We start from the raw sequence: 50,765 nt of genomic DNA on the forward strand, positions 1-50,765 counted from the left end.
CCATGGCGGTCTGCAAATGGCAATTTCCCGTGCTTCCGGTGCTCACGTACCAGATGTACGCTGCGCTCCGGGTCACGGAAAACCACCATTTTCGACTCACCCTGAGCTGAATGTCGATTGGTCCTAGAGCGCCTTGCCCGCCTCCATCGTCAGTGCCAGCGAGCGTTTGCGCGCATCATGGTCGTACATCGACGAGGCGATGATCACCTCGTCGACCTTCGTGCGGGCAACGAACGCCTTCAGCCCCGCCGCAATATCGTCGGCGGTGCCGACCGCCGAGCATTGCAGCACATGGTCGAGGATCGCGCGCGCGTTAGGCGGCAGGCTGTCCTTATAGCCAGCCAGCGGCGGCTGCATCTTGCCCGGATTGCCGGTGCGCAGCGCCACGAACGCCTGCTGCTGAGACGAGGCGAGCAGTTCGGCTTTTTCGCGCGCATCTGCAGCGAAGGAATTGAACGCCGCGGCGACATAAGGCTCGGCGAGCTGCGCCGACGGCTTGAACTGGCGACGATAGATGTCGAGCGCCTCGTCGAGCGCGTCAGGGGCAAAGTGGCTTGCGAACGCGTAAGGAAGCCCGAGCATCGCAGCGAGCTGTGCGCCAAAGGTGCTCGACCCCAATATCCACAGCGGGATATGCGTGCCGGCGCCCGGCACCGCAGTGATGCCAAGTTGGTCGTCGCCGGCCAGAAACGCCTGAAGCTCCAGCACATCCTGCGGAAACTGGCGCTCGTCGCTGGCGAGCGTCCGGCGCAGCGCGCGCGCGACGCGCTGATCCGCCCCCGGCGCGCGCCCCAGTCCCAGATCGACGCGGCCGGGGAACAAGGCTTCGAGCGTCCCGAACTGCTCGGCGATCACCATCGGGGCATGGTTGGGCAGCATGATGCCGGCGGAACCGATGCGGATGGTCTTGGTGGCCTGGCCAAGATGCGCGAGCACGACCGAGGTCGCGGCACTCGCGATCCCCGTCATGCCATGATGCTCGGCAACCCAATAGCGCGCATAGCCGAGCGCCTCGGCGTGGCGGGCGAGATCGGCGGCGTTGGCGAGCGATTGGGAGATCGTGCCAGTGTCGGTCACGGGCACGAGGTCGAGGAAAGAGAGTTTCGTCATGAAACCGATATGCGGTCGAGGGTGACGCGGTTCAAGGCACGATGAAGCCCCTCCCCTTCAGGGGAGGCACCTACATACTTGTGTGACCCAAATCATTTGACATGGGTCACATAAACACCTAAACTGGTTTCAGAAAAAGGGGCTGGATCCGGTGGCAATGCAATTCGACACTCTTCTTCAAATGATGGCCGCGTTCCCCGACGAACAGGCTGCGATTGATCATTTCACGTCGATCCGTTGGAAGGGCGGGGCTTACTGCCCGCACTGCGGCTCGACCCGCGTCTATCATTTCTCGGACAAGCGGAACCACAAGTGCGGCGATTGCCGTAAGCGGTTTTCGATCAAGGTCGGCACGATCTTTGAAGACAGCAAGATCCCGCTGCGCTCTTGGATGCTGGCGATTTGGCTTATCACGTCGCACAAAAAGGGCATTGCCAGCACCACGCTCGCCAAAGACCTTGGGGTGACCCAGAAAACCGCGTGGTTCATGACCCAACGCCTTCGCTATGCAATCCGCACCAAGTCGTTCAATCGCCCGCTGAACGGCGAAGTTGAAATCGACGAGACGTATATCGGCGGCAAGGCTGCGAACCGCCACAAGGGCGACCCGAAAAATGGCCCCGGCACCAAGGGTAAGGTAGCGGTGATCGGCGCCCTTGAACGCGGCGGTGACGTTATTGCCACGGTGATCGACCGCACCGACACCGCAACATTGGATGGCTTCGCGCACGCCGTGGTGTCGCCGGACGCAATCTCTGTTTCGACGGACGAACACAGCGGTTACCGCAATCTTTCACGGACCTTCAATCACGACGTTGTCCGCCACAGCGCGGGCGAATATTCGCGCGGCGACCACCACACCAATGGCATCGAAGGCTTTTGGTCGCTGTTGAAGCGCCAGATCATCGGGATCCACCATTTTGTCAGCGCCAAGCACCTGAACGCCTACGTCGGTGAAGTGGCGTGGCGTTTTAACGAGCGCGACACCGGCGAAGGTGATCGCGTGAACGCCCTCCTCGCACAGACCACTGGTCGCCTCACCTATCGGGAATTGATCGCATGACAGACAAGAAAAAAGACAAGCCGCTTTCCATAGATATTCCGTTCGATGAAGCCTTGGAGCGCTTCATCGGCACAGATCCAAAGGAGCTTGAAGACGTGAAAGACGACGACGACACCCCGACCGGGAGCGAAATCGATTTGCCCAAGGCGACACACCAAGGGCAAATGACGGTCGGCGACCTGTTGCTCGATTGCTACGTCCTTGGGGACGGACGGCGCGTTTTTCACAAGCGCGGGATGGCGCGCGCTCTGGGCTTGAAATCAGAAGGCGGCAATGCCTTCATGAAAACCATGTCCGGCAAGGGGCTTGGATCCGGGTTGCCCTCAGCCTTGCGTGAAAAGATCAATAATCCCATTAATTTCAAACCCCTGACTCAGGATCTGGCGCACGGTTATGACGCAGACGTCCTTGCGGACGTGGCAAAAGCCATCGTAGCAGCGGATCGCGATGGGAAATTGACCAAGGCCCAGTCTCGCTTGGCTGTTCGGGCGCAGATCCTTCTCAACGCCTTCGCCAAGGTCGGCGTGGTCGCGCTGATCGACGAAGCAACCGGCTACCAACAGATCCGCGATCCCAAAGCCCTGCGAATCCTCATCCAGCAGTATATCGATGAGGAAAAGCGGGAGTGGGAAAAGCAATTCCCCGATTCCTACTATGATGATCTGAACCGCCTGTATGGCAGCAAGAGCCTCACCAAGACCGGAACCGGCGCAGTAATCCAGAACCGGCCACAGCACTTTGGCAAGTTCACCCGCTCCTATGTCTATCAGCCCCTTGAGAATGGCGCGGTTTTGGAAGAACTGGATCGCATCAATCCCAAAATCGACGCCAAGGGCACCCGCAAGGCCCGTTTCCACCAGCATTTGACGCTGGGCTACGGCATCGAAAAGCTGAAACGCCAAGTCCAGGAAGTTCAGACCCTCATGGCCGTGTCAGACACGGTGACGCAGTTTAAAAAGCTGTTCATGAAGCGCTTCCCCAAAAAGGGCGATCAGTACGATCTGCTCGACGACTGAAAAATTGGATCCGCCCGCGTTTTGGGCGGATCCAGCCTATGGGTCACACAGGTATGTAGGCCCCTTCAGGGGAGGGGTTGGGGTGGGGGCTGTCGGCGTGGCGCAAGGTCGATGGCCCCCACCCGCTGCGACTAGGGAGCAAGCTCCCAAGTCTCGCTGCCCTCCCCTGAAGGAGAGGGCGAAACTACGCGCGTTCGTCCTTTGGCGAATCCATCAGCACATAGGTGGTGATCGAGTGGACCTGCGGCAGCATCCCGAGCACTTCGGTATGGAAATGCTTGTAGGCCGCCAGGTCCTCGGTCTCGATGCGCAGCAGATATTCGATTGCGCCGGTGATGTTGTGGCATTCGCGTACTTCGGGCGCATCCGCCATCGCCGCCTCGAAATCGCCCTGCGCCTTCTTGGTATGCGTCGACAGGCCGACGGTCACATAGGCGAGGAAGGTCAGACCAAGCTTCGCCGGATCGATCCGCGCACGATAGCCTGCGATCACGCCGCTGCGCTCTAGCTCCTGCACGCGGCGCAGGCACGCCGAGGGGGACAGCCCAACGCGCTCGGCAAGTTCGAGGTTCGAGATTCGCCCGTCGCGCGACAATTCATGCAATATCTTGCGGCCAATGGTGTCTATCTTGGTCATAGATTGCATAATCTATCTCATCGACGCCGATCTTTGCAACCCATAGCATCGCAAAACGCATTATATTGCGCGACATGGAACAGACCGCTCTCCTCGCCCTCTCCGCCTTCGCGCTCGTCTCGTCGATCACGCCGGGGCCGAATAATATGATGCTGATGGCGTCGGGCGCCAATTTCGGCCTGCGCCGCACCGTGCCGCACGCACTCGGCGTCGGGTTCGGCTTCACGCTGATGATCGTCCTCGTTGGCGTCGGGCTGATGGGATTGTTCGACCTGTTCCCGGTTCTGAACACCGTGCTCAAGGTGGTGAGCGTCGTCTATCTGCTATGGCTCGCGTGGAAGATCGCGAATTCCGCCGCACCCGACACCGAAAGCGGCGCGCGCGGCAAGCCGATGACCTTCTTCCAGGCCGTGCTGTTCCAGTGGGTGAACCCCAAAGCCTGGTCGATGGCGCTGACCGCGATCGCGCTCTATGCGCCAGACCGCAATCTCGGCGCCGTGCTGCTTGTCGCGCTGATCTTCGGGATCATCAACCTGCCCTCGACCAGCCTGTGGGCGGTGATGGGTCAGGTTATGCGCAGCTGGTTGTCGAGCCCGGCGCGGCTCAAGGTGTTCAACTGGACGATGGCGGCATTGCTCGTCGGATCGCTCGCCCTCCTGATTTAACCCGGCTGATCTGATTGCAAGGTTGCATCCCGCAACCTATGGACGGCGCCCCCCTCTTCTGACCGGAGAACAAGAGCATGCAGAGCCGCCGCCTCGGCACGAGCGCCATCCATGTGTCCGACATCTGCATGGGGACGATGACCTTCGGCAGCCAGACCGACGAGGCCGAAGCGTTCCGCGTCCTCGACCGCTGCTTCGACGCGGGGATCAATTTCTATGACACCGCCGAGGGCTATCCGGTGCCGCCCGACGTCAAATGGGTCGGCCGCACCGAGGAGATCGTCGGGCGCTGGATGAAAACCAAGCCGCGCGATGCGATCATCCTCGCGACCAAGGTGTCGGGGCCGAGCCACGTCTGGTTCAAGTCGCCGTGCCGGGGCGGCATGACGGCGCTCGACCGCAAGAATATCTTCCAGGCGGTCGACGACAGCCTGACGCGGCTGCAGACCGACTATATCGATCTCTACCAGACGCACTGGCCCGACCATGATGCGCCGTACGACGAGATGATGGACGCGCTCGACGAGCTCGTCCGCGCCGGCAAGGTCCGCATCCTCGGCTGCTCGAACGAAACGAGCTGGGGGCTGATGAAATCGCTCGCCGCATCGGACCAACTGGGCGGCGCGCGCTTTCACACGATCCAGAATAATTTCAGCCTCAACAACCGCCGCTTCGAGGACGAACTGGCGCAGGTGTGCCGGCAGGAAGGCGTCAGCCTGATCCCTTACTCGCCGCTTGCCGGCGGCGTACTCTCGGGCAAGTATCAGGGCGGCGCCCGGCCCGAAGGTGCGCGTTTCTCGCGCTACCTCGGCATGGAAGGACGGCAGGCCGTGATGGGCCAGCGCTTCGTCAACGAAAAGAGCCTCGCGGCGACCGAACGCTACCTCAAGATCGCCGAAGAGGCCGGGCTGCATCCCGTTACAATGGCGACCGCCTGGTCGAAGCAGCACGACTTCGTCGCCTCGACGATCGTCGGGGTCAGCGCCTATGATCAGGTCGATCCGATCCTCGACGCGATGGAACTGGTGCTGGGCGACGATGTGATGAAGGCGCTGTACAAGGTCAGCAGGGAGATCCTCTACCCGATGGGGTGAGCCGACGGCCATTCGAGCGCTAGCGCGTCGCCAACGGGCAGAGCGCGCCATGCCTTCGAAAGCCGTTCAAAATCCGCAAAAACCTGCGACCGCGCGGCGTCGATCCGCGCGCGCTCGTCGGCGCTGTCGGGGCGCGGCGGGCTCCGCCACGCGATGTCGAACAGGAAGGCGGCGAGTTCGGATAGCTAGCCTTCCCTGCCCTGACTCTTGATCAGCTTCGCTCCCTTCGCGACCTGCTTGCGCGCCGCGCGCTGGCGTTCCTTTGCCGACAGCGCGCCGCGCGCCTCGACATGAAAGGAGCCCGCATCGCCGCCCGCGGCGATCTGCCCGAACACGCCGGTCTTTAGCCCGAGCGCCGCCTCGACGACGAAATGCACCATGTCGTGCGGCAGGTCGGGATCGAAACCCGGCGCCGGGTCCATGACCAGCACCGGCGCATTGGTGCGCTCGATCCGCATGCCGTAGCGGCGCGCGCCCGACCGGATGAAATGGACTTTCATAGCCCCGCCCTATAGGTTCGCGGCCATCTCTTTCAAAAGGATTTGCGATGATTCCTGCCCGCCGCGCGTTTTTCGCCCTCGCCGCTTTCTCCGCCGTGATCGGCACCGCGCACGCCGCAAACCCGACGATGTTCCGCGACGCGGGATGCGGCTGCTGCCTCAAATGGCTCGAGCAGGTGAAGGCGTCGTTCGGACAGAAGGCGGTCGTGGTGAATTCGCCCGACATGACTGCGGTCAAGGACAAGCAGGGCGTGCCACAGGCGCTGCGCAGCTGCCACACGGTGCTCGTCGGCGGTTATGTGATCGAGGGCCATGTGCCCGCGAAAGAAATCGGCCGCCTGCTCCGCGAAAAGCCCAAGGGCGTGAAGGGCCTCGCGGTCGCGGGCATGCCGATGGGCTCGCCCGGCATGGAGCATGGCGACCACCGCGAAGCCTATAAGGTCATGACCTTCGGCCCCGCAGGCCAGCGCGTCTATGCAAGCTACGCCGCGAGCGGCGGCGCGCACGCGCACTGATCGCGCGGCGGCCAATGCTGTTCCGCGCCGCCATTCTCGAACGGATCAGGACCGGCGAAGTGACGCTCGCCTTTCGGCGCTGGCGGCGCCCGACCGTCAAGGCCGGTGGACGGCTGCGCACCGCGATCGGCGAACTGGCGATCGAAAGCGTGACGCCCTGTGCCTCCGCCGCGATTTCCGAGGCCGATGCGCGCGCGGCCGGTTTCGTGTCGCGCGCCGAATTGCTGGCCGAGCTCGACGCGCGGCAGGAAGGCGATACCCATCGCGTCGCCTTCCGTTTTGATCGGCCCGATCCGCGCATCGCGCTCCGCGAGGCCGGCGATCTTTCGGCAGACGAGGTGGCGTCGCTCGCGCAGCAGCTCGATCGCCTCGACCGGGGCGCCGGTCCGTGGACGCTGCCGGTCCTGCGCCATATCGCCGCCCACGAAGGACAAGCAGCCGCCGGCATTGCAAAATCGCTCGGCGTCGAGAAGGCGCGGCTCAAGCAGAATATCCGCAAACTCAAGGAGCTTGGCCTGACCGAAAGTCTCGAGACCGGATATCGCCTTTCGCCGCGCGGCAAGGCCCTGCTCGAAGCCCTGCCAAGCTAGCGACGTCAGGCCAGCTCGGCCTTGAACAACGCCAGCATCCGCGCCCACGCCTTTTCGGCCGCCGCTTCGTTATAGGCGCGGCCATCGGGCGGGCACCATCCGTGCATCGCGCCTTCGTAAACCTCGACCTCGTGCCACTGCTTGCGCGGTTCGAGAACGGCCTTGAGCAGCACCTTCTCGTTCGGATTTTCCTTGTCGTCATTGTCGGCGATCGCGAACAGGTAGCCGGCGTTGGTCTTGGAGATCAGCAGATGCGGGCTGTCGGGTTTGTCGGTGCCGACGCCGCCGCCATGGAAGCTCCCCGCCGCGCCGACGCGATCGGGCTTCAGCGCCGCGGTATAGATCGTCATCGCCCCGCCCATGCAGTAACCGGTGGTGCCGATCTTGCGCTTCGTATCGACCTCCTTCTGCGCGTCGAGAAAGGCGAGGTGCGCCTTCGCGTCGGTCTCGACGATCGGGCGCGTCAGCTGCTTCAGATAACCGAACAGCTTCTCGCGGATCGCGGGGTTATTGAAATCGTTGGCGGCATCGACCACCGGCGACTTCTGCCAGCGATAGAAGGGATTGACGCACAGCACCGCATAGCCCTCGCCCGCCAGCCGGTCGGCCATCTGGCGAAAGGCAGGGCGAAGCCCGCGAATGTCGGGCCAGATCAGGACGCCGGGATGCTTGCCGCTCGCGGGCGCGACAAAATAGGCGTCGCAGATGCCATCGTCGGTCTTGATCTCGACATCGCGGCCCTTCACGGGCTTGCCCGCGATCGCACGCGCAGGCAGCGCCGCGATCAACGCGCCAGCACCCGCAAGCGCGGCAAAATTACGCCGCCCGACGGACAGTCCCGCGCGGTCGAGATCGGCTTCGGTGTTTTCGGTGCACATATCTCTCTCCTCGAAAGGCGTTATGAAAAGTCGCGGAAAACTGCGTAACTTCATTCGCGATTGCATATTTCATCCCGCGATCGGGATCGAACCGGGCGCGAAGCTAATCCAGGCGCTCAAAGTAGGACAGCGGTTTTTGCTGTTCAAATCCTCCCTCTGGCGCAGCCATGGGGAGGTGGAGGGGCAGCGACGTCGCTCTATCAGCCCCTCCGTCAGCGCTTTGCGCTGCCACCTCCCCATGGCTGCGCCACAGGGAGGATCAATTGTCGTTGAACGTCAGAGCCGCCACTTCTTCGAAGGTCAGCGCGATATGATGCACGCCGACCTTGCGCAGCATCGCGGCGTGGCCCGCGCGGTCGACGATGTGCCCGGCGCCGCAGAAGCCGACGACGGTCATGCCCGCCGCAAGCCCGGCCTGCGCGCCGGTCGGTGAATCCTCGATCGCGAGACATTGCGCCGGATCGACGCCCAGCCCCTTCGCGGCGGCGAGATAGATGTCGGGATGCGGCTTGCCGCGGTCCCAGCCGTCGGCGCTGTAGACATGCTCGCCGAAATGATGGCCGAGCCCGAACAGCCCGAGCGCCCAGCCGATATATTCGGCGCGGCTCGACGAAGCGATCGCGCGCGGCATGGAACCCAGTGTGCCGAGGAAGTCGCCGACGCCCGGAACGGCATCGAAACCATCCATATAGCGCGCCCGCGCCCGTTCGCGGTGCGTCTCGCGGAAATCGGCCGGCAGCGCGCGGCCATAGCGTGCAATAATCCGCCGCTCGATCTCCTGCCAGTTATGGCCGTAATAGTCGCGCAGGCATTCGTCATAGGTCGCGGGCATGCCGGCGGCGGTCAGGCTCTCGGCCAGCGACAGGTTGGCGCGCACCTCGCTGTCGGCGACGACGCCGTCGAAATCGAAGATGATCGCGGCGGGAGGGATCGATCTCATATTCTTCATATTTTCCGCCTAGAGCATCGGGGATCAGGAGACACCCCAGTGAAATTCATTTCCCTAAAATCGCGCGGCGGCAATTACCTGGTCGTCGCCGAAAATGTCGCCTGGCTCCGCGACTATGAAAATGGCCAGACCCAGGTCGGCATGGTCGGCGGCGCACCCTTGCTCGTCGCCGGCAAGATCGAGGAAATCGCTGAATCCGTTCTGGCGCAGGCCAACGCGCCGGAGTGATATTCTGACGACCGAGCGTCAGCGCATGACTTCATGCCCACGCGCATAACCCCACGCCCCCTCGCCCGACCAGCCGCGCCCGTCGGGGAAACTCAGCTTCAACCCGCTGAGCTGCGCCGGGTCGAACAGGCGCATGTTGACGCCCATCAGATCGACCTCGCCCCCCATCCGTTCGATCAGTCCGGCGGTCGCCGACCAATGCGTCGTGCAACCGCAAGTCCCACAAAAATGGAGGTCCGAATTGGGGTTTTCGCGATCGGCGCGATTATAGGTTCGCGTCGCACCCTCGATCACGACGTCGCGCGGCGACAAATAAGCCCAGAGGATGCCATGCGAGAAGCAGAGCGAGCAATTGCACTCGGCGATTTCCTCGGGCGCCTTGGCGAGCCGCACCGAGACAGCGCCGCAGTGGCAGGTGGTATTCCAGCTCATCGGTCCCTCATATATCCTTGAATCATTGCATCACACGCGGCGGCGCCCAAAACCCGGTCGCGCAGGCGCAGGATGGACGGCGGGCTCAGGCGGATTTTGGAACCGGTCAATAGCGGCAAGTGCCTCCTCGATGCGCCGGTCGGTTAACGTAAAGCCGATCCAGATATCGGCGCGGACCCCGAACAGGGCGTTCGCCTTCGAAAAATAGCCAGCCGGGTGCGAAGGCGGAAACCGGTCGGGGCGCGTGAGGCGCAACAGGATGAATTCCGTCTTGCCACGGCTCCCCCAAGTCGTAATTCGCGAGATTTCTTGCCACGGGATCGTATCCTCCGACCAAGAGCGCGAATAAATTCCTCTGGATGAAATTCTGACGCGTTCGGCCGAACGAAACAAGCGTGGCAGAAGGCCGATTCCCGCGATCCCGAAGAAGATCAGGCAAATCCAGCCGACAATCTGTCGTTTCACGCCTTGTGCGGGAACAATCAGCCCCGCAAAAATAGCGGAAAACCAGACAATGCCCACACAAAGAGCGATTGCCGCTGCAATGCGCCACCGGGAATCCCTTGCAATGAAGGGATCCTCGCTCACTCCACCGTCACCGACTTCGCCAGATTGCGCGGCTGGTCGACGTCGGTGCCCTTCGCGACCGCGACATGGTACGCCAGCAACTGCACCGGCACCGCATAGACGAGCGGCGCGATCAGCGGGTGGACCTTGGGCATTTCGATTGTCGCCATGCAGCCTTCGCCGGCTTCGGCGAGGCCCTCGGCGTCGCTGATCAGCACGACCTTGCCGCCGCGCGCCATGACCTCCTGCATATTGCTGACGGTCTTTTCGAACAGCGGCCCGCTCGGCGCGAGGACGATCACCGGCACCGCCTCGTCGATCAGCGCGATCGGGCCGTGCTTCATTTCGCCCGACGCATAGCCCTCGGCATGGATGTACGATATTTCCTTGAGCTTGAGCGCGCCTTCCAATGCGAGCGGATAGTCGGGGCCGCGGCCGAGATAGAGGACGTCGCGCGCCGGGGCGACGAGGTGCGCCATCTTCGAAATTTCCTCGTCGTGCGCGAGCGCGGCGTTGAGCGCGGCGGGCGCCTCGATCAGATGCCTGACGATCTCATGCTCGTCGGCGGCGCTGAGTTTGCCTTTCTTCAGCGCGAGGTGCGCAGCGAGAGCGGCGAGCACCGCGAGCTGGCAGGTGAAGGCTTTCGTCGAGGCGACGCCGATCTCGGGGCCGGCATGGGTCGGGAGCAGCAGGTCGGCTTCGCGCGCCATGCTGCTGGTCGGCACGTTGACGACGACCGCGATCGTCTGCCCGTGCGCCTTGCAATGGCGGAGCGCGGCGAGCGTGTCGGCGGTCTCGCCCGACTGCGAGATGAAGAGCGCGAGGCCGCCGGGCTGGAGCACCGGGTCGCGGTAGCGGAATTCCGACGCGACATCGATGTCGACGGGAACACGCGCGAAGGTCTCGAACCAGTATTTGGCGACCATGCCGGCATAGAAGCTGGTGCCGCACGCGACGATCGTGATGCGCTCGACGCCCGCGAGGTCGAAATCCATCTGCGGCAGCGCGACGGTCTGTTCGAGCGGGCGGACGTAGGAGGAGAGCGTCTGCGCGACGACGGTCGGCTGCTCGAAAATCTCCTTCTGCATGAAGTGGCGGTAATTGCCCTTCTCGACCGCAGCGGCGGTGACGCCCGAGGTGGTGATTTCGCGCGTCACCGGATTGTTTGCGGCATCATAGATCTGCGCGCCATCGCGCGTGATGACGACCCAGTCGCCCTCGTCGAGATAGGCGATCTTCTGCGTCAGCGGCGCCAGCGCGAGCGCGTCGCTACCCAGATAGGTTTCACCGTCGCCATAGCCGACGACGAGCGGCGAGCCGAGGCGGGCGCCGATGAGGAGATCGGGATGCTGGCGGAAAGCGATCGCGAGCGCGAAGGCGCCGCGGAGCTGGGGGAGCACCGCCTTGACCGCGTCCTGCGGCGACTTGCCGGCTTCGACCTGTTCGCTGACGAGATGCGCGACGACTTCGGTATCGGTCTCGCTTTCGAAGATGCGCCCCCGTGCGGTGAGCGCCTCGCGCAGCGGCTTGAAATTCTCGATGATGCCATTGTGGACGAGCGCGACTTCGCCCGTTGCGTGCGGGTGCGCATTGCTCGTCGTCGGGGCGCCGTGCGTCGCCCAGCGCGTGTGCGCGATGCCGACGGTGCCGGGCGCGGGGTTGCCCGCAAGCTCCTTGACGAGATTGCCGAGCTTGCCCTCGGCGCGGCGGCGGATCAGCTGGCCGCCCTCGACCGTGCATACGCCCGCCGAGTCATAGCCGCGATATTCCATGCGCTTCAGCCCGTCGACGAGGCGGTCCGCGACCTGGGCCGTGCCGATGATTCCGATAATTCCGCACATGGATAATGGCTTTCTTTTACAGCGTGTAGGGAACGCGAATACCCGGCATCGCCGCCGGAAACACCTTGATATTGCGCGTGACGAGGATGCGTCCGCCGATCTGCGCGGTCGCCAGTACGAAAGCGTCGGCCAAGGTCAAGCCCTTGCGCTCTGCCCGCAGCGCCGCGGCGCGGCGCGCGACCGCGTCGCCGACCTCCTCGACCTGGAAACAGCCGAGGAAGGCTTCGACCGCTTTCACCGATGCGGGATCGGCGGCGGACATGACTTCGGTCCAGCTGATCCGGCTGATGCTCTTGCGCCCGGCGCGGCGGATTTCGGCACGCGCCGCCTCGACGCCGCTCAGCGCATCGATCAAAATATCGCTGTCGAACTGCGCGTCGATCATTCGCGCTTGCCCCTGAGGCGCCGCTGATATTTCAGCCCGTCGCCGATGTCGGTGCGGCCGCGCCAGATGCCGAACGCATTGTCGATCGCGTCCCCCGACACATCGGCACGATAGGCCGTCACCGCGCGGCGAACGAGTTCGGCACGCGACACGCCTTGCTGGGCCGCGAGCGCGTCGAGCCACTGAATATCGTCATCGGGAATGTCGGCAAGGAAGCGCATGCTTCGCTGATATCATATCATGATATCAAATCAAGCCGGCAGCATCTTCCTGTAGACGACAAATCCGGATTTTTCGGCAATGCGATCATAGAGCATCATCGCCGTGTCGTTGGTTTCATGCGTCAACCAATAGACGCGCGGCAACGAACGCTCCTTAGCTGCGCCATAGACGGCCTCGATCAGCGCGCGACCGACGCCCTTTCCGCGCGCTTCGGCGGTGGTGAACAGGTCTTGCAGGTAAAGCGACGGCAGCAACGACGTCGTGCTGCGATGCAAAAGATAGTGGGTGAGGCCGAGAAGCGCGCCGTCCTGCTCGGCGACGAGCGCGAACATCGGCTCATAGGGATCGAAGAAGCGCTCCCAGGTCGCAGCCGTGATCTCGGGTGCCAGCGCGGTATCGCCGCTGCGGCCGTAGAATGCGTTGTAGCCGTCCCATAAAGCCAGCCAGCGGTCATGGTCGGCGCGCGCCGCCGGTCGGACGATCAGGTTGCTCATGCCCGCCCGAAATTCCGGTCGACGAAGATCATCGCGAACTGCACCGGATCGGGCGCCGCGCCATTGCCCGCGGCAAAGCGCGCTTTGCCGTCGGTCCAGATTTTCAGGATCTGCGCCTTCAATTCGGGGCCGAACTTCATCTGCTGCTCGACGATCTGTTCCCAGTTGCCCGTCGCACCGAAGCTCTGTTCGAGCTGCGGCACCATCGCCTTGCAATAGGTCTCGGTCGCCGCGTCGAGATGGCCGATCGCCTTCAGCACCCAGGCGTCGACAAAACGCAGGAACGGCTTGTCGGTATAGCGGTCACTCATCTGTCTTCTCCATCATCCATTCGTCGCGGAGCAGCCCGTAGATCAGCGAATCGCGCACGCCGATATGCGTTTCCCACTCGCCGCGCAACCGGCCTTCGCGCTGAAAGCCAAGGCGCTCGAGCAGTCCGATCGAGCCGGGATTTTCGGGGTCGGTGTCGGCAAAGATACGGCGCAGCTTCAGATCGTCAAAACCATGATCGATCACCCGCGTCACCGCCTCGCGCGCGATGCCGCTGCCCCATTGGTCACGGCGCAGGATATAACCAATCTCTTTCACGTCGGGCTTTCCGTCGATCAGGATCACCCAGCCGAGCGCCGCGTCATCGCCCGCGGTGATCGCCCAGCAAAGATAGCCCCGCCCTTCGGCGGCATTGCCTTTGACATAGTCCGCGGTCTCGGCGGGCGATGCGTGCGGCCCACTCGACCACCAGATCATCACCTCGGGATCGGACAGCACCGGGAACAGCGCGGCGGCGTCATCCTCGCGCAGCTGGCGCAGCACGAGGCGCGCGGTCGTCAGCGTCGGCGCGGACATGGGCTATTTCTTCTCCGCCGCTTTTTTCTTGCGCATCGCATCGTGGAAGCGGTCGGCCCAGCCGGGCTTGACCAGTTGCTCGGCGCGAACGAGGCGAAGCTCGCCATCGGCGACGTCGGCGGTCACCGCACTGCCCGCGGCGACGATCGCGTCGCGGCCGATCTTGACCGGCGCGATCAACGCGCTGTTCGATCCGATGAAGGCATTCTCGCCGATCTCGGTCTTATATTTGAAATAGCCATCATAGTTGCAGGTGATCGTGCCTGCGCCGATGTTTGCGCCGGCCCCCACGGTGACGTCGCCAAGATAGGTAAGGTGGTTCGCCTTCGCGCCCTTGCCGAGCACCGCCTTCTTCGTCTCGACGAAATTGCCGATCTTGGCCTTCTCGCCGAGGATCGTGCCGGGGCGGAGGCGCGCGAACGGGCCGACTTCGCAGCCGGTGCCGACGATGGCGCCTTCGATATGGCAATTCGCGCGAATCTTCACATTGTCGGCGATGGTCGCGCCCGGGCCGAAAAAGACATTGGGCTCGATCAGCACATCGCGGCCGAGCTTGGTATCCCACGCGAACCAGACGGTGTCGGGAGCAATCAGGCTCGCGCCGTCGACCATCGCCTGCTCGCGCCGCCGCGCCTGCCACTCGCCTTCTAGTCCCGCGAGTTCGCCGCGACTGTTGATCCCCGCGACGTCGTAGGGATCGGTGACGACGACCGCACAATGGCGCCCGTCGGCATTCGCGATATTGACGATGTCGACGAGGTAATATTCCTTCGCCGCATTGTCGTCGGTGACGCGCGCCAGCAGCGCGAAGAGGTCGGCCGATTTCGCCGCCATCAGCCCCGAATTGCAGAGACGTACTGCGCGTTCGGCGTCGGTCGCATCCTTGTGCTCGACCATCTTGGTGACATAGTCGCCTTTGGTGATCACGCGGCCATATTGCTGCGCATCGGCGGGCTCGAACGCGAGCACGACGACCGCCGGCGCATCGGGGGCGTTCAGCCGGTCGATCATCGCGCGCATCGTCGCCGCAGGAACGAAAGGCACGTCGCCATAGAGGATCAGCACATCGCCGTCGAAACCCGCCAGCGCCTGTTCGCCCTGCTGCACCGCATGACCAGTGCCGAGCTGCGGATCCTGCACCGCCAGATCGGCGCTGCCCGCCAGCGCGGCTTCGAGCTGATCGGCCTTGTCGCCGACGATCACGACCTTCTTGGCGGGGCTCAGTTCGTCGATGCTCGCCATCAGGTGTAGCAGCATCGGCCGCCCCGCGATCGGGTGCAGCACCTTGTGCAGGTCGGACTTCATGCGGGTGCCTTTGCCCGCGGCAAGGACGATAGCGGCGATGGGATTGCTCATGCGCGCTGCCATGCCAGCAAATCATTGCGGTTTCCAGAGCATCGCGCCATGCGCGGCGGATGAACGGATTTCCTTTTGCGATCGTCGGCTTCGATCTGGACGGCACGCTCCTCGATACGCTCGGCGATCTTGCGGCCGCGGTTAATCATACGCTGGGACTGATGGACCGCGCGCCGCTGACCGAGGCGGCCGTGCGGCCGATGATCGGACGCGGCGCGAAGCATATGCTCGAGGAAGGGCTGCGCGCGTCGGGCGGCGTGCCCGATGGCGCGGTCGAGCGGCTCTATCCCGAACTGCTCAATTTCTACGAAGCGCATATCGCGGTCCACAGCCGCCCCTTCCCCGGTGTGATCGCCGCTCTCGACCGGCTCGACGCGCTGGGCGTGCGCACCGCGGTCGTCACCAACAAGGCCGAGCATCTGGCGCGCGTCTTGCTCGGTGAATTCGATCTTGCCGACCGCATGGCGACGATCATCGGCGGCGACACATTGGGTGTCCGCAAGCCGTCGCCCGAACCGATTCATGCCATGACCCAGCGATGCGGCGGCGGGCGCGCGGCCTTCGTCGGCGACAGCATCTATGATGTGATGGCTGCGAGGAATGCGGGCGTGCCCAGCGTCGCGGTCAGCTTCGGCTTTCTCGACCGGCCCGCTCCTGAACTCGGGGCCGACCATGTCATCGATGATTATGACGAACTGATCCCGCTACTCGAAACGCTCTAACGCTTCCGCCACTTCGTCCAGAGATGCTTCGCGAGCATCGCGGGCGGCATGCGCAGCCAGTGCGAGCGGATATAAAAAGCCTGTTCCAGCATCGGTTCCGTGACCTGTCCCCAATCGTCGCGCGCAAAAAGACGGCGGCGGAACCACGCGTCGGTCGGCTCCTGCCGATCCCACCCGCTCGGCAGCGCCGCACCATAGAGATCGCGCGACAGCCGCGCGGCGCGGTGCACCGCACCTTGTAGCCCGTGCAGCGCCGCCCGCCCGTCGAGCGCCCCCCAGAAGCCCGTATCGGCGGCGATGAAATCGCGCGTCATCGTGTGGAAGTCCCACAGATTGCGCAGCCCGCCCTGCAGATCGCCGTCGGAGAGCATATGCGCGGCGCAGTGGCACGCCATGTCGGCGGGGTTGAGCACCGCAAAACCCGCGCTACTCGTCACCGCATCGCTGACCAGCGCGAGCGCGTCGGGGGTGATCCGGTGGGTGCGCGGCAGGATCGTGTGGTGGACGTCGATCATCCGGTCGCGCGCCTTGTGGATCATCGGCGGCAGCTCGTGCATATGCTGGCGGTAATAGGCGTCGTCATAGGGGTCGGACTTCACCCATTCCCACCCGGCCTTGAGCAGAAAGTTTTCGGTGCGGCGGATGTCGTGCGCGAGGACCAATATGTCGAGGTCGCCGATCTGGCGTCCTGCGGCGCACGACATGCCCGCGGCGGCATAGGCCGCGCCTTTCAGCAGCACGAATTCGATCCCCGTGGGGGCGAGTGCGCGCCGCGCCATCTCCGCCTCCCACAATGCCTGGGCCTGCGCAACTTTGGCTGCGGCGCGCTGATCGGCGAAGAGCGCGGCGACGCTCGGCGGCAGGTCGGCATCGGCGAGACTGTGCGCGAGCGTCGCGAGCATCGCCTCGCTGCGCGCGACCCCGACGATGCCGTCCCAGTCGCGCGGGGCCAGCGCGGCGGGGTCGCGGCGGCCGGCGAGGAGGTCGACGAAGCTTCGCACCGCGCTCACTTCGCCGCCTCCGCCCAGAGCTGCCCGACCAGCGCGATACCGGCGGCGCTGTCGGGATAGGAGATGCCGAAGGCCGGGGTTTCGCGAACCAGCCGCATCAGCGCGGCGAAACCCGCTTCGCCGAGCGCGACATAGTTGGTCGACGCCTCGGTCAACCGGACGAATGCCTCGCCCTCGCCCATCGGCTCGACCGCCACCTCGCCGCCGAAGCGTGGAAACAGCAGCAGTGCGGGACGCGCGGGTTCGTGCATCGCCGCGATCGCATCGGCACGCGGGATCAGGTGACGAATATCGCCCTTCGGCGTTGCGACGAGCAGCGGCCCAAGCCGCGCCGGATCGACGCGTGCGGCAACCTCGGCGATCGCGTCATTCTTCAGGCTGACCGCGCGCGGAAAGGCGAACGCATCGCCGCAGGCGGGGTCGATCAGCGTGAACTCGTCGCCCATCAGCCGCCAGTCGCCCTCGCCGAGCAGCGCGGCGAGGGTCGATTTTCCCGATCCCGATTCGCCCGACATCAACAGCGCGCGGCCATCCTTTTCCACCGCGCTCGCGTGGAGCAGCATGTGCCGCCGCCAGCCGAGCGCGACCTGCAAATTCATCCCCATCTCGGCGGCGAGCAGCCCCATCGACAGCGGCAGCGGCAACGCGTCGGGGACGACAAAATCGCCGCCGATATGGACCGACGGGCGCAGCCAGCGCCGCCACGGCCGCGCCGCGAACAGCCGCACGGTCGCGTCGGCGGGGCGCGTGTCGTCCTGCGGGTAATCGGCGTAAAGCTGCCGGAGCGATGCAATCGGCTCGGCCCAGTCGCTGCCGATGCGGAACTGCACCGGGCCGACCGCGATGCGAAGGCTATGCCTCACGCGCGCTCCACCAGCCCCATCGCGGCAAGCTCGCTCAACCGCTCGGCAAGAATCGGCTGCACATCGCTGTCGCCGTCGAGATCGAATGTCGCCGCAAGGCGCGAAGCGAGGATCGCGGCGCTGCATGCGTCGGCGCCCATGGCATCGAGAATCTCGGGCATCGGCGACACGACGAGATGCGTCTGCATCGAGCGCCGATCGAAGATCGCTGTCAGTTCGCCCAGCGGTTCGATACGCAGGGCGCCCGGCGGTGCGGCGCGATAGGCGCGGTCAGTCATAATCTGCGGCGGCGGCAGTCAGTTTCGCAAGGATAGCCATCAGCGTCGCGCGTTCGCTGGCGCTGATATTCGATTCGAGCTGCGCCTCGCTGGCCAACGCAGCGGGAACAATGGCGTCGTAAAGCGAACGTCCGGTTGCGGTGAGTTCCAGATGGTGCGAGCGGCCGTCCGCTTCGTGCGCCTGACGCGCGATCAGTTGGCGATCGGCCAAGGCTTTCGCCGCGCGGTTCACCGTCACCTTGTCCATCCGCGTCGCCTCGACCAGCGCGCGCTGCGTCTTCGGCTGCCCTTCGCCGAGCACCGCCATCAACCGCCATTCGGGAATCTTCAGCCCGAAGCGATTTTCATATTCGGCGGCAATCCGGCTCGACAGGGCATTCGATGCGATGGACAGGCGGTACGGCAGGAAATTATCGAGATTCAGCTTCTTCGCGGCCATGCCTTATATATCCCCAAACTCGTAACCCCGGCGCGGTCCATCCTATCGCCAGTTTCGGGTCTGTGAAGGGCGGAATGACGCGATAATCAGAAAGAAACGCGCGCACCGACCCACAATGTCCGCGGCGTCGCGCGCTCGACGATGCCCGATGACGAGATCGCAACGGGCACCAGCTCGTCGAACAGATTCTCGCCGCGCGCCTCGATGCTGATCGCCTCGACGAGCTTCCACGACAGGCCAGCGTCGAGCGTCAGCGCGTCACCGAGTTCGAGCAGGCCAAGATCGTCCTCATTCTGCTTGCCGATATAGCGCAGCGTCGCAAAGCCGCCGAACGGGCCATTCGCATTGCTGCGCAGCGACACGCTGCCGCCATGCTCGGCGATCTGCGCCGGCCGACGTCCCTCGAGGGTCGCCGCGCCGCCCGACGCATCGACCTCGGCATCGGTGAAAGCATAGGTCGCGCGCAAGGTCGCGGGGCCGATCCGCTGTTCGGCGCTGACCTCGACGCCCTTGCTGTCGATCGCATCGAGATTCTGCCGCTGGTTGAGGTTCGGGGCGAGCGTGACATTGGCGATGGCGTTCGTCAGATGGTTCGCGAACAGCGTCGCCGACAGTTTTGTACCGCCGCTGTTCCAGTCAACGCCGACCTCGCCGCCCCATAGCCGCTCGGGTCTGAGCATCTCGTTCGCGGTCGTCACCTCGACGCCGACGCGGAAGGGGCGATAGAGTTCGTTGAGCGTCGGCAGGCGCCAACCGCGGTAGCCCGCGGCACGCAGCGAGACCGCGTCGGACGTCCAGCGCACGCCCGCACGTCCGCTGCCTTCCCACCCTTGCCGCGCTGCGAAACGCAAGTCCGTGATGACCGGCCCGGCGATATTGCGTTCGAGGCGATGCCCCTCGCCGAGCGACCAGCGATCGACACGCCCGCTCAGTGTCCAGAGGAAGCCGTAATCGCTATCGCCCGACGTCCATTCGGCAAAGGCGCCGAGGGTATCGCTGCTGCCGCCCGCGATGCGGTGGCGACCGGGGGTCGTGCCGGCAAAGAAGAAGTCTTCTTCGGTCCGCCCGGTGGTGCGGCGCCAGTCGGCGCCAACGCGGAGCGGGTTCGCGCCGCCGATCGCCGGGCGCAGCTCGAAGCGCGCGCCGAGGCCGGTCGCGGGTACGCGCTGAAAGAGCGCAGGGGCGACGCTGTTCCGCCCCGCCGCGACGCTCGCGAAACCGCTCTCGAAATCGCGGACCTGCACATAGGCTAGAGCGAACCATTGGGTCGCGCCATAGGGATCGTGGACGAAGCGCAAGCTGGCATCGACGCCTTCGGTCTTGCTTGTGGTGAAATCGGTACCGCGATCGCGGCGGTCGGCGAAACCGCGCAGGCTCGCTTCGACCCGACTGTCGTCGCCGGCGTCGAAACGCAAGCGCACACCCAGCCCGCCCTGTTCATAGGCGGCGGCGCGGTCGACGCTGCCGCGCTGCCCCATGGCGATCGGAATGAAGCCGTCGCCGCGGCCGTAGCGACCATCGACCGCGACTTGGCCGTTACCCAGATCGCCGCCGGCGCTGGCCGATGCGTCCCAACTATCGCGGCTGCCATAGGCGAGACTCGCCTCAGCGCCATCGGTCATGGTCGAATAGAGACCGACCGTCCCAGCTAGTGCGCCGGGCCCATCGGCTCCACTGCCGCCGCCGCGCGTAACGATGATGCCGCCAAGGTTGATCGCATCATAGGCGCTCCACGCGACCCAGCCACCGAACGGGTCGGCCTGCGGCACCCCGTCGAGCGTCACCAGCGCGCGGCTCGATGCATTGCCGCCGAGACCGCGCAGCGTCACGCCCTGGCTCGTCGGATGCGCGCTGCGCCCGTCGCTGCGGCGAAACTGGACGATGCTCGCCTCGTCGCGCAGGCGGTTCTCGATGCGGGAGCCGAGTCCGGGCAGCAAATCCGCCAGGATTGTGCTGCTTTGGATCAAGTCGCCGTCATTATGCTGAAGCAGCCCACCGCGAACCACGATTTCATAGGGGCTGTGCGAAGTAACCGGATCGGCTGTTGTCCAGTCGATGTCGCCGTCGTAATCCTCCTGCGCCATCGCCGCCGCCGGCAATGCCAGCAACGCGACCCCGGTCAGAAGCCGAATCACGCGGGCTTGACTGCGTCGGGGTGGGCTTGCTGGAACGCGTCCAGTTCCATGCAGGCGGCATCGATTTCTACCAGCCGCGGATAGGCGTCGAGCGGCACTTCGAAGCGCCGCGCGTTGTAGATCTGCGGGACGAGGCAGCAGTCGGCGATTCCCGGCGTGTCTCCACCGAGATATTTCGCCTCACCCGCCATCGCCTCGAGCGCCTCGAACCCCTGCGCGATCCATGTCGCGATCCAGCGGTCCTTGGTCTGTTCGTTCAGCCCGAGATCGCGGGTCAGATATTTGAGCACGCGGAGGTTGTTGAGCGGGTGGATGTCGCTCGCGATCACTTGCGCGCGCGCCAGCGCGATCGCGCGCGGCATCGCTTCCTCGGGAATCAGCCGCGGTTCGGGAAAGGCGCGGTCGAGCCAGTCGATGATCGCCATGCTCTGGATAATCGGCTCGCCGTCGACGACGAGCATCGGGACAAAGCCCTGCGCATTTTGCTCCAGATAGGCATCGCTGCGCTGCTCGCCCGCGATCAGGCTGATCTCGACGCGCTCATAATCGAGCGCTTTCAGGTTCATCGCGATGCGAACGCGAAAGCTGGCCGAGGAGCGGAAATAGTCGTGGAGAACGAGTTGGGTCATGCGCGGACCTAGGATCAGTTCGGCCTTCTTGGCAAGCGCCCTACAAAAGCCGCGTCATTGCGAGCAGAGCGAAGCAATCCAGAGGTTGCGAAAACCGCTCTGGATTGCTTCGCTCCGCTCGCAATGACCAAGTGTGGAACGAAACGCCGAGCGATCACCCATCTTTCGGCATCTCCGCAATCCATTGCCGCAGCAGCGCCGCGCCTTCCTTGTGCACCGTAGAGCGCCCGACCTCGGGCATCGCGATACCGGGGTCGGTGCTTTCAAGGCGATAGATCAGGAAGCTGTGTGCGGGGTCACCGGGCGCGATTGCGAAATCCATGCCCCCGCTGCCGCGTCCCGCCGCGGTCGGGCGCTTGCCGACGCCGAAATTGACGCCAGCCGGATCGTCGGTCCAGCGCAGGAACAGCCCGCTGTTCGACGCGCTGCCCGCGGGGTTGTGACAATGCGCGCAATTGACGTCGAGATAGGCGCGCGCGCGGTCGGCGACGCTGCCCGCTTTGGGGTCGTCCCACTGCGGCATCGTCGGTTTCAGCGCGGCGGGATTCTCGAAATAGAGGCTGCGCATCTTGTCCGACGCCGCCGGGTCGAGGATGAAATTCCGCGCCTTGGGCCCGATCGGCACGATCTCGCCGGCGAGGCTGTGGCATTCCTTGCACTGGTTCTTGTTCGGCACCGCATAGCGAATGTTGTGCGTCTCGCCGTCGGGGCTTTTGAAGCTCACCGGCACGCGCCGCCCGCCGAGCGCCAGCGTCGCATCCTTGCCGTCGGCGTCCCATATATAGGGCAACGCGGTCCAGCCAGCGGCGCGGCGGATCAGCAGGCGCGTCTCGACCGGACGCCCGCCATTGACGTCGCTCCAGCCGAAGCTTTTGACGAGCACGGTGCCGAAGGGAAACTCGATGACCCCGTCGCTTCCGATCTTCGCCTTTGTCCCCGGCGGGATCGAAATGAAGCGATGCTTGTCGGTATAATCGCTGAACAGCGGCGCGCGCAGCGTATAGCCGATGCCGGTCGCGGGCGTTTTCGGATCATTACCGCGGAACAGCCCGAACGCCGACAGCTTCGCTGGCATCGCATCGCTTTCGACCACCGCCTGATCGACCCCGGGCAGCGATCCCGCCGCCCCGCCGCCCGCACACAGTAGCGCCGCGGCCAGCGCGGCGAAAACGCGTCTCACCGGACCTTCGCCTCCATCGCTTCGGGCAGCTTGATCACCGGCAGCGCCGCCGGCGGCGTGCCCTTCGACAGGTCGGCGGGGGCGGGCTTCGCTTCGCCCTGCGGCGTCTTCACGTCGGGCAGGTTCAGCGACAGCACGCCAACCTTGTCGAGCACGATCGCATCGCCCGAACCATCCCACAGCACCGGCGGGATCGCGCCGCCCATCGCCGCCGCGACCATATCGCCGCCCGGGAACTTCGGCGCATAGCCCGCCTTGCCATGCTGGTTGCCGCGCACGACAATTTGCCTGGGCAGCGGCTGATATTTCGGATCCTTATGGTCGTAACGATAGCCGACGATCATCACGTTCGCGGTGCCGTTGTTGTCGAACACATTGCCGAAAATCTCGACGTTGCGGTTCGCCATGATCAGCACGCCCGTGCCGGTCGGGACGCTCGCAACGATATTGCCCTTGGGCGCAAAGTTCGGCGTGCTGTTGTCGTTGACGATATTTTCGAACACGCGGACATTGTGGCCGCCCTGCATCGGCAGGCTCGGCAAATCGAACACCAGGATGCCGCCGGTGTTCTTCGTCGCGATATTGTCGTGGACGTCGGCGTCGTAGCTGTTCTCGATCTCGATCCCCGCGACATTTTCGGTGGCGATCGATTCGCGAACGACGATATTCTTCGACTGGCCGACATAGATGCCCGCGTCCGATGCACCGCGGACATAGACGCTGTCGATCAGCACATCGCTGCTTTCGACCGGATAGATGCCGTAGGCGCCGTTGGTTTCCTTGGGCCCCGCGGTCCATTCGACGCGCAGCTTGTGATAGACGATGCGGTCGGCGCCCTTCGACTTGATGCCGTCACCCTTGGTATTGAGCACCGCGAATCCGGTCAGATACACATCGTCGGAAGTGACAAGCAGCCCTTCGCCCGCGCCCTGCTGGCCCGCAAAGTCGAGGATCGATCCGCCCTCGCCCGCCCCGGCGCCGCGTATGGTCACGTTGGCGACGTCGAGTGACAGCCCGTCGGTCAGTTTCCACACGCCCGCGCCGAGTTGTACGGTGTCGCCGGGCTGGGCGAGAATCAGGGCTTCTTGCAGCTCTTCGTTGGCGCCCTGCGTTGTCGCACTGACGCTGATCACTTTCGCCGCCGCCGGACTGGCGGCAAATGCTGCCACGATGCAGAGCGTCGCCGCGTGGCGCAGGCCATGGAATCGCATATGTCTCTCCCCTTATTTTCGGGGAGCATGGTGCAAGACTTGACGGATGCCAAGCGATGTTGCTGACATATGTGTAGCTAACCGGGGAGAGGTCGCTTTGATTCACAGATACGCATTGGCGCTTGTCGCCCTGATTGCCGTGCCATCGATGGCCGCGGCGCCTGCGCCGATTGCCGGGCGCTGGAAAACCGACGATGGCAAGGCGGTCGTCGTCATGGCCGCGTGCGGGAACAAAATGTGCGGTCGCATCGACCGGCTGCTGATCAAGCAGCCCGCCGGCGGACAGCTCGACGAGCGCAATCCCGACAAGGCGAAGCGCGGCCGCAAGGTCACCGGACTACAGATTTATTGGGATCTCGCGCCGCATGGCGACGGCTGGAAAGGCGAAGGCTATAGCCCCGAGGACGGCCGATATTACAAGGCGCATCTGCGCGTGAACGGCAACAAGATGACGATGAAGGGTTGCGTCAGCCTGTTCTGCCGCACGGTGACGTGGACGAAGATGTCATCAACCTGATCCTCCCCGTGCCGCAGGCATGGGGAGGTGGCAGCGCGAAGCGCTGACGGAGGGGCAATGGCGCAATGTCGCGGCCCCTCCACCACGCCCTCCGGGCGCGGTCCCCCTCCCCATCGCTTCGCGACAGGGAGGATTTTTTCCTCAACCCTCGCCCAAGATCCAGTCGACGCCCGCCGCGACATGAATGCGCGTCGTGTCATAGATCGGCAGGACATTGGCGTCGGTATCGACGAGCATCACCAGCTCGGTACACGCCAGCACAATCGCCTGGATATCCTGCTTCGCGATGTCGGTGATAAAGGTCTTCATCGTACGGCGCGAACTTTCGTTCACCTTGCCCAGCATCAGCTCTTCGTAAATGATGCGGTCGATCTCGTCGACGCGGCTCGTGTCATAGGGTGCGAGCGTCAGGCCGTGGCGGACGAGGCGCTGGCGGAACCAGGGTTCGGTCGTCACATTGCGCGTGCCGATCACCGCGGCGGCCTTGACCCCGTCGGCCTTCATCTTCTCGCCGGTTTCGTCGACGATATGAAGCAGCGGGATCGAGATCGCCGCGGCGACGTCTTCCGCCACCTTGTGCATCGAATTGGCGGCGATCATCAGCGCGGTTGCACCCGCCGCCTCGAGCCGCTGTGCCGAGGCGATCAGCACGTCTTTCGCATGCGTCCACCCTTCGGGGGTCGTGATGCGCGACAGGTCGCAATAGTTGAGGCTCTCCATCAGGATCGGCGCCGAACAGGCGGTGCCGAGGCGCTTTTGCACCCCTTTGTTGAGATGGCGGTAGTAAAGCTCGGTCGATGCCCAGCTCATTCCCCCGATCAGGCCGATTTTGCGCAAAATGGTCCTCCAAAATACAACAGGACCGGGTCGTTGCCGGCCCGGTCCCGCCTGTCGCTAGATAAAGTGGCGCCCCCGGGCAAGGCCGAGAGCGAAACTTTACGGCAAAGCATCAGTGTCCGCTGCCGCTTTAGCTCTTAGTGCCCGCTGCCGCTCAGGGCCTTGACGATGTCGTCGGCCATCTTCTTGGCATCGCCGAGCAGCATCATCGTCTGGTCCATGTAGAAGACGTCGTTGTCGACGCCGGCGTAGCCGACCCCGCCCATCGAGCGCTTCACGAACAGCACCGTCTTCGCCTTTTCGACGTCGAGCACGGGCATGCCGTAAATCGGCGAGGTCTTGTCGGTCTTCGCCGATGGGTTGGTCACGTCGTTCGCGCCGATGACGAAAGCGACGTCGGCCTGCGCGAATTCGCCGTTGATGTCCTCCAGCTCGAACACCTCGTCATAGGGGACGTTCGCCTCGGCGAGCAGGACGTTCATATGGCCGGGCATGCGGCCTGCGACCGGATGGATCGCATATTTGACCGTCACGCCCTCTTTCTTGAGCTGGTCGGCCATTTCACGCAGCGCATGCTGCGCCTGCGCGACCGCCATGCCATAGCCCGGAACGATGATGACGGTGTCGGCCTGGCTCATCAGGAAGGCCGCGTCCTCGGCGCTACCAGGTTTCCACGGCCGCTGTTCCTTCGACGCGCCATCGCTCGGCCCCGCATCGGCGCCGAAGCCGCCCGCGATGACGCTGATGAAGCTGCGGTTCATCGCGCGGCACATGATGTAAGACAGGATCGCGCCCGACGAGCCGACCAGCGCGCCGGTGATGATCATCGCGGTGTTGCCGAGCGTGAAGCCCATCGCCGCCGCGGCCCAGCCCGAATAGCTGTTGAGCATCGACACCACGACCGGCATGTCGGCGCCGCCGATCGGGATGATCAGCAGGAAACCGATGGCAAAGCTGAGGCCGGTGACGGTCCAGAACACCCACGGCGACTGGTCGACGGTGAAATAGGCGACGAGGCCGATAATGGCAGCGAGGGTCGCGAGGTTGATGACATGGCGCCCCGGCAGCATGATCGGCGAACCCGACATATTGCCGTTGAGTTTCAGGAAGGCGATGACCGATCCCGAGAAGGTGATCGCACCGATCGCGATGCCAAGCCCCATTTCGATGCGACTGACCGTGAAGATCTGGCCCGCCGCATCGGCGATGCCGAAGGCTTGCGGGTTGAGGTATGCGGCGGCGGCAACCGCGACTGCGGCCAAGCCGACGAGGCTGTGGAAGGCGGCGACAAGCTGCGGCATCGCGGTCATGGCAATCCGCCGCGCCATCACGATACCGATCACGGCACCGATACCGATTGCGACGAGGATTTCGACCAGGCCGACCGTATCGAGGAAGCCGTCGGCGGTGGCGGGCGCATGCGTCAGCAACGTGGTGACGACCGCGATCGTCATGCCGGCCATGCCGAAGCGATTGCCGCTTTGCGCCGTTGCCGGGCTCGACAGCCCGCGCAGCGCGAGGATGAAAAGGACGCCCGCTACCAGATAGGCAACAGAGGCCCAGGGATTGACCGCGAGACCGTGGCCGCCCGTCGCGGCGGAAAGGATCGACTGAAACTCCATCTCAGCGCTCCTTCTTCTTGTACATCGCCAACATGCGTGCGGTGACCGCGAAGCCGCCGAAAATGTTGATGCTGGCCATTACAACCGCGGCGAGCCCCAGCCATTTCGACGAAGCCGAACCCGCGGCGGCGCTGGCGATCAACGCACCGACGATGATCACCGACGAAATGGCGTTGGTGACGCTCATCAGCGGCGTGTGCAGCGCCGGGGTCACCGACCAGACGACAAAATAGCCGACAAAGCAGGCCAGTACGAAAATTGAAAAAATCGCGATAAAATCCACGGGCTCGCTCCCCTGCTGATTCCGTTTCGCGCACCTCTTGCCGCGCCCCGCCGAATGTGTCGACTCCAAAGCTCCCAAAAAGAAGCGCCCGCATTTCTGGCCAAGAGAAATGCGGGCGCTTTGCGACATAAAATATCGCCTTGCCGGGCGAGCCGGCGATGTTTTTTACATTTTCGGGACGAGCACCGCGTCGATGACATGGACGACGCCGTTCGACTGGCCGACATCGGCCAGCATCACCGTCGCCTTGTTCCCGCTGGCGCTGGTCAACAGAATCGCATCGCCGCTCTTCGTCGCGGTCAGATCCTGCCCGTCGGCGGTCTTGAGCACCGCCTTGCCGCTGCCTTCGGCGATCTTTGCGGCGAGGTCGGCCGCGCTCAGCTTGCCCGGAACCACGTGATATTTCAGCACGCCGGCGAGCACATCCTTCTGCGCGGGCCGCATCCAGCCATCGCGCGTTACCGGCGGCACCTGCACAAAAGCGGCATCGGTCGGCGCAAACAGCGTGAACGGCCCCGCACTCGACAGCGTCTCGGCCAGGCCAGCCTGCGTCACCGCCGCGGCCAGCGACTTGTGATCGGGCGAGGCCGCGAGATTTGCTGCGATGGGGCTGCTCGCCAGCATCTGCGACGGGCTGGCAGCGGGCGCGGGCGCCGTTTCGCTGCCCGCGACCGTCGTCGTCTCGGCCGGCGTTTCCTTCTTGTCGCCGCAGCCCGACAGCGCGAGCGCGGCCGCTGCGGCCGTCAAGATCAGATGGGTTTTCATATCCTTATCCTTTCAAAAACCGGACGCAGCGGCGCGAATCATCAGCCGAGCGTCGGCATCAACACGCCGTTGATGACATGAATGTTACCGTTCGACTGTTCGACGTCGGGCTGCGTGATGAAGCCGCTGCTGCCTTGCGCGCCGTCGACCTTGATGTTGCCCTGCACCTCGGTGAAGGTCAGCGTCTCGCCCTCGACGGTCGCCAGCGTCGCCTTGCCGCCACCGGCCTTGATCTTCGCGAAGAGATCCTCGGCGGTCACACGGCCCGGAACGACATGATAGGTCAGCACCTTCGCGAGCGATTCGGTGTTGTTCGGGTTCATCAGCCAGTCGGTCATCGGCTGCGGAACCGCGGCAAATGCCTGGTCGGTCGGCGCGAAGATCGTGAAAGGCTGGCCAGCGAGCTTGTCCGACACGCCCGCAGCAGTCAGCGCCGTGGCCAGCGTCTTGTGGTCGGGCTTGGCGGCGATTTCGAGCGCGATGCCCGTGGGCTGCGCGGGTGCGGTAGGGGCCGCGGCTTCAGCCGGAGCGGCGGCGACTTCGGTCGCTTCGGCCGGCGCGGCGGTTTCCTGCGCATAAACGGGCGACAGGGTGGCAAGCACAAGGAGGGGGGTGGCGAAAAGTTTCGCAGACGACATCAATCATTCTCCAGTTGGTTGAAACTCAGGGTTAGGGAAACCCTGAACGCATAGTAACCAAAGGAGGTTTCATGAAAAGGCCGAAAACGGCCATTTTTTCCGATTGCGTCAGCGGCCGACGATCAACTGCGCCATAAGCTGCTGGATTTTCTGCGGATCGCTCTTGCGCGAAATCTTGACCTCAAGCGGCGTCGCGGCGCCCGACACCCACACTTTCATGTCGGCATCGAGGTCGAAGGTCCCTGCTGTTTCGAACGAGAAACGCGTGACCGAACGCCAGGGAATGCTCTGGAAATCCTTCTTTGATCCCGTCAGCCCCTGAACATCGACGAAGATGAAGCGCAGGTTCGTCAGCAGCACGGTATCGCGGATCGTCCGGAACGCCGCGAGCACGCGCTCGCCCTCGATCAGCCACGCCTGGAACTCGGCCTGCGCGCCGGCAATGTCGATATCCCCGGCGCTAAACAGTCCCACTATTTAGCCCAGCAATCGCTCGTTCACGACCTTGCCGCCCTGCGTCAGGCGCACCGCATTGCCGATTTCCTCGTCGAGCACCGGCTTGCCGGCGTCCTTGTCCCAGAAGGCCGAGAGGAAGTTGAACAGGTTGCGGCTGAACAGCGCGCTGGTGTCGGCGGGCATCAGCGCGGCGATATTCTTCGCGCCGATCACCGTCACGCCGTGGATACGCTTCGCTTCGCCCGAAACCGAGCCCTCGACGTTGCCGCCGCTTTCGGCTGCCATGTCGACGATCACGCTGCCGGTACGCATCGTCGCCAGCTGCGCGTCCGAGATCAGCCGCGGCGCCGGGCGCCCCGGGATCAGCGCGGTGGTGATGACGATGTCCTGCTTGGCGATGTGCGACGACACGAGTTCGGCCTGCGCCGCCTTATATTCGTCGGACATTTCGGTGGCATAGCCGCCCGCACCCTCGCCTTCGATCCCGGCGACGGTTTCGACGAAGATCGGCTTGGCGCCGAGCGACATGATCTGTTCTTTCGTGGCCGCGCGCACGTCGGTCGCGCTGACCTGCGCGCCGAGGCGGCGCGCGGTCGCGATCGCCTGCAGCCCGGCGACGCCAACGCCCATCACGAACGCCTTGGCGGCGCTGACGGTGCCCGCCGCGGTCATCATCATCGGAAAGGCGCGGCCATAGGCGTTCGCCGCGATCAACACCGCCTTGTAACCCGCGAGATTCGCCTGGCTCGACAGGATGTCCATCGACTGCGCGCGCGTGATGCGCGGCATGAATTCCATCGCCAGCGCTTCGAGTCCCAGCTTCGCATACTCGTCAACGCGCGCACGCCCATTTTCTCCGGCGCCGAACGGGTTGAGCCCGGCGGCAAGCCAGGCGCCCTCGGCAAAGCCCGAAAGCCCCTTGGGATCGGGTCCCTGAATCGCAAGGATGATATTCGCACCCTTCAGCGCATCGGCGCGGCTGCCGACGCTCGCGCCCGCGGCGCTATAATCGGCATCGGCGATCGAGGCCGCGACCCCTGCCCCCGATTCGACAGCAACTTCAGCGCCCAAGCCAATGAATTTCTTCACGGTTTCAGGGGTAGCGGCGACGCGGGTCTCGCCTTCGGCGAGCTCCCTCAGGACAGCGATGCGCATGCCGGTCCGGTCAGGACGCGATGAGCAGGACGACGCCGCCGACGACGACCGCGGTGATGATCGAGCCGATCTTGAACAGGCTGATGAAACCCGCATAGGTTTCTTCGGCTGCCTTCATTTCCTGCTGTACCATCGTTTTTCCCCTTTAACGGCCGGTCCTGTGCGCGAACGCACAGCGCTGCGCCTAGAATCGGTTATCGCGCCGGTCTTAGCCACGCGTCCCGCGATGCTCAAGTGCGGGTTTGGCCGCTGGACTTCGATGTAGGAAAAGACGAATGCCCTTAATCGCCCTTTTACCCCTACGGGATACACATGCAGCCCTCAGCAAAACAAACCCATAGCAATGTCGGTTCAGGGGGCAGATTCGAAACGATGACTAGCACGCGCGACACGCGAATGGTGATGATCGTCGACAGCGAGCCTGCCCAGCAGCGCTTTCTGGCGGCCCTTGTATCGCGGGGCGGCTGGCGCAGCGCCATCGCCGCCGACACCGACACCGCGCTCGCCAAGCTCGGCACCCAGGAAGGCATGGCGCTCGACGCCGTGCTCGTCGACCAGGGCGCCCCCGGCATGGATATTTCGGAATTCGTCGCCGAATTGCGCCGCTGGCGCCCTGCGCTGCCGCTTGTCGTCATCACGATGCGCAACGGGGTCGAGGTGGCGGTCGGTGCGATGCGCGCCGGGGCGAGCGATTTCGTCCAGAAACCCATAGCCCCCGACCGGCTGCTCGAAGCGCTCGACCGCGTCGTGTCGACGAGCGGTCCGCAGGGCGAACTGCGCCCGCTCACCGAAAAGCTTCGTGCCCCATTGGCTTTCGAGGAAATCATCGGGTCGAGCCCCAATTTCCGCAGCGCGCTCGCGATCGCCGCCAAGGCCGCGCGGGCGCGCGTCCCGGTGATGATCAACGGCAAGCCCGGGACCGGCAAGGAAGTCTTTGCCCGCGCGATCCACAGCGCGTCGCCGCGCGCCCGCGGCCAGCTCGTCATGGTCGACTGTTCGGCGGTGTCGCCGGGTCTGATCGGATCGGGCCTCTTCGGCCACGAACGCGGCGCCTTTGCCGGCGCCTTCGACCGCCAGGTCGGCCGCCTCGTCCAGGCCGATGGCGGCAGTGTCATCATCGACCATGTCGAGTGCATCCCGCTCGAAACGCAGGCGAAGCTCGTCGAATTCCTGAACAGCGGCGAAGTCCAGATGATCGGCGGATCGATCCGTCAGAGCGTCGACGTGCGCATTATCGCGACGAGCACGAGCCCGCTCGACAAGCTGATCGAGGCCGGCCACTTTCGCGAAGACCTGTTCTACGCGCTGTCGAGCGCGCAATTCACCCTGCCCTCGCTGTCGGAACGCCGCGGCGACGTCGGCCCGCTCGCGCGCCATCTGCTCGCGCGCATCGGCGGCTTGCCAGGCATGAGCACGATCGGCGTCACCGACGACGCGCTGCGCCTGCTCGCCGCCTATGCCTGGCCGGGCAACGTCCGCCAGTTGCAGGATGTGCTGTTCCGCGCCGCGGTGAACAGCACCACCGATGTCCTCACCAGCGCCGATTTCCGCGCCATCGAGGCGACGCTTGGCGGCGGCAGCATGTCCGACGAAGGCGAGATCGCGATCAACGGCGAGGCAATCGGCGTCACGCTGTACCTGCCCGACGGCAACCTGCGCCCGCTTGAGGAAATCGAGGCCGACGTCATCCGCCTCGCCATCGGCCATTACCGCGGCCGGATGAGCGAAGTCGCCCGCCGCCTCGGCATCGGACGCTCGACGCTCTATCGCAAGCTCAGCGACCTCGGGATCGATACCGCCGCGTGAAGCCCTCCCGTAAGCGGGAGGCGCGGCGAGACTTCCAAACTTGTTCGTTAGTTGTAACGAGATTTGCAATTCAAAGGCGGCGGCTTCGCAATTCTGGCACCCGCGGCCGCGACTAATATTATTCGCGTCGAGAGAGCGGGCAATCTGAAAAAAAATGCAGATCATTGGGCCTTAGCTTTGCGATTAAGCGCAGGCCGGAGTTGCATGATCAGTTTCTCTTCGACCTCATACCTGCCAAACCGGATGGGGAAAAACGCAATTGAACAGGAGTGCAGAAATGCGGTTACATGCGCGTCTTCTGCTTCGCTGAAATAGCGTTTCTTTCCATTGATGGTTTGCAAGGCGAAAGACAGCAGGTCCGTACCTAGGTTACGACGAACGGCGGAGAAATAGGTCCGGCCGCCATGAGTCAGAAAGCGCGATCCCATGTCGGAACTCTCGCCTACATAGATAATCGTCCCGTTGTCCGATCGGATCAGATATAGACCCGGCAAGCTGACAGGCACGGCTTGGAGCCATGACGAAAATCCGCTTTCCAGTGCAAGCGTCGCACCTTCGTCGATGATTATGAGGGCCCGATCCTGCACCTCGCTCCATAATGCGTTGACCATCGTGGGTGCGTAGCGCTCCCGTTTATCGAGTTGGAAACGGTTTAGCGAGGTTGGCAGGTTAACGATGCCGAACTCCTCCATTTCCTTCCTACCGATGGCCACTGGAATAGCGCGAACCGAAAAAGCTGTAATCGGCATGAGAGGAGTAGGGGCGGTCTTTAGATAGTTCCCATAGAAGGTCGATCGGCGAACATCCGACTGCTGCGTCAACCGCTTACGACAATTCTGTGCTTCGCCGATATACATGGGCTGGTCCGACAGCGAATAGAGATAGTTTCCCGAAAAAGTTCCAATCGACCCTTGAGGCTGCCGCGCGGCATCGTTCAGCATTGCGACACCTTCCGCCAATACCCCCTCACATTCGTCCTGCGCTGACTGCCAATTCACCAAGACTGCTACTCCTGACTCTAGGAAGCGTTATCCCGTCAGCGCGGCATCGCGCAGGCCGCGCCAGACGCGCATTGCCTGACGGTTCTCGGTGACATCATGGATGCGCAGCAATTGTGCACCATGCGTCGCGGCCTGATAATGCAGCGCCACCGTGCCGCCGAGCCGCTGGTCGGCGGGTGCCTCGTTATCGAGCGCGCCGATCATCCGCTTGCGGCTGGCGCCGAACAGGATCGGGCAGCCCAATGTGTGGAACAATGCGAGGCCGTTGATGAGCGCGAGGTTGTCGCCAACCCCTTTGCCGAAGCCGAGCCCCGGATCGACGATGATCTTCGCCGGGTCGATCCCGGCGGCGGCGCACGCCGCGACGCGCTCGGCGAGCATGTCGTAGACGTCGAACAGGACATGCGCGTAGTTGCCGCCTTCATGCGGGTCGCTCTTCGCCGACGGCGCGTGCATCAGCACGACGGGACAACCCGCGTGCACGACCACTTCCATCGCGCGGTCGTCATAGCGCAGCGCCGAAATATCGTTGACGATCCGGGCGCCGGCGGCGAGCGCGGCCTCCATTACCGCGGCTTTGCGCGTGTCGATCGAAACCGCAACGCCGCCCCTCGCGAGCGCCGACACCACGCCTTCGATGCGCTTGATCTCGTCGCCTTCCCAGACCAGCGGCGCGCCGGGGCGCGTCGATTCGCCGCCGACATCGACGATCGCCGCGCCCGCCGAACCCATCGCGAAACCGGCCTCGGCTGCCGCAACGGCATCGACATGCTTGCCGCCATCCGAAAAGCTGTCGGGCGTGAGGTTCAAAATACCCATGAGCTGCGGCTCGTTCAGCCGGATTTTCCGCTCACCGAGTTGCAGCACACCGCGCGGCCGCACGACACCGGCGCGCTGCGCATTTGCCGCCTGCGCCAATGTGTCGGACATCGCCGCGATCCAGTCATCCCATTCGGGAACGAGGACGATCGCCGATTTGACGGTCAGACCATCGCGAAGGCTGATGTGCCAGCCGGCAAACCAGACCATAGAATCGGCGATCCGCAGGCAGTCGTCGTCCAGCTCGTGCGGGCGGTCGACGAAGCAGGTCGGGCGGCAATAGATTTGCGCATCCGCCGACGCGGCGCCGAGATCGGGCTTGGTCAGCGGCTGGAACATCAGGCTTCGTTCGCCAGCAACCAGTCCTGCCGCACCGCGTCGATCACGCGGAGTTCCTTGCCATTGTCGACATGCCAGAAGGTCCAGCCATTACAGCTCGGTGCACCCTGCAGGCCCGCGCCGACCTTGTGGATCGACCCCGCGGGCTGGCCGTCGCAATCGAGGCTGCCGTCGACGCGCACTTTCGCCTTCCAGCGGCGCTTGGTATCGGTAAGCACCGTTCCCGGCGCGATCATGCCGCATTCGACGAGCGTGCCGAACGCGACGCGCGTCGCGGCCTTGGGCGCCATCATCGTCTTCACCGCGCTTTCGTCGAGGGGCAGCGCCAGTTCGATGCGCTCCAGCGCGGCGGCAATATAATCATCCTCGCGCTCGATGCCGATGAAATGGCGGCCGAGGCGCTTGGCAACCGCACCCGTCGTGCCGGTTCCGAAGAACGGATCGAGGATCACGTCGCCGGGGCTCGAGCAGGCGAGCAGGATACGATAGAGCAAAGCTTCGGGCTTCTGCGTCGGATGAACCTTCGTCCCGCCCTTCTTGAGCCGTTCCTGACCGCCGCAGATCGGGATCAGCCAGTCGGAGCGCATCTGAAGCTCGTCGTTCAGCGTCTTCATCGTGCGATAGTTGAATGTGTAGCGCGATTTCTCGCCCATCGATGCCCAGATCAACGTCTCATGCGCATTGGTGAAGCGCGTGCCCTTGAAATTGGGCATCGGGTTCGCCTTGCGCCACACGATGTCGTTGAGGATCCAATAGCCATTGTCCTGCAGCGCGGTGCCGACGCGGAAGATGTTGTGATAGCTGCCGATCACCCAGATGCTGCCGTTCGGCTTCAGGATGCGCTTCGCTTCCTTGAGCCAGGCATGGGTAAAGCGGTCGTAGGTCGCGAGGCTGTCGAACTTGTCCCAGTCGTCGTCGACCGCGTCGACCTGGCTGCCGTCGGGGCGCAGCAGGTCGCCGCCGAGCTGGAGGTTGTACGGCGGATCGGCGAAGATCATGTCGACCGACGCGGCGGGCAGCGAGCGCATCATTTCGACGCAATCGCCCTGCAAAATGCTGTCGAGCGGCAGGTCTGCCGGGTCGACCTTGGGCATCCGCTTCTTCGTCGTCGGCGCCTTGACCCGTTCCATCACACCCATGCTTCACCCCGTTCCTTGCTCGTAAGAAGGCCCTGATGAGTCCAGCGACACCCGCCGTCAAGCGCAGGAGTCTAGGGATTCCGCCTCTCCAACTGGTTAACGCGATGAGAACGAAACGAGTCTGACACACCATATGGAGTCAGTCGCGACTCGAAGACTCAACCACTGGTGGTGTGGCGATGAAGACTCACTGGCGAAAAAAATTTCAAAAACCCCTCCCCCTCGACGGGGGAGGGTTGCGAAGACTTGCGAACCTGTTCGCCAGTCGAAGCTGGGAGAGGGTGAATGGTCGCGATGCGACCGCGAGCCTCCGGCTCGCAACCCCTCTTCCAAGTCCGCCTAGCCGCTTTGCGGCAAGGCTTCCTATCCTTCTCCCGCAAGGGGAGAAGGAACTAAAGACCCGGATCGACTCCGGTCAGTTCGATCGACCGCTGCCAAAGTTCACGCGCGAGCTTCGGATCGCACGCATCGCGGGTTGCGCGCGCCGGACCCGATCGCCCAGACACCTCTCCCAGCCCTTGCGGTCCCAGATAATCGCCGCCCTGCACACGCGCGCCCGTCGCGGCCTGCAGCGTCGGCCACGCACCTTGTGCCGCGCTGTTGAAAAAAGGCGCGGCAAGCGGCGTCATCGTCCGGAGCGGCAGCGGCAGGTGGCGTGTCAATTCGGTGAGCGCGACCCCCGGATGGCATCCAATCGCCTGCGTTGCGCGCCCCGCGGCGCTCAGCCGCCGGTCGAGTTCGAACATATGGAGCAGGTTCGCGAGCTTGCTCATCTGGTAGCGCGCCCAATTATGATAGCTGCGGCTTGCACTGAGGTCGCTGTAATCCATCGCCCCGTTCTTGTGCGCGATGCTTCCGGTGATGACGATGCGGTCGTCGACATGCGGGTGGACTAGCCCGGTGAAGGCGAAAGTGCCGAGGTGGTTGACCCCGAATTGCAGCTCATACCCCTGTTTGGTAATTGTTTTGGGCGGGATCATCACGCCGGCATTGTTGATCAGCACATCGATCCGCGGCCCCGCGAGCACCGCCTTCGCCGCATCGTGGACCTGGTCGAGATCGGCGAGATCGAGCGGCTGAAACGAGAGCTCGGCCTTCGGCACATCGACGCGAATCCGGTTCATTGCCGCCTCGGCCCGGTCGGAGTCGCGGCAGGCAAGGATCACATGCGCACCGCGCGCGGCGAGAATTTTGCTGGCTTCGAACCCGATCCCGGCATTGGCACCGGTGACAAGAAAGGTGCGGCCGGTCTGGCCCGACACGTCGTCGGCCGTAAATCCCCTGCTCATCGTCTTCCCCCCTCTGGTTTCGGGCTTCAGACCAGTTGCATTTGTGCGACCGGGGCAAAACTGGTCCGATGGTGCGGCGTGGGCCCATGCTGGCGCAGCGCCGCGAGATGCTGCGCCGTACCATAGCCCATGTTGGTTTCCCAGCCAAAGCCGGGGAAATCGCGCGCCATGGCCACCATGAAGCGGTCGCGATGTTCCTTCGCGATGATGCTCGCCGCCGAAATGCACGGATGGAGCGCATCGCCGCCGATGATCGCGGTCGCGGTGTAGCGCCAGCGCGGCAACCGGTTGCCGTCGACCAGCACCTCGGCGGGCTCGAACCCGAGCGCCTCGACCGCGCGCGTCATCGCAAGCAACGTCGCCTGCAATATGTTGATGCGGTCGATTTCCGCGACACTCGCCTCGCCGATGCCCCAGCGACAGCGCGCCTTGATCTGCGCTTCGAGTTCAGCGCGGCGTTTTGCGGTGAGTTTCTTGCTGTCATCGAGCCCGGGGATGCCGCCTTCGCAGAGCAGCACCGCCGCCGCGACCACTGGCCCCGCGAGCGGGCCGCGCCCAGCTTCGTCGACGCCGACGATCATAATCTCCCCTCCCCTTCAGGGGAGGGGCTGGGGGTGGGGGCTATCGAGGTGGCGCGAGGCCGATGGCCCCCACCCCAACCCCTCCCCTGAAGGTGAGGGGCTTTTACACCCGCCACGGCGGATACCTCCGATATTCGGCCGCCTGGTACAGGCAAAGCCGATTACCCGCCGGATCGGCCAGCCGCGCCTCGCGCCAGCCCCATTCCTCGTCCTTGGGCATCTGTTCGAACCGCACCCCGCGCCGCGCCAGATAGGCGACCCACGCGTCGAGCGCGCCGCTTTCGAGATAAGTGGTAATTCCGCCCGCCGTGCCGTCGCCGACGTTTTCATCAACATGGATCGACAGCGTCACGCCATTCGCGGCTTCGAACCGCGCATAGCCCCCAATTCCTTCAGCGCCGGGGCTATCGACGATCTGCTTCAGGCCCATCTGTTTGTAAAAGGCGACCGACACCACATAATCGTTCGCGGGCAGCGTGATCTGGTTGAGCGCCGGGCCGGTGAACAGCCCGTCGTTGCGCACATATTGCTGGCCCATCGGGCCATGCCCCGCACCCAACCCCGGCGCGTCGAGCAGCGATAGCCGCACGAAATCGCGCGCGCGTGCGATCGCGGGTTCGAGCGGCATGCCCTGCGCCAGCCCCGTCGCGATCGCGCTCGCGAGCGTGCAGCCGGTGCCATGGCTGTGCAGCGTGTCGATCCGCGGTGCTTCCCAGCGCGCGACCTCGCCCTCACCCGTTTCGAGCAACCGGTCGATCACCGTCTCGCCCTCGGCATGACCACCCTTCACGAGCAGCGAACAGCCGTGCGCCAGCACCGCCTCTTCACCGCCAAGCGCGTCGAGTTCGGGAAGGTTCGGCGTCGCCACCATCGCGCGGTCGAGCAAGGCGCGGAACGCGTCGATCGTCGCCGCGTCGGCGAGCACCGATCCGCTCGTCGCGACCATCACCGGGTCGAACACCAGCGCCACCTGCGCGAGATCGGGCCGCGACAAGCGATCCGCGACCGCCGCGGCGGTTTCGGCGCTGCCGATCATCCCGATCTTGACCGCATCGACGCCGATGTCCGACGCGACGCTGTCGATCTGTGCGAGCACCATCTCGGTCGGCACCGCATGGATGCCCTGCACCCCCAGCGTATTCTGCGCCGTGATCGCGGTAATCGCGGTCATCGCATGGCCGCCGAGCATCGTGACCGTCTTGATATCGGCCTGGATGCCCGCGCCGCCGCCCGAATCGGAACCGGCGATGATCAGGATGCGCGCGGTCATCCTTTCATCCCGCGAGAGAAAAGCCGCCGATTTACGGCAATGGCCCGTAACCTTGGCGAGGTCGGCGAGCGCGGGCGAGAGGCAGGTGATCGGAGCATGCGGACCCCATGGCATAGGTGCGGACCGCGGGAAAGTTTTGCGCAGCGGATCAGATGATGTCCTTCGCCCATTTGCCCTTGTACGCGCTATATCGTTCGCGCTTGTCCGGGCGGAGCACCGCTCCCCTGACGACGATTTTAAACCGATAGCGCTCCTGATATCTGTTTTCGGCGACCAACGGCGCATGTCCGGCACCCGTTTTTCTATCGCGACCGTGGAAGCGCGTGAACCCTCGGCCCCGCTAAGCTTCGCCGGACAGCGCCGCGAGCAGATGCCTCTCGGCCTCCGCCAGCGCGGTGACGAAATCTTGCCCGGTGTCAAAGAAAGGCAGCCGGGTTTCGGCACAGGACCGCTCGAGCGCCGCACTGGTCCGGCAACCATCGGCAAGATGGGCCAATATCTCGTCTTCGGATTCGTCGGCGAGCCAGTCGTTGGGGCCACCACGAAACTCCACCGTCAGCGCGGCCTTTTCGGGGGGCGTGAGCCGGGGATAGCCAAGAAAACAGGCGGCGACGCGATGGTCGACGGCAAAGGCGGCAACGTCATGTGGATCGAGGCAGACGCCTTCGATCGCATAAGGCCGCCCGTCGTCGATCAATTGCGACGCCATCGCGCGTACGATCGGCCACAAGCGGCCGGCCTCCTGCAGGTCGTCGGCATCGGGATCGATATCAAGCGCAGGCGCGCCCGTCGCAAGTCCCATGCGCAATGTATCGAGCGAAAACCAGGGCACGCCGACGCGCGCCATCAACCGCGTGGCGAGCAATGACTTCCCGCTTCGGCTCGCGCCGCCAATCAGGAACAGCACCGGGAATGCCCCTTCACAGCAAGCCTGACCGGCAACACCGGATCGTGCCTGGAATCACCCCTTGTGCTTTCGCTCCGTCGAGGCGGGGTATTTCGCAAGAATCGCGCCCTCGCGCAGCGGGCGGTCGAGCAGGTCGCCGCCGCAATTGGGGCATTGCTCGTCCATCCGGTCGGCGCAGTTCGCGCAAAAGGTGCACTCCATCGAACAAATAAAGGCGCCGTGAACGTTGGCGGGCAAATCGCGGCCGCATTTTTCACAATCGGGTCGCATTTCAAGCATGTTAAGTCTCTTTCGGTTCTAAAAAATCAGATGGTTATGCCGCGGCGGCGCGCACCGCGTCGCAGATCATGTCGACGACCTGTTCGACCTGTCCGGCATCGTCGCCTTCGGCCATCACGCGGATCAGCGGTTCGGTGCCCGACGGGCGGATCACCAGGCGGCCGCGCCCATTGAGCGTGGCTTCGCCCTCGGCGATCGCCGCGATGACGTCTTTATGTTCGAGCGGTTTGCCGCCTGCAAAGCGGACATTCTTCAAAAGCTGCGGCACCGGGTCGAACTGGTGCAGCAATTCGCTCGCGGGCTTGCCCGACGCGATGAGCTCGGCGAGCACCTGTAGCGCGGCGAGCGTGCCGTCGCCGGTCGTCGCATGATCCGACAGGATCATATGCCCCGACTGTTCGCCGCCGACGTTGAAGCCGCCCTCTTTCATCCGTTCGAGCACATAACGGTCGCCGACCTTGGTGCGTTCGAGCCGCAGCCCCTCGCCTTCGAGGAAGCGTTCGAGGCCCAGGTTCGACATCACCGTCGCGACCACCCCGCCGCCTTTCAGCCGCCCCTGCCGCGCCCAGCTCGCGCCGATCAGCCCCATGATCTGGTCGCCGTCGACGATCCGGCCCTTTTCATCGACAACGATCAGCCGATCGGCGTCGCCGTCCAGCGCGATGCCGATGTCGGCGCCGCTCGCGACCACGGTTTCCTGCAGCAGCGCGGGCGCGGTCGATCCGCATTTGTCGTTGATGTTGGTGCCGTTGGGTTCGACGCCGATCGCCACCACGTCGGCGCCGAGTTCCCAGAACACTGTCGGCGCGCTGTTGTACGCCGCGCCATTGGCGCAATCGAGCACGATGCGCAGCCCGTCGAGGCGGACGGACTCGGGCAGGCTTTGTTTCACCGCATGGATATAACGGCCGCGCGCATCGTCGATGCGTTTGGCGCGTCCGATGTGGCTGGGCCCGGCGAGCTTCGGCTCCTGCCCGAGCAAATGCTCGATCTGCGCCTCATCCTCGTCGGACAGCTTGTACCCGTCGGGGCCGAACAGCTTGATCCCATTGTCGTGATAGGGATTGTGACTCGCCGAAATCATGACGCCGAGGTCGGCGCGCATCGAACGCGTGAGCATCGCGATCGCCGGGGTCGGCATCGGCCCAACCTGCACGACATCCATGCCGACGCTGGTAAAGCCCGCGACGAGCGCGTTTTCGAGCATATAGCCCGATAGCCGCGTATCCTTGCCGATCACGACGCGGTGTTTGTGGTCGCCGCGCAGGAAGTGCACCCCCGCCGCCATGCCGACGCGCATCGCGACTTCCGCGGTCATCGGGACCCGGTTGGTCAGGCCGCGAATCCCGTCGGTTCCGAAAAAATTGCGCATGTTCCCTCTGCTACCTAACCATCGCCGACAAAGACCTGCCCCGGCTTCTCACGGGATGGCCCCCGCGGAGCATTTACCGGCCCAAAAACCGGTTCCCGTTTGTTTCGGGAGGTGCTCTAAGTCACCCTCTTTTGCTTGGCAAGCAGGCCAGAATAATCGCCGGGAGAATCCGTCTTGAAATCCGCTTGGTTCATCCTTTCGGCGCTCGTCGCCGGCATGCTTTTGGGAATCGGGGTCGAGCTGGTGTCGCCCGATGCCGGGACCGCCTCGCTTCCCTTTGTCGAACCGATCGGACTGCTCTGGCTCAACGCACTCAAGATGACGATCGTCCCGCTCGTCGTTGCGCTGCTCATCACCGGCATCACCGCGACCGCCGACGCCGCGCGCGCGGGCAAGCTTGCGTTCCGCGCGGTGATGATCTTCCTCGGCGCGATCACGCTTTCGGGCCTGATGTCGCTGTTGATGACGCCGCTGCTGCTGCGCCTCTTCCCGCTGTCCGCCAGTGCCGCCGAAGCGTTGCGTCACGGCCTCGGCGGCACGACCGACGCCGGGCCGTCGCCGACCTTTGGTGATTTCCTGCTCTCGCTGATCCCGACCAATCCGATTGCCGCGGCGGCCGAGACCGCGATCCTGCCGCTGATCGTCTTCACGACCATTTTCGCCTTTGCGATCACGAAACTCGAGCCCGTGCAGCGCGCGACGCTGTCGGGGCTGTTCAAAGCGCTTGGCGACGCGATGCTGATCGTCATCGGCTGGGTCCTCGCGCTCGCGCCGATCGGCGTTTTCGCGCTCGGCTACGCGCTGGCGGTCAAGGCCGGGGTCGCGGCGTTCGGCGGCCTCATTCATTATGTGCTGATCCTGTCGGCGATCGGGATCAGCTGCCTTCTCCTCGGCCTTTTGCTCGCGTGGCTTGTCGTCGGCATTTCGCTGCCGCGCTTCGTCCGCGCGATGGTCCCGACGCTCGCGGTCGCGATCAGCACGCAAAGCTCGCTCGCCAGCCTGCCCGCGATGCTGAAATCGTCGGAGGAACTCGGCGTCGATCCCAAGAAAGCCGACGTCGTCCTGCCGCTCGCGGTCGCATTGTTCCGCTTCACCAGCCCGGCGATGAACCTCGCGGTCGTCGTCTATGTCGCGTGGCTGTTCGGCATCGAGCTGACCCCATGGGAAATGGCGGTCGGGCTTGCGGTCGCGATCGCCGCCGCGCTCTCCTCGGTCAGCCTGCCCGGATCGATCAGCTTCGTGACCTCGATCGCGCCGATCGCGGTGTCGATGGGGGTCCCCGTCGCGCCGCTCGGGCTGCTCGTCGCGGTCGAGACTTTCCCCGACATCTTCCGAACCCTAGGTAATGTCGTCGGCGATGTCGCCGCGACCAAATATGCCGCCGACGGCGTCGAAGGCGAGGTCCCCACAGCAGGAGAAACCCCATGAAATATCGCAAGCTCGGCCATGGCCTCGAAGTTTCGGCGATCGGCATCGGCTGCATGCCGATGATCAAGGGCGGCAACATCCTCTATGGCGAAGCCGCCGACGTCGATGAATCGACGCGCAGCATTCATCGCGCGATCGACCTCGGCGTCACCTTTTTCGACACCGCGCAAATCTATGGCCCGTTCACCAATGAGGAGCTGCTCGGCGCAGCGATCAAGGGCAAGCGCGACGGGCTCGTCATCGCGACCAAGTTCGGCTTCAAATTCGAAGGCAAGCAGACCACCGGCGTCGACGGCTCGCCCGCCAATGCCCGCGCCGCGTGCGAAGGCTCGCTCCAGCGGCTCGGCATCGACACGATCGACTTGTTCTACCAGCACCGCGTCGACCCGTCGGTCCCGATCGAGGAAACCGTCGGCGGAATGATGGAGCTGGTGAACGAGGGCAAGGTGCGCCACATCGCGCTGTCCGAAGCCGGCGCCGACACGATCCGTCGCGCCGCCAAGGCGGCGCCGATCACCGCATTGCAGAGCGAATATTCGATCTGGGAACGCGATATCGAGGACGACATCCTCGGCGCCTGCCGCGACAACGGCATCGGCTTTGTCCCCTATTCGCCGCTTGGCCGCGGCTTCCTCGCGGGGGCGGTGCGCAGCCGCGACGAGCTGCCCGAGAATGATTGGCGCCGCAACGACCCGCGCTATTCGGACGAGAATCTGCCCGCCAACCTCGCGATCGTCGATGCGATCGGCGCGGTCGCCGACAAGCATGGCGTGTCGAAGGCACAGGTCGCGCTCGCGTGGCTACTCGCGCAGGGCGACGACATCGTCCCGATCCCCGGCACCAAACGCCGCGCGACGATGGAGGACAGCGTTGGCGCGGCCGAAGTGACGCTCACCGCCGACGACCTCGCGGCAATCGACGCGGCGGCGCCGAAGGGCGGAACCAGCGGTCCGCGTTACGGCGAGATGGGTATGCGGATGGTGCGGCTCTAAACTCGCTCGATCCTCCCTGTCGCGCAGCGATGGGGAGGTGGCAGCGCGAAGCGCTGACGGAGGGGCTTTTCGCGACCTCGCCGCCCCTCCACCACCCTTCGGGCGGTCCCCCTCCCCATGGCTTCGCCACAGGGAGGATTGAGATTACTCTCTCCGCAACCCCTTCACCTCACCCATCAACGCGTCGATCTTCTCATGCAGCGCCATGATTTCCAGTTCGGCGCGCAGGTTGATTTCATAGTCGAGCCCCGCCGCGATCCGGTCCTTCGCCGACGCGCGGTTCTGGCTCATCATGATGATCGGCGCCTGCACCGCCGCCAGCGTCGACAGCATCAGATTGAGGAAGATGAAGGGATAAGGATCGAACGCCATCCCCCAGCGCGCGAGCACGTCCGAATTGAGCAACATCCAGCCGAGCAGCACCGCCGTGAAGGCAATGATGAAGCCCCACGACCCGCCCACCGCGGCGACCCGGTCGGACAGGCGCGCGCCGAAGCTCGCCCCCTCATCGTCGATGTCGGCGGCGTCGCGGCTGATCAGGCGGCGTTCGGCGATCGCGTCCAGGACACGCCGCTCGTCGGTATCGAGTTCGTCGATCGGGCGGCCGAGCAGCCGGAGCGAGAGATCGGCAAGGCGTGTCGCGTCGTTCATATCTATCCCGTCCAGCGCCAGATACCGGCAACCATATAGCCGAGCGCGCCATGCGCCCAGGTCGCGACAAACCACAGCACGATCCCGCCGAACAGCGCATGCGGGCGCGGGATCGTGTCGCCCCACGGGGTCGTGCCGCCGATCTGCCGCGCATAGGGCATAAAACTCGTCCGCGCCGCCCAATGCCGCCACGCATCGCCCATCAGCCGCGCTTTCTTCGCATCCTGCCCCGCCGAACCGACGAGCGCGAGGAAGACGATCGTGGCGGACAGGACGATCTGCGCCCCGGTCGGGATCACCATGGCGTGCGCAAAGGCCCACAGCGCAAAGCCCCACATCATCGGGTGCCGCGTGATCGCAAACACGCCGCGCGGCACGGCCTGCGCAGCCTTGGCCGCTCCCGGCGCAGGCAGCGCCGGATTGCCGATGAGCGATCCGATGAACAATATGCTCGCAAAGAGCACGATCAGCGACGCGAGGATCCACAGCGGATCGTCGACCGCCCACAAAGGCGGCTCGGGCGGCATCCCGCGCCACGCCTGCACCACCATGATCAGGCACGCGATCGCGACGATCGAATAGGTGATCTGGAATCCCCGCTCGCCGAGCCGCCCCGCGAGCCCGCCCCGAAGCGGATGCGACAAAGCGAGGTGCGAGCCGACAAACAGGACGCAGGTCGCGATCAAAAGCGACATCGGTTGCATGACCAATCCCTCCTCCAGCAATGTCATCTCTATCGCCCAAGCCGCCGCTGCGTACGACTCGGACCGCGTTCACCGACAGGTATTGCGCGACAAAGATAACAGTGTCAACATGGAGGCGAGGAATGAGGCGGGCGGTAAAACGCCCGCCTCGCCTACCTGTCGTATGCCTTGGGCAGCGCCCCTTCCTGCGGCGCCCGATAACGATCGCGCAGGCGGTCCTGCCGCGTCGTCAGCGACTGCGCCTTGCCGTCGATCCACACCATCGTCGGGCGGCTGCCGAGTTCGAGCGGGTCATTGTCCCAGATCACGACATCGCCGACGCGGCCCGGACGCAGCGAACCGATGCTGCCCTCCATGCCGACGGCGCGCGCGGGAACGCTGCTGATCGCGGCGAATGCCTGATCCCACGTCATGCCGCTTGCGCCGGGTACGCGCGCCAGCCCGACGAGGTTGCCCGCATATTGCGTCGCATAACCCATCTTGTGCGCGTCGTCGTCGTCGAACACACCGACCGACACGTCGACGCCCGCGGCCTTGAGGCGGCCCGCGTTCGATTGCGTCGCGCCGAGCTGTTCGAAGCTCGACGGCAGGTCGGTGAGCGGCGAGACGAGCACCGGGACCTTCGCCGCCGCGATGTCGCGCGCGACGATCCAGCCCTCGGTCACCCCGACGAGCACGAGCTTCAGCGCCGGAAATTCCTGCCGCAGCTTCAGCACATTGACGATGTCGGCGGCGCGGTCGACGCGCACGAACAACGGCGTCGTGCCGTCGATGACGCGCACCAGCGCATCGGCGTCGGCACGCTGGATCATCGCGTCATTGCCCCATTCGGCAAGCGTCGCGGGGTTGCGCGCATAGCTGCGCGCCGCGAGCAATTGCTCGCGGAACAAGAGGAAGGTCGCCGCGCGGCTGCCCCCCGCCTTCGCCGAGCCATCCTCGCCGAACGCGACATATTGCAGCGCGCGCGGGCGCGTCACCATGTCCATGTCGTCGGCGAGGTCGACGACCGCGCCCTGGCCTGCGAACAGATTGCTGCTGCTGCCCGGTGCGACGATCGCGCGCGTCACACCCGACGCGCGGTTCACCGCGACGGGCGATCCCATCGGGTTCAGCGCGGGCGCTATGTCGAGCCCCGCCGAAAAGCGCGTGCGCGGCGCCGACCGGTCGTTCGTGCCGCTGACGGCATCAACTTCGGTCAGCCCGACGCGGCTGAATGCCGCAACGATGCCCGGCGTGACATAGCGGCCCTGCGCGTCGACGCGTTCGACGCCCGCGGGCACGGCCACGCCGGCGCCCGCCGCGACGACCTTGCCGCCGCGCACGACGACGGTGCCGCCGTCGATCGGCGCGCTGCCGTCGCCGATGACGAGCTTGGCATTGACGATCGCGATGTCCTGTGCCGCGGCCGGAACCGCGATCAGCGCCGCGGCCGAGAGAAGAAGCGCGCGCATCATTTCACGTCTCCTTCACCCGGCTGGCCGAGCTCAAAATCGCTCACCGGACGCCGTTTGGGGTCGTTCGCGTCGAACATCAACGCGCCGTCGATCCACACTTTCTCGGGGCGCGTATAAGCGCTGAACGGATTGCCGTTCCACAGCACGACATCGGCCATCTTGCCAGGCTTGAGGCTGCCGGTCTTGTCGGCGATGCCCAGCGCCTTGGCGGGATTGTACGACAGCCAGGTCCACGCCTGTTCGTCGCTGACGTCGATACCGATGCGGCGACCCGCGGCGCGCGCTTTCGCGGCTTCCTGGTTCAGTCGCTGGATCTGGTTCGCGTCATCCGAATGGACGATCGTGCAGGCACCGGCCTTGTAGACCAGCGGGATATTCTCGTTGACCGAGTCATAGGCTTCCATCTTGAAGCCCCACCAGTCGGCCCACATCGCCGAGCAAATGCCTTCCTTCGCAAGAATGTCGGCGATCTTGTAGCTTTCGACCGCGTGGTGGAAGGTCGACACCTTGTAACCGAATTCCTTCGACATATCGATGACGAGCGCCATTTCGTCGGCGCGGTAGCAATGATTGTGGACGAGGATCTCGCCCGACAACACGCCCGCGAGCGTTTCCATCGCAAGGTCGCGGTCGACAGCTTTCCCGTCGTCCATCTTCTTCTTGTACGCCGCCGCCTTCTGCCACGTCGCACGGTTCACCGCGAAATTGCCCATGCGCGTCGAGGGTGCGCGCCCCTTGCCGCCATAAACGCGCTTCGGATTCTCACCGCACGCCATTTTGAGGCCGTATGGCGCGCCGGGGAATTTCATTCCCTGCACGGTGCGCGAGGCCACATTCTTGAGCGTGATCGAGCGCCCGCCCATCAGGTTCGCGCTGCCGGGCAGGATCTGAAGCGAAGTCACGCCGCCATTGGCGAGCGCGCGGCTGAAGCCCGGGTCCTGCGGCCAGACGCTATGTTCGGACCATACTTCGGGGGTGGTCGGCGACGTCATTTCGTTGCCGTCCGAATGCGCCTCGACGCTGGGCGACGGGTAATCGCCAAGGTGGCTGTGGATGTCGATGATGCCGGGGGTGAGGAATTTGCCGGTGCCGTCGATGACGTCGGCGTCGGTCGGCAAATCCATGCCGGGTCCGCCTACCGCCGTGACCTTGCCGCTCGTCATCACGATCGCGCCATTGTCGATCCGTCCGCCTTCGCCGTCGAAGATCGTGACACCCTTCACCACCGTCAGGCGGGTCGGGTATCCCTTGTACGTCGACGGATAGGGATCCTTGTTGAACTTCACCGGCTTCTCGGCGGGCTTGTCGCTCGCCGAGGCCGTCTCTCCATTGCTCGCCGCACAACCGACGAGCGCCAGCGATACTGCAGCCAGCAGGCTGCCCTTCACACCCCGGATCATCGGTTACGCCCCCTTGGGTTCGGGATGAACGCCGGCCGCCTGCGGCTCGGCGAGTTCGCTCGTGCCCGCGACATCGTCGCGGTCTCGCAGCGTGTCGAGGTGCATCCAGCGCTTCACGATCGGGCTGACCAGCAGCACGGCCACCGCCGCGCCAATCGCTATCCAGCCGAACATCTCGTAAATCTCGAGCAGCTTGGCCTTGCTCATCTCGCCGCCATGCCCGCCGGTCGCTTCACCGATCTTGCCGGCAACGAAATTGCCGACCGCGGTCATATAGAACCACGCGCCCATGATGAGCGACGCGACGAAGGTGGGCGCCAGCCGGTTCATCGCGGAGAGGCCGACGGGGCTGAGGCACAGTTCGCCGGTGGTGGCGAGGAGGTAATAGAGGAAAACGAAAATCACCGGAGTCATCGCCGCGATGCCGAATGCCTGCGCACCCCACACGAGTACGAGGTTCGCAAGCCCCATCTGCGCCAGCGCCAGCCCGAACTTGGCCGGGGCCGAAGGCTCCCTGCCGTTTTTGCCGAGCCACTGCCACAGCGCGGCGAACAGCGGGGCAAGCAGGATGATGTAGATCGGGTTGATCGACTGGAAGATCGAAGCCGGCACGGCGCCGCGATCGACATAACGGTCGGTGAACAGGTTCATCGATCCGCCTGCCTGTTCGAACAGGCCCCAGAACAGCGGGTTCAGGGCGATCAGGAACAGGATCGCGAACATCCGGTCGCGCGCATGGTCTTCGCGGTTCATCTTCTCGACCACCATCACGCCGAGGAGAAGGAGAAAGCCGGCCAGCGCCACCCACGCCGCGGGCGCGAGCCCGAGCGCGACAGGTCCGCTGGCGATGCCGAGGCCAAGGATGAGCGCGAGCGGCAGGAACAGCATCAGGGCGAGGCCAGCGAGCGCGATGTTGACGCGGCTGCGCGGGCCGGCGCCGATCGATCCATAGGGCAGCTGGAACGTTGCCACCAGAACGACATAACCGAGCAGGAGGATGCCCGAAACGAGCAGGAGATTCTGGATCACGTCCTGATACTGGACGAGCGCCCAGATCACCGCGACCGCCGCGAAACCGACGGCATAGAGCGTCCACTCACGCGACCGCGACAGCGGCGCAGGCGCCTCGCCCGCGCCCTTGAGCGCACTCTTGCCGAGAACGAAAACGACAAGGCCGGCGAGCATGCCGATGCCGGCGAGCCCGAAACCATAGCCCCAGCCGATCCGCTGGCCGAGATAACCGACCAGGATCGTGCCGAGCGCGGCGCCGACGTTGATGCCCATGTAGAAGATCGTATAGGCGCCATCGCGGCGAATGTCGGTGAGCCGGTACAGCTGGCCGACCATCACCGAGATATTCGCCTTGAGGAAGCCCGAGCCGACGATGATGAAGGCGAGCGCCGCCCAGAAGACGTTGATCGTGGGGTCATTCTGCCCGCCGACGCCTTCGACCGCCATCAGGCTGTGGCCAGCCGCCAGCAACAGGCCGCCGAACAGCACCGCCTTGCGCTGGCCGAGGTAACGGTCGGCGAGATAGCCGCCGAGCACCGGGGTGATGTAGACGAGGCTGGTGTAGGCGCCGTAAATCAGGTTCGACTTGCTGTCGTTGAACAGCCAATGCTGGGTCAGGTAGAAAATCAGGATCGCGCGCATGCCGTAGTAGGAGAAGCGCTCCCACATCTCGGCAAAGAAGAGCATGTAGAGGCCCTTGGGGTGTCCGGCGAATTCGGGTTTCTTGCTGCCGGCGATCAGCGCACCGATGCTGAGGAAGACGCCTAGGACCAGAAGTGCGATCACCGCAATCCAGTCCCCCTCGTCCCACAAGCCCATGTCTTTCATTATGTTGCGTCCCTTTTAGGATAGTTTGGCGCGGCCTCCCGCCGCGCGAATGCGGCAACCTAGCGCGAAAATTGCGTATGGGAAGAATCTAATTGCGCGTGAAACCGTCTCGATCGGGCCAAATATTACTGCGAACGGTTCGCAACACTTGCGCAAAGTGACGCGAAAGGCCACATGGCGCACCATGTTCAACGACACCACCTCGCTCCTCGCCCATCTCGCCACGCGCCGCTCGGGCAAGGCGCGCGACATGATCGCCCCCGGCCCCGACGCCGCGCAGCTTCAGGGCATCATCGCGCTCGCGCTGCGCACGCCCGACCATGGCAAGCTCGCGCCCTGGCGCATCGTCACGGTCGCCGACGATCAGCGCGAAGCCTTCGCGGCGCTGCTCAAAAAAGCTTGGGTTGCCGAGAATCCCGGCGCCGCGGGCATGGACCTGTCGGCGCTCGACCAGTTCGCGCATCAGGCACCGACCTTGCTGGTGCTCGTCTCGACGCCCGTGCCCGGAGCCAAGGTGCCCGTCTGGGAACAACAGATGTCGGCGGGCGCGGTTGGCATGAACCTGCTCCACGCCGCGCACGCGCACGGCTTTGTCGGCAGCTGGCTGACCGGCTGGGCGGCTTATAGCGCTGAAGTCGCGGCGGCATTTGGCGCGGGTGAAGGCGACACGATCGTCGGCTATTTCTTTCTCGGCACGCCAGCGCGCGAGCTCGATGAGCGGCCGCGACCCGAATATGACGATGTCGTGCGCGCTTGGGACATTTAGTTATACCAAGCGGTACGAGTTTGTAATAATCCGAATTTGACTGTGCTGCTGTCTTATGGCATTAAGGCGGCATGCTCGATCAGTCCAAACCCGTGTACCAGCGTTTGCGCGATGTCATCGCCAACGCCATCCTCGACGGCCAGTTTCGCGACGGCGACATGTTGCCGTCGGTCCGATCGCTTGCCGCCGAGGAAGGCGCCAACCCGCTGACGGTGGCGAAGGCGTATCAGACGTTTCAGGACGAGGGACTGGTCACGGTGAAGCGCGGCGTCGGCATGTTCGTCGCCGCGGGCGCGACCGAGCGCCTCCGCGACCTGATGCGCGCCGACTTCCTCGCCAATGTCTGGCCTCCCGTCGCGCAACAGATGCGCCGCATCGGCCTCGATGCGCGTACGATGCTGGATTTGACCGAGGCATAACGGCCAATTTCCGCTTTGGGGTGGGAAGCGACCGTAAGAGTGGGTGCGCGGGTATCCCCTCCCGCAAGCGGGAGGGGCAGCGAGGCTTGCTGGCTAGCCGCAGCGGGGTGGGCCATCGCAACGTCGCTGCCCACCCCCAACCCCTCCCGCCTGCGGGAGGGGAGATCAAACGTCCGCAATCG

At 64.5% G+C, this 50,765-nt stretch carries 58 protein-coding genes; 14 read left to right on the top strand and 44 right to left on the bottom strand.

What is annotated here, in order from left to right; genetic code table 11:
- Positions 1-123: 123 nt before the first annotated feature.
- Entirely contained in the window at positions 124-1,110 is a 987-nt protein-coding gene (locus ACREBX_RS02585) for an LLM class flavin-dependent oxidoreductase (RefSeq protein ID WP_431560193.1), read from the bottom strand.
- 157 nt (positions 1,111-1,267) lie between these two features.
- Here ACREBX_RS02585 and ACREBX_RS02590 point away from each other — a divergent pair, with 157 nt between their 5' ends.
- Positions 1,268-2,173: an IS1595 family transposase gene (locus ACREBX_RS02590; protein ID WP_431560248.1), complete on the top strand. Its 906-nt coding sequence runs from the start codon at positions 1,268-1,270 to the stop codon at positions 2,171-2,173.
- The gene (locus ACREBX_RS02595) at positions 2,170-3,189 is read left to right on the top strand and encodes a P63C domain-containing protein (RefSeq protein WP_431560194.1); all 1,020 of its coding nucleotides are present in this window, start codon (positions 2,170-2,172) and stop codon (positions 3,187-3,189) included. Before ACREBX_RS02590 ends, ACREBX_RS02595 begins: the two co-directional genes overlap by 4 nt.
- Positions 3,190-3,373: 184 nt before the next feature.
- On the opposite strand, the gene ACREBX_RS02600 is transcribed toward ACREBX_RS02595, so the two are convergent.
- A complete protein-coding gene (locus ACREBX_RS02600) occupies positions 3,374-3,826 on the bottom strand; it encodes an Lrp/AsnC family transcriptional regulator (RefSeq protein WP_431560195.1) in 453 nt (150 codons plus the stop codon).
- Between the two features lie 74 nt (positions 3,827-3,900).
- Between ACREBX_RS02600 and ACREBX_RS02605 the strand changes: the two genes are divergently transcribed.
- Positions 3,901-4,491: a LysE family translocator gene (locus ACREBX_RS02605; protein WP_431560196.1), complete on the top strand. Its 591-nt coding sequence runs from the start codon at positions 3,901-3,903 to the stop codon at positions 4,489-4,491.
- Between the two features lie 77 nt (positions 4,492-4,568).
- The gene (locus ACREBX_RS02610) at positions 4,569-5,585 is read left to right on the top strand and encodes an aldo/keto reductase (RefSeq protein ID WP_431560197.1); all 1,017 of its coding nucleotides are present in this window, start codon (positions 4,569-4,571) and stop codon (positions 5,583-5,585) included.
- Between the two features lie 185 nt (positions 5,586-5,770).
- Here the strand turns inward: ACREBX_RS02610 and ACREBX_RS02615 are convergent, their stop codons facing one another.
- Entirely contained in the window at positions 5,771-6,085 is a 315-nt protein-coding gene (locus ACREBX_RS02615; RefSeq protein WP_431560198.1) for a hypothetical protein, read from the bottom strand.
- A gap of 47 nt (positions 6,086-6,132) precedes the next feature.
- Here ACREBX_RS02615 and ACREBX_RS02620 point away from each other — a divergent pair, with 47 nt between their 5' ends.
- Together ACREBX_RS02620 and ACREBX_RS02625 are read left to right on the top strand one after the other, a co-directional pair.
- On the top strand, positions 6,133-6,600 hold the full coding sequence (locus ACREBX_RS02620) for a DUF411 domain-containing protein (protein ID WP_431560199.1): 468 nt from the start codon (positions 6,133-6,135) through the stop codon (positions 6,598-6,600).
- Between the two features lie 14 nt (positions 6,601-6,614).
- Positions 6,615-7,190, top strand: coding sequence for a hypothetical protein (locus tag ACREBX_RS02625; RefSeq protein WP_431560200.1), 576 nt, complete (start codon positions 6,615-6,617; stop codon positions 7,188-7,190).
- Between the two features lie 5 nt (positions 7,191-7,195).
- Here the strand turns inward: ACREBX_RS02625 and ACREBX_RS02630 are convergent, their stop codons facing one another.
- Positions 7,196-8,068, bottom strand: a complete 873-nt coding sequence (locus ACREBX_RS02630) for a dienelactone hydrolase family protein (RefSeq protein ID WP_431560201.1) — start codon at positions 8,066-8,068, stop codon at positions 7,196-7,198.
- Positions 8,069-8,327: 259 nt separating this feature from the next.
- Positions 8,328-9,017 carry an HAD family hydrolase gene (locus ACREBX_RS02635; RefSeq protein ID WP_431560202.1) on the bottom strand — a complete coding sequence of 230 codons (690 nt, stop codon included), beginning with the start codon at positions 9,015-9,017 and terminating at the stop codon, positions 8,328-8,330.
- Between the two features lie 39 nt (positions 9,018-9,056).
- On the opposite strand from ACREBX_RS02635, the gene ACREBX_RS02640 reads away from it, so the two are divergent.
- Positions 9,057-9,245 carry a hypothetical protein gene (locus ACREBX_RS02640; protein WP_431560203.1) on the top strand — a complete coding sequence of 63 codons (189 nt, stop codon included), beginning with the start codon at positions 9,057-9,059 and terminating at the stop codon, positions 9,243-9,245.
- A gap of 18 nt (positions 9,246-9,263) precedes the next feature.
- Here the strand turns inward: ACREBX_RS02640 and ACREBX_RS02645 are convergent, their stop codons facing one another.
- The 9 genes from ACREBX_RS02645 to glmU are packed head-to-tail and all read right to left on the bottom strand — an operon-like array spanning position 9,264 to position 15,388.
- A complete protein-coding gene (locus tag ACREBX_RS02645) occupies positions 9,264-9,677 on the bottom strand; it encodes a GFA family protein (protein WP_431560204.1) in 414 nt (137 codons plus the stop codon).
- 30 nt (positions 9,678-9,707) lie between these two features.
- On the bottom strand, positions 9,708-10,265 hold the full coding sequence (locus tag ACREBX_RS02650; protein WP_431560205.1) for an STM3941 family protein: 558 nt from the start codon (positions 10,263-10,265) through the stop codon (positions 9,708-9,710).
- Complete coding sequence (gene glmS, locus ACREBX_RS02655) at positions 10,262-12,085, bottom strand: glutamine--fructose-6-phosphate transaminase (isomerizing) (protein WP_431560206.1); 1,824 nt, start codon at positions 12,083-12,085, stop codon at positions 10,262-10,264. The genes ACREBX_RS02650 and glmS overlap by 4 nt, the downstream gene beginning before the upstream one ends.
- Before the next feature lie 16 nt (positions 12,086-12,101).
- Positions 12,102-12,470, bottom strand: a complete 369-nt coding sequence (locus tag ACREBX_RS02660) for a PIN domain-containing protein (protein ID WP_431560207.1) — start codon at positions 12,468-12,470, stop codon at positions 12,102-12,104.
- The gene (locus ACREBX_RS02665; protein WP_431560208.1) at positions 12,467-12,691 is read right to left on the bottom strand and encodes a CopG family transcriptional regulator; all 225 of its coding nucleotides are present in this window, start codon (positions 12,689-12,691) and stop codon (positions 12,467-12,469) included. Before ACREBX_RS02665 ends, ACREBX_RS02660 begins: the two co-directional genes overlap by 4 nt.
- Before the next feature lie 30 nt (positions 12,692-12,721).
- Complete coding sequence (locus tag ACREBX_RS02670) at positions 12,722-13,186, bottom strand: N-acetyltransferase family protein (protein WP_431560209.1); 465 nt, start codon at positions 13,184-13,186, stop codon at positions 12,722-12,724.
- On the bottom strand, positions 13,183-13,497 hold the full coding sequence (locus tag ACREBX_RS02675; protein WP_431560210.1) for a hypothetical protein: 315 nt from the start codon (positions 13,495-13,497) through the stop codon (positions 13,183-13,185). The genes ACREBX_RS02670 and ACREBX_RS02675 overlap by 4 nt, the downstream gene beginning before the upstream one ends.
- On the bottom strand, positions 13,490-14,032 hold the full coding sequence (locus ACREBX_RS02680; protein WP_431560211.1) for a GNAT family N-acetyltransferase: 543 nt from the start codon (positions 14,030-14,032) through the stop codon (positions 13,490-13,492). Before ACREBX_RS02680 ends, ACREBX_RS02675 begins: the two co-directional genes overlap by 8 nt.
- A 3-nt stretch (positions 14,033-14,035) precedes the next feature.
- On the bottom strand, positions 14,036-15,388 hold the full coding sequence (gene glmU / locus ACREBX_RS02685) for a bifunctional UDP-N-acetylglucosamine diphosphorylase/glucosamine-1-phosphate N-acetyltransferase GlmU (protein ID WP_431560212.1): 1,353 nt from the start codon (positions 15,386-15,388) through the stop codon (positions 14,036-14,038).
- A gap of 59 nt (positions 15,389-15,447) precedes the next feature.
- Between glmU and ACREBX_RS02690 the strand changes: the two genes are divergently transcribed.
- Positions 15,448-16,110, top strand: a complete 663-nt coding sequence (locus ACREBX_RS02690) for an HAD-IA family hydrolase (RefSeq protein WP_431560213.1) — start codon at positions 15,448-15,450, stop codon at positions 16,108-16,110.
- On the opposite strand, the gene ACREBX_RS02695 is transcribed toward ACREBX_RS02690, so the two are convergent.
- From ACREBX_RS02695 to ACREBX_RS02730, 8 genes are all read right to left on the bottom strand, one after another.
- Positions 16,107-17,120 (bottom strand): nucleotidyltransferase domain-containing protein, encoded by a 1,014-nt coding sequence (locus ACREBX_RS02695; protein WP_431560214.1) that lies wholly within the window; start codon positions 17,118-17,120, stop codon positions 16,107-16,109. The two genes, ACREBX_RS02690 and ACREBX_RS02695, sit on opposite strands and share 4 nt — an antisense overlap.
- The gene (locus tag ACREBX_RS02700; RefSeq protein WP_431560215.1) at positions 17,117-17,983 is read right to left on the bottom strand and encodes an HprK-related kinase A; all 867 of its coding nucleotides are present in this window, start codon (positions 17,981-17,983) and stop codon (positions 17,117-17,119) included. Before ACREBX_RS02700 ends, ACREBX_RS02695 begins: the two co-directional genes overlap by 4 nt.
- Entirely contained in the window at positions 17,980-18,261 is a 282-nt protein-coding gene (locus ACREBX_RS02705; protein ID WP_431560216.1) for an HPr-rel-A system PqqD family peptide chaperone, read from the bottom strand. The genes ACREBX_RS02700 and ACREBX_RS02705 overlap by 4 nt, the downstream gene beginning before the upstream one ends.
- A complete protein-coding gene (locus tag ACREBX_RS02710) occupies positions 18,254-18,700 on the bottom strand; it encodes a MarR family winged helix-turn-helix transcriptional regulator (RefSeq protein ID WP_431560217.1) in 447 nt (148 codons plus the stop codon). Before ACREBX_RS02710 ends, ACREBX_RS02705 begins: the two co-directional genes overlap by 8 nt.
- Positions 18,701-18,786: 86 nt before the next feature.
- Positions 18,787-20,835, bottom strand: a complete 2,049-nt coding sequence (locus ACREBX_RS02715; protein WP_431560218.1) for a TonB-dependent receptor — start codon at positions 20,833-20,835, stop codon at positions 18,787-18,789.
- A complete protein-coding gene (maiA, locus tag ACREBX_RS02720) occupies positions 20,832-21,464 on the bottom strand; it encodes a maleylacetoacetate isomerase (RefSeq protein ID WP_431560219.1) in 633 nt (210 codons plus the stop codon). The genes ACREBX_RS02715 and maiA overlap by 4 nt, the downstream gene beginning before the upstream one ends.
- Before the next feature lie 154 nt (positions 21,465-21,618).
- Complete coding sequence (locus ACREBX_RS02725; protein WP_431560220.1) at positions 21,619-22,644, bottom strand: SO2930 family diheme c-type cytochrome; 1,026 nt, start codon at positions 22,642-22,644, stop codon at positions 21,619-21,621.
- Complete coding sequence (locus ACREBX_RS02730; protein WP_431560221.1) at positions 22,641-23,855, bottom strand: parallel beta-helix domain-containing protein; 1,215 nt, start codon at positions 23,853-23,855, stop codon at positions 22,641-22,643. The genes ACREBX_RS02725 and ACREBX_RS02730 overlap by 4 nt, the downstream gene beginning before the upstream one ends.
- A 97-nt stretch (positions 23,856-23,952) precedes the next feature.
- Here ACREBX_RS02730 and ACREBX_RS02735 point away from each other — a divergent pair, with 97 nt between their 5' ends.
- Complete coding sequence (locus ACREBX_RS02735) at positions 23,953-24,372, top strand: DUF2147 domain-containing protein (RefSeq protein WP_431560222.1); 420 nt, start codon at positions 23,953-23,955, stop codon at positions 24,370-24,372.
- A gap of 141 nt (positions 24,373-24,513) precedes the next feature.
- Here the strand turns inward: ACREBX_RS02735 and ACREBX_RS02740 are convergent, their stop codons facing one another.
- From ACREBX_RS02740 to ACREBX_RS02775, 8 genes are all read right to left on the bottom strand, one after another.
- Positions 24,514-25,209 (bottom strand): aspartate/glutamate racemase family protein, encoded by a 696-nt coding sequence (locus ACREBX_RS02740; protein ID WP_431560223.1) that lies wholly within the window; start codon positions 25,207-25,209, stop codon positions 24,514-24,516.
- A 137-nt stretch (positions 25,210-25,346) separates the two neighbouring features.
- Positions 25,347-26,831: an NAD(P)(+) transhydrogenase (Re/Si-specific) subunit beta gene (locus tag ACREBX_RS02745; RefSeq protein WP_431560224.1), complete on the bottom strand. Its 1,485-nt coding sequence runs from the start codon at positions 26,829-26,831 to the stop codon at positions 25,347-25,349.
- A 1-nt stretch (position 26,832) separates the two neighbouring features.
- Complete coding sequence (locus ACREBX_RS02750; RefSeq protein ID WP_039573456.1) at positions 26,833-27,114, bottom strand: proton-translocating transhydrogenase family protein; 282 nt, start codon at positions 27,112-27,114, stop codon at positions 26,833-26,835.
- 165 nt (positions 27,115-27,279) lie between these two features.
- Positions 27,280-27,879, bottom strand: coding sequence for a fasciclin domain-containing protein (locus ACREBX_RS02755; RefSeq protein WP_431560225.1), 600 nt, complete (start codon positions 27,877-27,879; stop codon positions 27,280-27,282).
- A gap of 41 nt (positions 27,880-27,920) precedes the next feature.
- A complete protein-coding gene (locus ACREBX_RS02760) occupies positions 27,921-28,517 on the bottom strand; it encodes a fasciclin domain-containing protein (RefSeq protein ID WP_431560226.1) in 597 nt (198 codons plus the stop codon).
- A 108-nt stretch (positions 28,518-28,625) separates the two neighbouring features.
- Positions 28,626-28,991 (bottom strand): PH domain-containing protein, encoded by a 366-nt coding sequence (locus ACREBX_RS02765; RefSeq protein WP_037510620.1) that lies wholly within the window; start codon positions 28,989-28,991, stop codon positions 28,626-28,628.
- 3 nt (positions 28,992-28,994) lie between these two features.
- Complete coding sequence (locus ACREBX_RS02770) at positions 28,995-30,128, bottom strand: NAD(P) transhydrogenase subunit alpha (RefSeq protein WP_431560227.1); 1,134 nt, start codon at positions 30,126-30,128, stop codon at positions 28,995-28,997.
- Positions 30,129-30,138: 10 nt separating this feature from the next.
- Positions 30,139-30,261 (bottom strand): aa3-type cytochrome c oxidase subunit IV, encoded by a 123-nt coding sequence (locus ACREBX_RS02775; protein WP_431560228.1) that lies wholly within the window; start codon positions 30,259-30,261, stop codon positions 30,139-30,141.
- A 239-nt stretch (positions 30,262-30,500) separates the two neighbouring features.
- Here ACREBX_RS02775 and ACREBX_RS02780 point away from each other — a divergent pair, with 239 nt between their 5' ends.
- The gene (locus ACREBX_RS02780) at positions 30,501-31,934 is read left to right on the top strand and encodes a sigma-54-dependent transcriptional regulator (RefSeq protein ID WP_431560229.1); all 1,434 of its coding nucleotides are present in this window, start codon (positions 30,501-30,503) and stop codon (positions 31,932-31,934) included.
- A 161-nt stretch (positions 31,935-32,095) separates the two neighbouring features.
- Here the strand turns inward: ACREBX_RS02780 and ACREBX_RS02785 are convergent, their stop codons facing one another.
- From ACREBX_RS02785 to glmM, 9 genes are all read right to left on the bottom strand, one after another.
- A complete protein-coding gene (locus ACREBX_RS02785; RefSeq protein ID WP_431560230.1) occupies positions 32,096-32,935 on the bottom strand; it encodes a hypothetical protein in 840 nt (279 codons plus the stop codon).
- Positions 32,936-32,962: 27 nt separating this feature from the next.
- Positions 32,963-34,093, bottom strand: a complete 1,131-nt coding sequence (gene folP / locus ACREBX_RS02790; protein ID WP_431560231.1) for a dihydropteroate synthase — start codon at positions 34,091-34,093, stop codon at positions 32,963-32,965.
- On the bottom strand, positions 34,093-35,232 hold the full coding sequence (locus ACREBX_RS02795; RefSeq protein ID WP_431560232.1) for a site-specific DNA-methyltransferase: 1,140 nt from the start codon (positions 35,230-35,232) through the stop codon (positions 34,093-34,095). Before ACREBX_RS02795 ends, folP begins: the two co-directional genes overlap by 1 nt.
- Before the next feature lie 392 nt (positions 35,233-35,624).
- Positions 35,625-36,521, bottom strand: coding sequence for an oxidoreductase (locus tag ACREBX_RS02800; protein ID WP_431560233.1), 897 nt, complete (start codon positions 36,519-36,521; stop codon positions 35,625-35,627).
- 26 nt (positions 36,522-36,547) lie between these two features.
- A complete protein-coding gene (locus tag ACREBX_RS02805; RefSeq protein ID WP_431560234.1) occupies positions 36,548-37,102 on the bottom strand; it encodes a ribonuclease HII in 555 nt (184 codons plus the stop codon).
- 103 nt (positions 37,103-37,205) lie between these two features.
- Positions 37,206-38,372: a bifunctional hydroxymethylpyrimidine kinase/phosphomethylpyrimidine kinase gene (gene thiD / locus ACREBX_RS02810; RefSeq protein WP_431560235.1), complete on the bottom strand. Its 1,167-nt coding sequence runs from the start codon at positions 38,370-38,372 to the stop codon at positions 37,206-37,208.
- A 340-nt stretch (positions 38,373-38,712) separates the two neighbouring features.
- A complete protein-coding gene (locus ACREBX_RS02815; RefSeq protein WP_431560236.1) occupies positions 38,713-39,279 on the bottom strand; it encodes a hypothetical protein in 567 nt (188 codons plus the stop codon).
- Between the two features lie 54 nt (positions 39,280-39,333).
- On the bottom strand, positions 39,334-39,558 hold the full coding sequence (locus ACREBX_RS02820; protein WP_431560237.1) for a DUF1272 domain-containing protein: 225 nt from the start codon (positions 39,556-39,558) through the stop codon (positions 39,334-39,336).
- Positions 39,559-39,592: 34 nt separating this feature from the next.
- Positions 39,593-40,930 carry a phosphoglucosamine mutase gene (gene glmM / locus ACREBX_RS02825; protein WP_431560238.1) on the bottom strand — a complete coding sequence of 446 codons (1,338 nt, stop codon included), beginning with the start codon at positions 40,928-40,930 and terminating at the stop codon, positions 39,593-39,595.
- Positions 40,931-41,104: 174 nt separating this feature from the next.
- Between glmM and ACREBX_RS02830 the strand changes: the two genes are divergently transcribed.
- A complete protein-coding gene (locus ACREBX_RS02830) occupies positions 41,105-42,358 on the top strand; it encodes a dicarboxylate/amino acid:cation symporter (RefSeq protein WP_431560239.1) in 1,254 nt (417 codons plus the stop codon).
- A complete protein-coding gene (locus tag ACREBX_RS02835; RefSeq protein ID WP_431560240.1) occupies positions 42,355-43,350 on the top strand; it encodes an aldo/keto reductase in 996 nt (331 codons plus the stop codon). Before ACREBX_RS02830 ends, ACREBX_RS02835 begins: the two co-directional genes overlap by 4 nt.
- Before the next feature lie 144 nt (positions 43,351-43,494).
- On the opposite strand, the gene ACREBX_RS02840 is transcribed toward ACREBX_RS02835, so the two are convergent.
- From ACREBX_RS02840 to ACREBX_RS02860, 5 genes are all read right to left on the bottom strand, one after another.
- On the bottom strand, positions 43,495-44,001 hold the full coding sequence (locus ACREBX_RS02840; RefSeq protein WP_431560241.1) for a DUF1003 domain-containing protein: 507 nt from the start codon (positions 43,999-44,001) through the stop codon (positions 43,495-43,497).
- Between the two features lie 2 nt (positions 44,002-44,003).
- Positions 44,004-44,705: an NnrU family protein gene (locus tag ACREBX_RS02845; protein WP_431560242.1), complete on the bottom strand. Its 702-nt coding sequence runs from the start codon at positions 44,703-44,705 to the stop codon at positions 44,004-44,006.
- Positions 44,706-44,857: 152 nt separating this feature from the next.
- Positions 44,858-46,159: an amidohydrolase family protein gene (locus ACREBX_RS02850; RefSeq protein WP_431560243.1), complete on the bottom strand. Its 1,302-nt coding sequence runs from the start codon at positions 46,157-46,159 to the stop codon at positions 44,858-44,860.
- Entirely contained in the window at positions 46,156-47,559 is a 1,404-nt protein-coding gene (locus ACREBX_RS02855) for an amidohydrolase (RefSeq protein ID WP_431560244.1), read from the bottom strand. The genes ACREBX_RS02850 and ACREBX_RS02855 overlap by 4 nt, the downstream gene beginning before the upstream one ends.
- Before the next feature lie 3 nt (positions 47,560-47,562).
- Entirely contained in the window at positions 47,563-49,398 is a 1,836-nt protein-coding gene (locus tag ACREBX_RS02860) for a peptide MFS transporter (RefSeq protein ID WP_431560245.1), read from the bottom strand.
- Positions 49,399-49,582: 184 nt separating this feature from the next.
- Here ACREBX_RS02860 and ACREBX_RS02865 point away from each other — a divergent pair, with 184 nt between their 5' ends.
- Both ACREBX_RS02865 and ACREBX_RS02870 read left to right on the top strand, forming a co-directional pair.
- Positions 49,583-50,164 (top strand): nitroreductase family protein, encoded by a 582-nt coding sequence (locus tag ACREBX_RS02865; RefSeq protein ID WP_431560246.1) that lies wholly within the window; start codon positions 49,583-49,585, stop codon positions 50,162-50,164.
- Positions 50,165-50,235: 71 nt separating this feature from the next.
- Positions 50,236-50,583, top strand: coding sequence for a GntR family transcriptional regulator (locus ACREBX_RS02870; protein ID WP_431560247.1), 348 nt, complete (start codon positions 50,236-50,238; stop codon positions 50,581-50,583).
- Positions 50,584-50,765 lie beyond the last annotated feature (182 nt).

Origin of the sequence: Sphingopyxis sp. (genome assembly GCF_050725655.1) — a bacterium.
Classification (GTDB): domain Bacteria; phylum Pseudomonadota; class Alphaproteobacteria; order Sphingomonadales; family Sphingomonadaceae; genus Sphingopyxis.

Bases quoted from the DNA above. Each gene is read 5' to 3' on its own strand.
- ACREBX_RS02585 (WP_431560193.1), bottom strand. From the start codon at position 1,110: ATGACGAAACTCTCTTTCCTCGACCTCGTGCCCGTGACCGACACTGGC.
- ACREBX_RS02590 (WP_431560248.1), top strand. From the start codon at position 1,268: ATGCAATTCGACACTCTTCTTCAAATGATGGCCGCGTTCCCCGACGAA.
- ACREBX_RS02595 (WP_431560194.1), top strand. From the start codon at position 2,170: ATGACAGACAAGAAAAAAGACAAGCCGCTTTCCATAGATATTCCGTTC.
- ACREBX_RS02600 (WP_431560195.1), bottom strand. From the start codon at position 3,826: ATGACCAAGATAGACACCATTGGCCGCAAGATATTGCATGAATTGTCG.
- ACREBX_RS02605 (WP_431560196.1), top strand. From the start codon at position 3,901: ATGGAACAGACCGCTCTCCTCGCCCTCTCCGCCTTCGCGCTCGTCTCG.
- ACREBX_RS02610 (WP_431560197.1), top strand. From the start codon at position 4,569: ATGCAGAGCCGCCGCCTCGGCACGAGCGCCATCCATGTGTCCGACATC.
- ACREBX_RS02615 (WP_431560198.1), bottom strand. From the start codon at position 6,085: ATGAAAGTCCATTTCATCCGGTCGGGCGCGCGCCGCTACGGCATGCGG.
- ACREBX_RS02620 (WP_431560199.1), top strand. From the start codon at position 6,133: ATGATTCCTGCCCGCCGCGCGTTTTTCGCCCTCGCCGCTTTCTCCGCC.
- ACREBX_RS02625 (WP_431560200.1), top strand. From the start codon at position 6,615: ATGCTGTTCCGCGCCGCCATTCTCGAACGGATCAGGACCGGCGAAGTG.
- ACREBX_RS02630 (WP_431560201.1), bottom strand. From the start codon at position 8,068: ATGTGCACCGAAAACACCGAAGCCGATCTCGACCGCGCGGGACTGTCC.
- ACREBX_RS02635 (WP_431560202.1), bottom strand. From the start codon at position 9,017: ATGAAGAATATGAGATCGATCCCTCCCGCCGCGATCATCTTCGATTTC.
- ACREBX_RS02645 (WP_431560204.1), bottom strand. From the start codon at position 9,677: ATGAGCTGGAATACCACCTGCCACTGCGGCGCTGTCTCGGTGCGGCTC.
- glmS (WP_431560206.1), bottom strand. From the start codon at position 12,085: ATGTGCGGAATTATCGGAATCATCGGCACGGCCCAGGTCGCGGACCGC.
- ACREBX_RS02660 (WP_431560207.1), bottom strand. From the start codon at position 12,470: ATGATCGACGCGCAGTTCGACAGCGATATTTTGATCGATGCGCTGAGC.
- ACREBX_RS02665 (WP_431560208.1), bottom strand. From the start codon at position 12,691: ATGCGCTTCCTTGCCGACATTCCCGATGACGATATTCAGTGGCTCGAC.
- ACREBX_RS02670 (WP_431560209.1), bottom strand. From the start codon at position 13,186: ATGAGCAACCTGATCGTCCGACCGGCGGCGCGCGCCGACCATGACCGC.
- ACREBX_RS02675 (WP_431560210.1), bottom strand. From the start codon at position 13,497: ATGAGTGACCGCTATACCGACAAGCCGTTCCTGCGTTTTGTCGACGCC.
- ACREBX_RS02680 (WP_431560211.1), bottom strand. From the start codon at position 14,032: ATGTCCGCGCCGACGCTGACGACCGCGCGCCTCGTGCTGCGCCAGCTG.
- glmU (WP_431560212.1), bottom strand. From the start codon at position 15,388: ATGAGCAATCCCATCGCCGCTATCGTCCTTGCCGCGGGCAAAGGCACC.
- ACREBX_RS02690 (WP_431560213.1), top strand. From the start codon at position 15,448: ATGAACGGATTTCCTTTTGCGATCGTCGGCTTCGATCTGGACGGCACG.
- ACREBX_RS02705 (WP_431560216.1), bottom strand. From the start codon at position 18,261: ATGACTGACCGCGCCTATCGCGCCGCACCGCCGGGCGCCCTGCGTATC.
- ACREBX_RS02710 (WP_431560217.1), bottom strand. From the start codon at position 18,700: ATGGCCGCGAAGAAGCTGAATCTCGATAATTTCCTGCCGTACCGCCTG.
- maiA (WP_431560219.1), bottom strand. From the start codon at position 21,464: ATGACCCAACTCGTTCTCCACGACTATTTCCGCTCCTCGGCCAGCTTT.
- ACREBX_RS02730 (WP_431560221.1), bottom strand. From the start codon at position 23,855: ATGCGATTCCATGGCCTGCGCCACGCGGCGACGCTCTGCATCGTGGCA.
- ACREBX_RS02745 (WP_431560224.1), bottom strand. From the start codon at position 26,831: ATGGAGTTTCAGTCGATCCTTTCCGCCGCGACGGGCGGCCACGGTCTC.
- ACREBX_RS02755 (WP_431560225.1), bottom strand. From the start codon at position 27,879: ATGAAAACCCATCTGATCTTGACGGCCGCAGCGGCCGCGCTCGCGCTG.
- ACREBX_RS02760 (WP_431560226.1), bottom strand. From the start codon at position 28,517: ATGTCGTCTGCGAAACTTTTCGCCACCCCCCTCCTTGTGCTTGCCACC.
- ACREBX_RS02770 (WP_431560227.1), bottom strand. From the start codon at position 30,128: ATGCGCATCGCTGTCCTGAGGGAGCTCGCCGAAGGCGAGACCCGCGTC.
- ACREBX_RS02775 (WP_431560228.1), bottom strand. From the start codon at position 30,261: ATGGTACAGCAGGAAATGAAGGCAGCCGAAGAAACCTATGCGGGTTTC.
- ACREBX_RS02780 (WP_431560229.1), top strand. From the start codon at position 30,501: ATGACTAGCACGCGCGACACGCGAATGGTGATGATCGTCGACAGCGAG.
- folP (WP_431560231.1), bottom strand. From the start codon at position 34,093: ATGTTCCAGCCGCTGACCAAGCCCGATCTCGGCGCCGCGTCGGCGGAT.
- ACREBX_RS02795 (WP_431560232.1), bottom strand. From the start codon at position 35,232: ATGGGTGTGATGGAACGGGTCAAGGCGCCGACGACGAAGAAGCGGATG.
- ACREBX_RS02800 (WP_431560233.1), bottom strand. From the start codon at position 36,521: ATGAGCAGGGGATTTACGGCCGACGACGTGTCGGGCCAGACCGGCCGC.
- ACREBX_RS02805 (WP_431560234.1), bottom strand. From the start codon at position 37,102: ATGATCGTCGGCGTCGACGAAGCTGGGCGCGGCCCGCTCGCGGGGCCA.
- thiD (WP_431560235.1), bottom strand. From the start codon at position 38,372: ATGACCGCGCGCATCCTGATCATCGCCGGTTCCGATTCGGGCGGCGGC.
- ACREBX_RS02820 (WP_431560237.1), bottom strand. From the start codon at position 39,558: ATGCTTGAAATGCGACCCGATTGTGAAAAATGCGGCCGCGATTTGCCC.
- glmM (WP_431560238.1), bottom strand. From the start codon at position 40,930: ATGCGCAATTTTTTCGGAACCGACGGGATTCGCGGCCTGACCAACCGG.
- ACREBX_RS02835 (WP_431560240.1), top strand. From the start codon at position 42,355: ATGAAATATCGCAAGCTCGGCCATGGCCTCGAAGTTTCGGCGATCGGC.
- ACREBX_RS02840 (WP_431560241.1), bottom strand. From the start codon at position 44,001: ATGAACGACGCGACACGCCTTGCCGATCTCTCGCTCCGGCTGCTCGGC.
- ACREBX_RS02845 (WP_431560242.1), bottom strand. From the start codon at position 44,705: ATGCAACCGATGTCGCTTTTGATCGCGACCTGCGTCCTGTTTGTCGGC.
- ACREBX_RS02850 (WP_431560243.1), bottom strand. From the start codon at position 46,159: ATGATGCGCGCGCTTCTTCTCTCGGCCGCGGCGCTGATCGCGGTTCCG.
- ACREBX_RS02855 (WP_431560244.1), bottom strand. From the start codon at position 47,559: ATGATCCGGGGTGTGAAGGGCAGCCTGCTGGCTGCAGTATCGCTGGCG.
- ACREBX_RS02860 (WP_431560245.1), bottom strand. From the start codon at position 49,398: ATGAAAGACATGGGCTTGTGGGACGAGGGGGACTGGATTGCGGTGATC.
- ACREBX_RS02865 (WP_431560246.1), top strand. From the start codon at position 49,583: ATGTTCAACGACACCACCTCGCTCCTCGCCCATCTCGCCACGCGCCGC.
- ACREBX_RS02870 (WP_431560247.1), top strand. From the start codon at position 50,236: ATGCTCGATCAGTCCAAACCCGTGTACCAGCGTTTGCGCGATGTCATC.